Source organism: Comamonas humi (assembly GCF_054782535.1).
On the sequence record NZ_BAAGSH010000005.1, the window covers coordinates 110,216 to 166,176 of the forward strand.

General features: G+C 68.9%; 49 protein-coding genes (1 of these 49 cut by a window edge). 22 read left to right on the plus strand and 27 right to left on the minus strand.

The window, feature by feature from the left end; genetic code table 11:
* Positions 1-64 precede the first annotated feature (64 nt).
* The 3 genes from ACYVKR_RS04845 (at position 65) to ACYVKR_RS04855 (ending at position 3,310) form a co-directional block, all read left to right on the plus strand.
* Positions 65-1,207: an acyl-CoA dehydrogenase family protein gene (locus ACYVKR_RS04845; RefSeq protein ID WP_460479670.1), complete on the plus strand. Its 1,143-nt coding sequence runs from the start codon at positions 65-67 to the stop codon at positions 1,205-1,207.
* Between the two features lie 26 nt (positions 1,208-1,233).
* Positions 1,234-2,226, plus strand: a complete 993-nt coding sequence (locus ACYVKR_RS04850) for a Bug family tripartite tricarboxylate transporter substrate binding protein (protein ID WP_460479671.1) — start codon at positions 1,234-1,236, stop codon at positions 2,224-2,226.
* Positions 2,227-2,302: 76 nt separating this feature from the next.
* Complete coding sequence (locus tag ACYVKR_RS04855) at positions 2,303-3,310, plus strand: Bug family tripartite tricarboxylate transporter substrate binding protein (RefSeq protein WP_460479672.1); 1,008 nt, start codon at positions 2,303-2,305, stop codon at positions 3,308-3,310.
* Between the two features lie 10 nt (positions 3,311-3,320).
* Here the strand turns inward: ACYVKR_RS04855 and ACYVKR_RS04860 are convergent, their stop codons facing one another.
* On the minus strand, positions 3,321-4,205 hold the full coding sequence (locus tag ACYVKR_RS04860) for a LysR family transcriptional regulator (protein WP_460479673.1): 885 nt from the start codon (positions 4,203-4,205) through the stop codon (positions 3,321-3,323).
* 133 nt (positions 4,206-4,338) lie between these two features.
* On the opposite strand from ACYVKR_RS04860, the gene ACYVKR_RS04865 reads away from it, so the two are divergent.
* The 3 genes from ACYVKR_RS04865 to ACYVKR_RS04875 all read left to right on the plus strand — a co-directional run bounded on the left by ACYVKR_RS04865 (position 4,339) and on the right by ACYVKR_RS04875 (position 8,025).
* Complete coding sequence (locus ACYVKR_RS04865; RefSeq protein ID WP_460479674.1) at positions 4,339-5,676, plus strand: MFS transporter; 1,338 nt, start codon at positions 4,339-4,341, stop codon at positions 5,674-5,676.
* 10 nt (positions 5,677-5,686) lie between these two features.
* Positions 5,687-6,781, plus strand: coding sequence for a M14 family metallopeptidase (locus ACYVKR_RS04870; RefSeq protein WP_460479675.1), 1,095 nt, complete (start codon positions 5,687-5,689; stop codon positions 6,779-6,781).
* A 191-nt stretch (positions 6,782-6,972) separates the two neighbouring features.
* A complete protein-coding gene (locus ACYVKR_RS04875; protein ID WP_460479676.1) occupies positions 6,973-8,025 on the plus strand; it encodes a porin in 1,053 nt (350 codons plus the stop codon).
* 339 nt (positions 8,026-8,364) lie between these two features.
* On the opposite strand, the gene ACYVKR_RS04880 is transcribed toward ACYVKR_RS04875, so the two are convergent.
* The gene (locus tag ACYVKR_RS04880; protein WP_460479677.1) at positions 8,365-9,261 is read right to left on the minus strand and encodes a LysR family transcriptional regulator; all 897 of its coding nucleotides are present in this window, start codon (positions 9,259-9,261) and stop codon (positions 8,365-8,367) included.
* A 106-nt stretch (positions 9,262-9,367) separates the two neighbouring features.
* On the opposite strand from ACYVKR_RS04880, the gene ACYVKR_RS04885 reads away from it, so the two are divergent.
* Positions 9,368-10,654 (plus strand): SGNH/GDSL hydrolase family protein, encoded by a 1,287-nt coding sequence (locus tag ACYVKR_RS04885; RefSeq protein WP_460479678.1) that lies wholly within the window; start codon positions 9,368-9,370, stop codon positions 10,652-10,654.
* Positions 10,655-10,708: 54 nt separating this feature from the next.
* A complete protein-coding gene (locus tag ACYVKR_RS04890) occupies positions 10,709-11,347 on the plus strand; it encodes a transcriptional regulator (RefSeq protein WP_460479679.1) in 639 nt (212 codons plus the stop codon).
* 70 nt (positions 11,348-11,417) lie between these two features.
* Here ACYVKR_RS04890 and ACYVKR_RS04895 read toward each other — a convergent pair whose 3' ends face one another.
* A complete protein-coding gene (locus tag ACYVKR_RS04895; protein WP_460479680.1) occupies positions 11,418-14,066 on the minus strand; it encodes a PAS-domain containing protein in 2,649 nt (882 codons plus the stop codon).
* 181 nt (positions 14,067-14,247) lie between these two features.
* Here ACYVKR_RS04895 and ACYVKR_RS04900 point away from each other — a divergent pair, with 181 nt between their 5' ends.
* Positions 14,248-15,570, plus strand: coding sequence for a dicarboxylate/amino acid:cation symporter (locus tag ACYVKR_RS04900; protein WP_460479681.1), 1,323 nt, complete (start codon positions 14,248-14,250; stop codon positions 15,568-15,570).
* Positions 15,571-15,574: 4 nt separating this feature from the next.
* On the opposite strand, the gene ACYVKR_RS04905 is transcribed toward ACYVKR_RS04900, so the two are convergent.
* The 4 genes from ACYVKR_RS04905 to ACYVKR_RS04920 all read right to left on the minus strand — a co-directional run bounded on the left by ACYVKR_RS04905 (position 15,575) and on the right by ACYVKR_RS04920 (position 21,158).
* Positions 15,575-16,369, minus strand: coding sequence for a sulfite exporter TauE/SafE family protein (locus tag ACYVKR_RS04905; protein ID WP_460479682.1), 795 nt, complete (start codon positions 16,367-16,369; stop codon positions 15,575-15,577).
* A gap of 114 nt (positions 16,370-16,483) precedes the next feature.
* On the minus strand, positions 16,484-17,779 hold the full coding sequence (locus ACYVKR_RS04910; protein ID WP_460479683.1) for a hypothetical protein: 1,296 nt from the start codon (positions 17,777-17,779) through the stop codon (positions 16,484-16,486).
* Between the two features lie 44 nt (positions 17,780-17,823).
* Positions 17,824-20,175 (minus strand): cytochrome P450/oxidoreductase, encoded by a 2,352-nt coding sequence (locus tag ACYVKR_RS04915; RefSeq protein ID WP_460479684.1) that lies wholly within the window; start codon positions 20,173-20,175, stop codon positions 17,824-17,826.
* 2 nt (positions 20,176-20,177) lie between these two features.
* A complete protein-coding gene (locus tag ACYVKR_RS04920; RefSeq protein WP_460479685.1) occupies positions 20,178-21,158 on the minus strand; it encodes a Bug family tripartite tricarboxylate transporter substrate binding protein in 981 nt (326 codons plus the stop codon).
* Positions 21,159-21,302: 144 nt separating this feature from the next.
* Between ACYVKR_RS04920 and ACYVKR_RS04925 the strand changes: the two genes are divergently transcribed.
* Positions 21,303-22,127: an IclR family transcriptional regulator gene (locus ACYVKR_RS04925; protein WP_460479686.1), complete on the plus strand. Its 825-nt coding sequence runs from the start codon at positions 21,303-21,305 to the stop codon at positions 22,125-22,127.
* Here the strand turns inward: ACYVKR_RS04925 and ACYVKR_RS04930 are convergent.
* Together ACYVKR_RS04930 and ACYVKR_RS04935 are read right to left on the minus strand one after the other, a co-directional pair.
* Positions 22,124-22,930, minus strand: a complete 807-nt coding sequence (locus tag ACYVKR_RS04930; protein ID WP_460479687.1) for a hypothetical protein — start codon at positions 22,928-22,930, stop codon at positions 22,124-22,126. The genes ACYVKR_RS04925 and ACYVKR_RS04930 overlap by 4 nt on opposite strands.
* A gap of 25 nt (positions 22,931-22,955) precedes the next feature.
* Positions 22,956-24,698, minus strand: a complete 1,743-nt coding sequence (locus tag ACYVKR_RS04935; protein WP_460479688.1) for an FMN-binding glutamate synthase family protein — start codon at positions 24,696-24,698, stop codon at positions 22,956-22,958.
* Positions 24,699-24,790: 92 nt separating this feature from the next.
* On the opposite strand from ACYVKR_RS04935, the gene ACYVKR_RS04940 reads away from it, so the two are divergent.
* The 3 genes from ACYVKR_RS04940 to ACYVKR_RS04950 all read left to right on the plus strand — a co-directional run bounded on the left by ACYVKR_RS04940 (position 24,791) and on the right by ACYVKR_RS04950 (position 27,982).
* The gene (locus ACYVKR_RS04940) at positions 24,791-25,609 is read left to right on the plus strand and encodes a YecA/YgfB family protein (RefSeq protein ID WP_460479689.1); all 819 of its coding nucleotides are present in this window, start codon (positions 24,791-24,793) and stop codon (positions 25,607-25,609) included.
* A gap of 51 nt (positions 25,610-25,660) precedes the next feature.
* Positions 25,661-26,764, plus strand: a complete 1,104-nt coding sequence (locus tag ACYVKR_RS04945; RefSeq protein ID WP_460479690.1) for an SPFH domain-containing protein — start codon at positions 25,661-25,663, stop codon at positions 26,762-26,764.
* 126 nt (positions 26,765-26,890) lie between these two features.
* Complete coding sequence (locus ACYVKR_RS04950; protein WP_460480074.1) at positions 26,891-27,982, plus strand: TFIIB-type zinc ribbon-containing protein; 1,092 nt, start codon at positions 26,891-26,893, stop codon at positions 27,980-27,982.
* A 49-nt stretch (positions 27,983-28,031) separates the two neighbouring features.
* On the opposite strand, the gene ACYVKR_RS04955 is transcribed toward ACYVKR_RS04950, so the two are convergent.
* The 8 genes from ACYVKR_RS04955 to apaG all read right to left on the minus strand — a co-directional run bounded on the left by ACYVKR_RS04955 (position 28,032) and on the right by apaG (position 34,418).
* A complete protein-coding gene (locus ACYVKR_RS04955) occupies positions 28,032-28,250 on the minus strand; it encodes a glycine zipper 2TM domain-containing protein (RefSeq protein WP_460479691.1) in 219 nt (72 codons plus the stop codon).
* A gap of 240 nt (positions 28,251-28,490) precedes the next feature.
* Positions 28,491-28,709: a glycine zipper domain-containing protein gene (locus ACYVKR_RS04960; protein ID WP_460479692.1), complete on the minus strand. Its 219-nt coding sequence runs from the start codon at positions 28,707-28,709 to the stop codon at positions 28,491-28,493.
* A gap of 138 nt (positions 28,710-28,847) precedes the next feature.
* Positions 28,848-29,366 carry a CinA family protein gene (locus tag ACYVKR_RS04965; protein ID WP_460479693.1) on the minus strand — a complete coding sequence of 173 codons (519 nt, stop codon included), beginning with the start codon at positions 29,364-29,366 and terminating at the stop codon, positions 28,848-28,850.
* Positions 29,363-29,917 (minus strand): phosphatidylglycerophosphatase A family protein, encoded by a 555-nt coding sequence (locus tag ACYVKR_RS04970; RefSeq protein WP_460479694.1) that lies wholly within the window; start codon positions 29,915-29,917, stop codon positions 29,363-29,365. Before ACYVKR_RS04970 ends, ACYVKR_RS04965 begins: the two co-directional genes overlap by 4 nt.
* Before the next feature lie 64 nt (positions 29,918-29,981).
* Complete coding sequence (locus ACYVKR_RS04975) at positions 29,982-30,902, minus strand: bestrophin family protein (protein ID WP_460479695.1); 921 nt, start codon at positions 30,900-30,902, stop codon at positions 29,982-29,984.
* A 6-nt stretch (positions 30,903-30,908) separates the two neighbouring features.
* Entirely contained in the window at positions 30,909-31,883 is a 975-nt protein-coding gene (gene thiL / locus ACYVKR_RS04980) for a thiamine-phosphate kinase (RefSeq protein WP_460479696.1), read from the minus strand.
* The gene (locus ACYVKR_RS04985) at positions 31,876-34,008 is read right to left on the minus strand and encodes a site-specific recombinase (RefSeq protein ID WP_460479697.1); all 2,133 of its coding nucleotides are present in this window, start codon (positions 34,006-34,008) and stop codon (positions 31,876-31,878) included. Before ACYVKR_RS04985 ends, thiL begins: the two co-directional genes overlap by 8 nt.
* Positions 34,008-34,418 (minus strand): Co(2+)/Mg(2+) efflux protein ApaG, encoded by a 411-nt coding sequence (gene apaG / locus ACYVKR_RS04990; protein WP_460479698.1) that lies wholly within the window; start codon positions 34,416-34,418, stop codon positions 34,008-34,010. Before apaG ends, ACYVKR_RS04985 begins: the two co-directional genes overlap by 1 nt.
* A 30-nt stretch (positions 34,419-34,448) precedes the next feature.
* Between apaG and rpe the strand changes: the two genes are divergently transcribed.
* On the plus strand, positions 34,449-35,132 hold the full coding sequence (gene rpe / locus ACYVKR_RS04995; RefSeq protein WP_460479699.1) for a ribulose-phosphate 3-epimerase: 684 nt from the start codon (positions 34,449-34,451) through the stop codon (positions 35,130-35,132).
* Positions 35,133-35,272: 140 nt separating this feature from the next.
* On the opposite strand, the gene ACYVKR_RS05000 is transcribed toward rpe, so the two are convergent.
* Genes ACYVKR_RS05000 through ACYVKR_RS05025 form a run of 6 tightly spaced genes read right to left on the minus strand, consistent with a single transcriptional unit; the run spans position 35,273 to position 41,455 of the window.
* A complete protein-coding gene (locus tag ACYVKR_RS05000) occupies positions 35,273-38,308 on the minus strand; it encodes a pilus assembly protein (protein ID WP_460479700.1) in 3,036 nt (1,011 codons plus the stop codon).
* A gap of 24 nt (positions 38,309-38,332) precedes the next feature.
* Positions 38,333-38,908: a pilus assembly PilX family protein gene (locus tag ACYVKR_RS05005; RefSeq protein ID WP_460479701.1), complete on the minus strand. Its 576-nt coding sequence runs from the start codon at positions 38,906-38,908 to the stop codon at positions 38,333-38,335.
* Entirely contained in the window at positions 38,905-39,975 is a 1,071-nt protein-coding gene (locus tag ACYVKR_RS05010) for a PilW family protein (RefSeq protein WP_460479702.1), read from the minus strand. Before ACYVKR_RS05010 ends, ACYVKR_RS05005 begins: the two co-directional genes overlap by 4 nt.
* The gene (gene pilV / locus ACYVKR_RS05015; RefSeq protein WP_460479703.1) at positions 39,972-40,535 is read right to left on the minus strand and encodes a type IV pilus modification PilV family protein; all 564 of its coding nucleotides are present in this window, start codon (positions 40,533-40,535) and stop codon (positions 39,972-39,974) included. Before pilV ends, ACYVKR_RS05010 begins: the two co-directional genes overlap by 4 nt.
* 4 nt (positions 40,536-40,539) lie before the next feature.
* Positions 40,540-41,013, minus strand: a complete 474-nt coding sequence (locus ACYVKR_RS05020; RefSeq protein WP_460479704.1) for a GspH/FimT family pseudopilin — start codon at positions 41,011-41,013, stop codon at positions 40,540-40,542.
* 13 nt (positions 41,014-41,026) lie between these two features.
* Positions 41,027-41,455, minus strand: a complete 429-nt coding sequence (locus ACYVKR_RS05025) for a type IV pilin protein (protein WP_460479705.1) — start codon at positions 41,453-41,455, stop codon at positions 41,027-41,029.
* Positions 41,456-41,661: 206 nt separating this feature from the next.
* On the opposite strand from ACYVKR_RS05025, the gene ACYVKR_RS05030 reads away from it, so the two are divergent.
* The 5 genes from ACYVKR_RS05030 to ACYVKR_RS05050 all read left to right on the plus strand — a co-directional run bounded on the left by ACYVKR_RS05030 (position 41,662) and on the right by ACYVKR_RS05050 (position 46,199).
* A complete protein-coding gene (locus ACYVKR_RS05030; protein ID WP_460479706.1) occupies positions 41,662-42,525 on the plus strand; it encodes a DUF6502 family protein in 864 nt (287 codons plus the stop codon).
* Complete coding sequence (locus tag ACYVKR_RS05035) at positions 42,522-44,381, plus strand: DUF5666 domain-containing protein (protein ID WP_460479707.1); 1,860 nt, start codon at positions 42,522-42,524, stop codon at positions 44,379-44,381. Before ACYVKR_RS05030 ends, ACYVKR_RS05035 begins: the two co-directional genes overlap by 4 nt.
* 18 nt (positions 44,382-44,399) lie before the next feature.
* Positions 44,400-45,119: an HAD family hydrolase gene (gene gph / locus ACYVKR_RS05040; protein ID WP_460479708.1), complete on the plus strand. Its 720-nt coding sequence runs from the start codon at positions 44,400-44,402 to the stop codon at positions 45,117-45,119.
* The gene (gene speD, locus ACYVKR_RS05045; protein ID WP_460479709.1) at positions 45,119-45,508 is read left to right on the plus strand and encodes an S-adenosylmethionine decarboxylase family protein; all 390 of its coding nucleotides are present in this window, start codon (positions 45,119-45,121) and stop codon (positions 45,506-45,508) included. The genes gph and speD overlap by 1 nt, the downstream gene beginning before the upstream one ends.
* Before the next feature lie 163 nt (positions 45,509-45,671).
* Entirely contained in the window at positions 45,672-46,199 is a 528-nt protein-coding gene (locus ACYVKR_RS05050) for a VOC family protein (RefSeq protein WP_460479710.1), read from the plus strand.
* A 131-nt stretch (positions 46,200-46,330) separates the two neighbouring features.
* On the opposite strand, the gene ACYVKR_RS05055 is transcribed toward ACYVKR_RS05050, so the two are convergent.
* Genes ACYVKR_RS05055 through ACYVKR_RS05070 form a run of 4 tightly spaced genes read right to left on the minus strand, consistent with a single transcriptional unit; the run spans position 46,331 to position 53,234 of the window.
* A complete protein-coding gene (locus ACYVKR_RS05055) occupies positions 46,331-48,499 on the minus strand; it encodes an oxidoreductase (RefSeq protein WP_460479711.1) in 2,169 nt (722 codons plus the stop codon).
* Between the two features lie 10 nt (positions 48,500-48,509).
* Positions 48,510-50,003: an alcohol dehydrogenase catalytic domain-containing protein gene (locus tag ACYVKR_RS05060; protein ID WP_460479712.1), complete on the minus strand. Its 1,494-nt coding sequence runs from the start codon at positions 50,001-50,003 to the stop codon at positions 48,510-48,512.
* A 5-nt stretch (positions 50,004-50,008) separates the two neighbouring features.
* Positions 50,009-51,490, minus strand: a complete 1,482-nt coding sequence (locus ACYVKR_RS05065) for an FAD-dependent oxidoreductase (RefSeq protein WP_460479713.1) — start codon at positions 51,488-51,490, stop codon at positions 50,009-50,011.
* Between the two features lie 13 nt (positions 51,491-51,503).
* Positions 51,504-53,234, minus strand: coding sequence for an FAD-dependent oxidoreductase (locus ACYVKR_RS05070; RefSeq protein ID WP_460479714.1), 1,731 nt, complete (start codon positions 53,232-53,234; stop codon positions 51,504-51,506).
* A gap of 137 nt (positions 53,235-53,371) precedes the next feature.
* Here ACYVKR_RS05070 and ACYVKR_RS05075 point away from each other — a divergent pair, with 137 nt between their 5' ends.
* The 3 genes from ACYVKR_RS05075 to ACYVKR_RS05085 form a co-directional block, all read left to right on the plus strand.
* A complete protein-coding gene (locus ACYVKR_RS05075; protein WP_460479715.1) occupies positions 53,372-53,968 on the plus strand; it encodes a TetR/AcrR family transcriptional regulator in 597 nt (198 codons plus the stop codon).
* 279 nt (positions 53,969-54,247) lie between these two features.
* A complete protein-coding gene (gene trpE / locus ACYVKR_RS05080) occupies positions 54,248-55,747 on the plus strand; it encodes an anthranilate synthase component I family protein (protein ID WP_460479716.1) in 1,500 nt (499 codons plus the stop codon).
* Positions 55,744-55,961, plus strand: partial view of a chorismate mutase gene (locus ACYVKR_RS05085; protein WP_460479717.1) — the 5' portion only. 103 nt of this gene lie beyond the right edge of the window; 218 of the gene's 321 nt are visible here — the first part of the coding sequence; the start codon lies at positions 55,744-55,746; the stop codon falls past the right edge of the window. Before trpE ends, ACYVKR_RS05085 begins: the two co-directional genes overlap by 4 nt.

Consider the following 55,961-nt stretch of genomic DNA (forward strand, 5'->3'; position numbering starts at 1 on the left):
ACCCCGGCCTCTAAAAGCAAATTCGTCACGAGTACCTTGAATAGCTAACGAAACGGAATCAACCATGCAAGACCTGATCCAACGCACCGTCTACCGCGAAGACCACGAACAATTCCGCGAGCAGGTACGCCGCTTCTTCGAGAAGGAGGTCGTGCCCTTCCACGCCGAGTGGGAGCGCCAGGGCATCGTGCCCAAGGAGGTGTGGCGCAAGGCCGGCCGCGAAGGCCTGCTCAACACCATGCTGCCCGAGCCCTATGGCGGCGGCGGCGACTTCGGCCATGCCGCGGTGCTGATCGAGGAAGTGGCGCGCACCGGCGCCAGCGGCCTGGGCTTTCCGCTGCACTCGGACATCGTCGCGCCCTACATCAATGCCTACGGCAGCAAGGCGCAGAAGGACCGCTGGCTGCCGAAGATGGCGGCGGGCGAGCTGATCGGCGCCATCGCCATGACCGAGCCCGGCGCGGGCAGCGACCTGAAATCGGTGCGCACCTCCGCCAAGCGTGATGGCGACCACTACGTCATCAACGGCGCCAAGACCTTCATCACCAACGGCATCAACTCCGAGATCGTCATCGTGGTCTGCAAGACCGCGCCGGAGCTGGGCGCCAAGGGCGTGTCGCTGATCGTCGTCGAGGACGGCACGCCCGGCTTCAGCAAGGGCCGCAAGCTCGAGAAGATCGGCCTGATGGCGCAGGACACCTCAGAGCTGTTCTTCGACAACGTGCGCGTGCCGGTGGACAACCTGCTGGGCGAGGAGAACCAGGGCTTCAAGTACCTGATGCACGAGCTGGCGCAGGAGCGCCTGGTGGTGGCGGTGCGCGCGGCCATGTCCATCGAGGCCTTCCTGCAGAAGACCATCGACTACACCCGCGAGCGCAAGGCCTTCGGCCAGGCGGTGTTCGAGTTCCAGAACACGCGCTTCAAGCTGGCCGAGGCCAAGGCCCAGGCGACGATGCTGCGCGTCTTCGTCGACGACTGCATCGCGCTGCACCTGGAGCGCAAGCTCTCGCCCGAGCGCGCGGCGATGGTCAAGCTCAATGCCACGGCGCTGCAGAACCGACTGCTGGATGAGTTCCTGCAGCTGCACGGCGGCTACGGCTACATGACCGAATACCAGGTGGGCCGCGCCTGGACCGATGCGCGCATCGGCCGCATCTATGGCGGCAGCGACGAGATCATGAAGGAAATCATCGCCCGCACCCTGTGAGCGGGCGCACCGAAGGAGACCACACCATGCAACTGACCCGACGCAAGGCCGTATTCGGCCGCATGCTGCCCCTCATCGCGCTGGCGGCGGCCGTCTGCGGCATCGGCGGCGCGCAGGCCGCGGACAACTACCCGAGCAAGCCCATCCGCATCATCGTTCCGTATCCGGCGGGCGGCGGCACCGACACCATCGCGCGCCTGATCGGCACGCAGCTCACCAACCGCTGGGGCCAGCCGGTGGTGGTGGAGAACAAGCCCGGCGCCAGCGGCATCCTGGGCAACGACACGGTGGCCAAGGCCCCCGGCGACGGCTACACGGTGCTGATGGGCATCACCACGGTGGTGCAGATCCCGTCGCTATACAAGAAGGTGCCGTACAAGCTGAGCGACCTGACGCCGGTGTCGCAGGTTGCCAAGTCGGCCGACCTGTTCATGGTGCCGAGCAGCTCGGGCATCAAGACACTGCAGGACTTCGTCGCGCAGGCCAAGGCCGATCCGAAGAAGTTCAACTACGGCAGCTACGGCAACGCCACCTCGTCGCACCTGAACGGCGAGCAGTTCAAGATGAAGGCCGGCATCGAGATGGTGCATGTGCCCTACCAGGGCTCGGGGCCGGAGATGGCCGCGCTGCTGGGCGGGCAGGTGGCCTCGGCGCTGGTGGATGCGACGGCGGCCTACCCGCACATCAAGTCCGACAAGCTGACCATCCTGGCCATCACCGGCACGCAGCGCCACCCCAGCCTGCCGAACGTGCCCACCATGGGCGAGGTCGGCTACAAGGGCTTCGAAGCCAACGGCTGGTTCGGCCTGTTCCTGCCCGCGAGCACGCCCCAGGCCATCGTGGACAAGTTCGGCGCCGAGGCCGCGGCCATCGTCAAGACGCCCGAGATGAACAAGCGCCTGCTCGACATGGGCCTGATCCCGGTGGGCTCGCAGCCAGCCGAGTTCAAGGCCGTGCTGGACAAGGATGCCGCGCACTGGAAGGGTATCGTCGAGGCGGCCAAGATCTCGATGGACTGATCCGCAAGGCCGGGGGCCTGCTCACGCTGACCATGGGGGCGAACCAGACCCCCTCACCATGACAAGGAGACAAGCGATGACCCTGAGCGAGAAGACCTGGAGCCGGCGCGAGCTGCTGGCCCTGACGATGGGTGCCGCAGCAGTGCCCCTGGGCGCATGGGCCCAGGCCCCCGCCAGCTTCGCCACCCGCCCGGTGCGGGTGGTGGTGCCGTTCGCGGCCGGCGGCGCCACCGATGTGATTGCCCGCGCGCTGGGCGAGCGCATGGGCGCCAGCCTGGGCCAGCCGGTGGTGGTGGACAACAAGCCGGGCGCGGCCGGCCTGATCGCCGGCGAGACGGTGGTCAAGTCCGCGCCCGACGGCCTGACCGTGCTGCTGGGCACGACCTCGTCGATGCTCACCAACAAGTACCTGTACAAGAAGACCTCCTACGACCCGCAGACCGAGCTGCTGCCGCTGGTGCGCGTGTGCACGGCGCCCATCGCGCTGGTGGTGACGGCCGACGTGCCGGCGGCCAACCTGCAGGAGTTCATGGCCTGGATCAAGGCCAACCCCGGCAAGCTTTCGTACGGCTCGTATGGCATCGGCTCGCACGGCCAACTGGCCTGCGCCACGCTCAGCGAGGTGGCCGGCGCCGACATGTCGCACGCGGCCTACCGCGGCGAGGCGCCGATGGTGCAGGACATGCTGGGCGGCCAGGTCAAGATCGGCATGGGCAGCATGATCACGCTCAAGCCCCACATCGACAGCGGCAAGCTGCGCGCGCTGGCCGTGACCGGCCCGCGCCGCGTGCCGCTGCTGCCCGAGGTGCCGACCTTTGCCGAGGCCGGCCTGCGCAAGGAGGCGCTCGAACTGGTGGGCTGGCTGGCCATGGCCGCGCCCAAGGGCCTGCCGGCCGGCGTGGCCAAGCAGTGGGGCGAGGTTGCCAACCGCGCGGTGGCCAGCCGCGAGGGCACGGCGCGCATCATCGCCGCGGGCTTCGTGCCCATGGACGACGACACGCCCGCGCGCTTTGCCCAGGCCTGGGCGCACGAAGGCCCGGTCTGGGGCCGGCTGCTGCAGGCGGCGGGCGTGCAGCCGAGCTGAGGCGCGCGGTTCAGGCCAGGTCCTGGACGCAGCGTATGAAGTCCAGCGCCGCCGGTGTCAGCGCGCTGCCGCGGCGGTGGATCACGCAGACCTGCAGCGTCGGCAGCGTGTCGTCCAGCTCCAGCGCGCGGATGCCGTAGGTCTTGGCGACCTGGTTCGCCAGCGTCTCGGCAAAGAAGCCCAGCAGGTCCATCTGCGAGATCAGGGCCAGCGCGGCCGTGACCGAGTCCCCGTGGACCACCCGGGCTGGCATGGGCAGGCCCAGCGAGGAAAACAGCTTGACCGAGGCGGCCCACTGCGCGCTGCCGTCGCCCGGCAGCGCCCATTCGGCCTGCAGCAGGTCGCGGACATGGCGGCACTTGCGCAGCGGGTGGCGGCTGCGCGCCACCACCACCAGCCGCACGGGAAACAGCGGCAGGCATTCGAATTCGCCATCGAGCACCTCGGGATCGATGTGCGTGATCGCGAAGTCGAGCTGCGCCTCGCGCAGCCGCGCGAGCATGCCCGACAGGCCGGATTCGCTGAGGTGCACCGCCACCCCCGGCCGCCGTGTGCGCAGCGCGCGGAAGGCCGGCACCAGCAGCGTCTGCGCGAAGGCCGCGCTGATGGCGATGCGCAGCTGCCCGGTCGTGCCATCGCGGATCTGCGCAATCTCCTCGCGCGTGCGCCGCATGTCGTCGAGCAGCAGCCGGGCGCGCGGCACCAGCGCGGTGCCGCACTCGGTCAGCTCCACGCCCTTGACGCTGCGCTCGATCAGCGGCGCGCCCAGCTCCAGCTCCAGCTCGCGCATGATCTTCGTCACCGCCGGCGGAGAGACCCCTAGCGCCTGCGCGGCGCCGCGGATGCTCAGGTGCGTGGATACCGCCACGAAGGCTTTCAGCTGGTTCGGCTTCATCGATGGGCTCGCGTAGGTGGTGGTTTGTGTTAACCAGATGGCAACGTGAAAAACAAATTTTTGTCTTTTCAGTTTACATCTGCCTTCCTACCATTGGCGAAAAACCACGTACCCATTGGAGACACGAACCACCATGTCCACCCTATCCCAAGGCGCCGCGCGCCGGCGCCAGACCATCGTTGCCACCACGCTTGGCAATGCGCTCGAGTATTTCGACTTCACCGTCTACGGCTTTCTGGCCCTGACCATCGGCAAGCTGTTCTTCCCCGCCTTCGACGCCTATGGCCAGCTGCTGCTGGCGGTGGGCACCTTTGGCGTCGGCTTCGTCATGCGCCCGCTGGGCGGCATCGTGATCGGGGCCTATGCCGACCGCGCCGGCCGCAAGAAGGCCATGGTGCTGACCATCTTCCTGATGGCCCTGGGCTGCGCCATGATCGCGGCCGCGCCCACCTATGCCCAGATCGGCGTGGCGGCGCCCATCCTGATCGTGGTCGCGCGCTCGCTGCAGGGCTTCTCGACCGGCGGCGAGTTCGGCGCCTCGACCACCTTGCTGGTTGAGCACGCGACGCCGTCCGGCCGCGGCTACATGGCGAGCTGGCAGTTCGCCAGCCAGGGCCTGGGCGTGATGCTGGCGGCCCTGGTGGTGGCCGCGCTGTCCTACTGGCTGACGCCGCAGGCCATGGAGAGCTGGGGCTGGCGCGTGCCGTTCGTGCTGGGCCTGGTGATCGCCCCGGTGGGTGCCTACCTGCGCCGGCACCTGGAGGAAACGCTGTCCGAGGAAGCGATGGCGCCGGCGCCCCGGGCCCGTCGGCGCAGCGCCTTCTCCATCGTGTGCCGCGAGCATGGCCGGGCGGTGCTGACCGCCATCGTCATCACCATGGGCGGCACGGGCGGGTCCTATGTCGTGACCTTCTACATGCCGACCTACGCCATCCGCGAGCTGGGCATGTCGCCGGCGGTGGCCTTGGCCGGCGCCACGCTGACGGGCCTGCTGATCTTCGTGCTGGCGCCGCTCGTGGGCCACTGGACGGACCGGGTCGGGCGCAAGCCGCTGATCGTCTGGGCGCGCGTCGCGCTGATCCTGCTGGTCTACCCGGCCTTCGTCTGGCTCAAGGCCTCGCCCACGCCGGCGGTGCTGTTCACCATCGTCGGCGGGCTGACCATGATCCTGGCCGTCCAGGCCGTGCCCGCCATCACCATCCTGCCAGAGATGTTTCCCGAGCGCGTGCGCGCCAGCGGCATGTCGCTGGTCTACGGCATAGGCGTCGCGGTGTTCGGCGGCTTTGCCCCGCTCATCAGCGCCTGGCTGGTCAATGCCAGCGGCCACAAGGAGGCGCCCTCTTGGTACCTGATAGCGGTGGCGCTGGTCTCGCTGCTGGGGCTGCGCCACCTGCGGGACCGCACCGGCGAAGACATCAACCAGCCCAGCAGCCGTCCGGCCCCGGTATCCGCAGCCGCCAACCCGATCTGAAAGCACCGCCATGGAACATACCAGCCACCACTTCGCCGGCACCTACGCCGAGGCGCGCCGCAAATTCCTCGATGCCGCCCGAGGCCGCGGCGCGGCCATCGAGACCTTCGAGCTGCCAGGCTACCGCGGCGCCGAGGGCGAAACGCTGGCGATGGACGTCGCCTGCCTGGGGGCGCGCGAGGCCGGGCGCGTGCTGATCCTCAGCTCGGGCACCCATGGACCGGAGGGCTTCTGCGGCTCGGGCTGCCAGGTGGCCGCCCTGCGCGATGCGGACCTGATGGGGCGGCTGGAGCGCTCTGGCCTGGCCTTGCTGATGGTCCATGCCGTCAACCCCTATGGCTTCTCGTACCTGCAGCGCACCAACCAGGACAACGTCGACCTGAACCGCAACCACATCGACTTCGGTGCCGGCCTGCCGTCCAACGCCGGCTACTTCGACCTCGATCTGCTCGCCATTCCCGCCACCTGGCCGCCCACGCCCGCCGATGAGCAGGCGCTGGCGGACTATGTGGAGCAGCACGGCCTGCCGGCCTACCACTCGACGCTGGGCCGCGGCCAGTACAGCGTGCCCGACGGCATGTTCTTCGGTGGCCGCGAGCCCACCTGGAACAACCGGACGGTGCGCCACCTCCTGCGTCGGTATGCCGCCCAGGCCACGCACATCGGCTGGATCGACGTGCACACCGGCCTTGGCCCCAATGGCCATGGCGAGAAGATCTACGCCGGCCGCAACGAGGCGGCCGACCTGGCCCGGGCCCGCGCTTGGTGGGGGGCGGATGTCTTCGCGCCATTCGAGGGCAATTCCGAATCGCCGGTCGTTTCCGGGCCGGTGGCTTCCACGCTGTACGACGAGTGCCCGCAGGCGGAGAAGGCGCTGCTGGCCATGGAGTTCGGCACCTGGCCTTTCGCGGAAATGATCGGCAGCCTGCGCGGCTCCCACTGGCTCATCCGCCACCCCGAGGCCCCGGCGCCGCTGCAGCAGCAGATCCGCCAAAAGGTGCGCGATGCCTTCTACAGCGACAACGACACCTGGAAGGGCGCCGTGTGGGCGCAGACCCGCGTGGCGCTGCTGCAGGCGCTGACGGGGTTGGCCGGCGCCCGGTAGCCGACCGCCGTCGGCCTCGCCGACATTCCATCGCCAATGCCCTGGGGCCATCCGACGCCCCGGCTTGGCCGTGGCCGCCCGCCGTGCAGCGCCAGGCGGGAGCGGCAGCAAGTACTGGTTCTTGAAACCGGCCCCGAGAACGGATTCAAAGGGCCACCCAGTCCGCAGGGACAGCAGAAAAGGAGACTTCCATGATGATGGGCAAATTTGCCGTGGCCGCCGCCATGGCCGGGTGCGGCGTGGCCGGGGCGCAGAGCGCCGTCACGGTGTATGGCAATGTCGATGCCGGCATCACCTACACCAACAATTCGACCGTGGGCGGTGGACATGGGGCCGCGGTGCAGTTCATGGGCGGCGGCTCCCAGGGCGACCGCATAGGCTTCCGGGGGAGCGAGGACCTCGGCGGCGGAACCAAGGCCCTGTTCACGCTGGAGTCCGGTTTCATGCTGGCCAACGGCGGCCCAACACCAGGCAGCGGCGGATTCAATCGGGGTTCCTTCGTGGGCCTGTCGGGCCGCTGGGGCGAGCTGACGCTGGGGCACCAGTACGACTTCCTGGGCTGGTATTTTCCGGCCTATGCCATCGCCGCCAACACGCCGGCGGGCCTGCTCGCGTGGAGCCTGCCGGCCTATGCCGCGGGCGGCTATGCGCTGGACAACCGCGTCTGGGGCGCCCGGGTGTCGAACTCGGTGAAGTACCTCACGCCCACCGTCGCGGGATTCAACGCCGCCGTGCAGTACGGCTTTGGCGAAATCGCGGGTTCGCCCGCCAGGAAGAGCACGGCGGACCTGGTCGTCAACTACGCGAGCGGCCCGTTCAGCGCATCCGTGGCGTACTACAGCCAGCGCAATGCGGTGAACGATGCCCGCAAGAGCATTGCCGCCGCCGGCGCGGCCTATGAGCTGGGGCCGACCCGCCTCTTCGGCATGGTGTCGGACGCCCGCATCCACGATGCCGTGGGCCCGCGCGCCACCACGCTCGACCTGGGCGCGAGCCATCTCCTGCTGCCGCTCCTGCGGCTGGGCGGCGGCTACCAGTTCCAGTGGCGCAACAACGGCCTGGGCCATGCGAGCCAGCTCACCGCCTCGCTGGACTATCTGCTGTCCAAGCGCACCGATGTGTATACGGTGGCCGCCTTCGGCCGCGACAGCGCCTTTGCCGCGCAGGTGGCGCCCGTGCTGGGCGGGCCGTCCACCAGCGGCCGCCAGGTGGCGCTGCGCGTGGGCATTCGCCACCGGTTCTGAAAGGCGGATGACCGTTGATGACATTCCGGCGTGCAGGCGATCGTATTGTGGTTTATACTTATATAGGGTTAACACTTAGAGGTTAACCCGGTGATGATGGTGCATCGAGATGCGTGCCATCCACCGCTTGCAGTGCATCTCCTAGCCAAGGAAAGCCACCATGCGTCACGCATTCGAATCGCTGATCAATTTCATCCACGAAGCACGCGAGGCCCATCTCGCCGTGGCACAGCAGTAATACCGCCCGCCTGCGCGGTGCCGCGGCCGCCCTGGGTGGCGGTGCGGAATGGAAGAGGCCCTGAGGATATTCCCAGGGCTTTTTTCATTTCTGTGTCGCATTCATCCTTCGGCACCAGGGAGCCGCGCGATCCGTTCGCTCAAAAAGTCCACCAGCACCCGCACGCGCAGCGGCTGGTGGCGGCGCGGCGCGTACAGCAGATGCGCTTGTTGCGCCGGGCCGGTGTGGTGGGGGAGCACCCGCACCAGCTGCCCCTGAGCCAGTGACTCGGCCACCATCCAGGTGGGCTGCAGCGAAATGCCCGCGCCATCGAGCACGCTGTCGAACAGCGCGACCGCGTTGTTCACCCGGTAGCGGCTTTGCGTCGGCACGGCCGCCAGGCCGTCCGGCCCCTGGAGCAGCAGGCCGTCGCCACCGGCCGCGTAGCTCAGGTAATCGTGTTCGAGCAATTGCCCGGGCGTGGCCGGCAGGCCGCGCGCGGCGGCATAGGCCGGCGATGCGACGAGCACGCGCGGCCAGGTGGCCAGATGGCGGCCCACCAGGTTCTGCGGCAGCGTTCCGCCCAGGCGCAGCGAGACGTCGATGCGTTCTTCCAGCGGATCGACGAAGCGGTCGTCCAGCAGCAGTTCCAGCCGGATGTCCGGGTACCGGCCCAGGAACTCGATGGCCATGGCATTCAGGTGCCGCTGGCCCATGGTGACCGGCGCGCTCACACGCAACAGGCCTTGCGGCTGCTGGATGCCTGCGCGCACATCGGCCACCGCCTCGTCGTAGTCCTCCCGCAGGCGCCTGGCGCGCTCGTAGAAGCGCTGGCCCTCATCGGTCGGGCTCAGGCCCGTGGCACTGCGGCGCAGCAGGCGCACGCCCAACTCCCGCTCCAGTTGCATCACCAGCTTGCTGATGGTGGGCTGCGTGGTGCCCAGGGCGCGCGCGGCCGCCGACAGGCTTCCCAGCTCGACGCTGTGGGCAAAGGCTTCAAGGGCGCGCAAGGTGTCCATGGGGTATTCAGATTTGGAATGCTGTGAATGCAATTCTGCCGTCTACCCAATCAAATTGGAAATACAGAAACTGAAGCCCTTCCTCACTTGCTTTCAGGAGCCCGACATGAATACGACCCCACTCACTTCCATCGTTCGCCGGGGCGCCATCGCCCTGGCGGTGGCCGGCGCCGCGGCGTGGGCCAGCGCAGAGCCGGCGCAGCCTTCCTTCTGGAGCCCCAGCTGGATGGCAAGCACGCAGCCCATCTGGAACGGTGATTTCGTGCTGCCGGCGGGGCTTCCCTTCCAGTTCAACCGCCAGACCGTGCGCCAGGTGGCACGGCTGAGCATCGGCGGCCGGCAGGTGCGGGTGGTGATCAGCAACGAGGGCGGCACAGCGCCGCTGCACGTGGGGGCGGCCAGCATCGCGCGGCATGCCCAGGGCTCGGCCATCGTCGCGGAGAGTGCCCAGGCGCTGCGCTTCGGCGGCAAGGCGGAAGTGACCCTGCCGCCCGGCGCCCGGCTCGTCAGCGACCCGGTGGAGCTGGCGCTGCCCGCGCTCAGCGAAGTCGCCGTTTCCCTGTACCTGCCGCGCCCCAGCCAGCCGGCAGGTTTCCATTTCGATGCGCGCCAGACGGCCTACGTGGCCGACGGCGACCTGACCGCAGCCCCGCACCTGCCGGCGCAGGCCTCGCAATGGAGCACCCGGGTCTACGTCAGCGGACTGATCGTGGAAACCCCAAGCGCACCCCGCACCGTCGTGGCCCTGGGCGACTCGTTGACCGATGGCAACGGATCGACGCCAGGCGCCCATACCCGCTGGCCGGACGCCCTGGCCGAGCGGCTGGCGGACCGCCAGGTGGCCGTGCTCAACGCCGGCATTTCCGGCGGCCGGCTGCTGAGGGACGGCATGGGCCGCGCGGGGCTGGAGCGGGTGGGGCGCGACGTGTTCAGCCAGCCCGGGGTGCGGGCCATGGTCGTCCTGCTGGGGACGAACGACATCGGCTGGCCGGGCGGCCCGTTTGCACCCGGCGAACCCGCGGTGCGGGCCGAGGAGCTGATCCAGGGCTTTCGCCAGCTCATCGCGCTGGCCCACGCCCACAACCTGCGCATCATGGCCGGCACCATTGCGCCGCCCGAGCGGGCGCTGCAAGGCACGCCGCTGGAAGGCCACTACTCGCCGGAGAAGGACCAGGTGCGCCAGCAGGTGAACCGCTGGATCCGCGAAAGCGGCGCCTTCGATGCCGTGGTGGACTTCGACGCCGTGCTGCGCGACCCCGCCCATCCTTCGCGCATGCTGCCGGCCATGGACTCCGGCGACCACCTGCACCCCGGGGATGCGGGCTACCGGGCGATGGCCGCGGCCATCGACATCGATGCGCTGCTGGGCACGGCCGCCGACCCGTCGCGCTAAAGACCCCCGCCGCCGCTTCGCCGCCGGGCGCCCGATCGTGGCAGACTGCGGGGCATGTCCGCCCCCACGCTTCTGGTCGCCGACGACCACCCGCTGTTCCGCTCGGCCCTGGTCCAGCTGCTGCATGGGCGCTTCGCCAGCTTCCGCACGCTGGAGGCGGCCAGTGCCCCGACCTTGGGCAAGGCGCTGGAGGAGCATCCCGAGGTCGAGCTGGTGCTGCTGGACCTGGCCATGCCCGGCGCGCGCGGCTTCTCGTCGCTGCTGCATGTGCGCGGCGAGTATCCCGGGATTCCGGTGGTGGTGATCTCGTCCAACGAGCACCCGCGGGTGATTCGCCGGGCCCAGCAGTTTGGCGCGGCGGGCTTCATCCCCAAGTCGGCGCCGGCCGAGGACATGGTGGCGGCGATCGAGGCGGTGCTGGCAGGCGACACCTGGTTCCCGCCGATGGCGGCCGAGCGCTCCGAGGCCGACGCGGCGCTGGCCGCGAGGCTGGCCCAGCTCACGCCGCAGCAGTTCCGCGTGCTGCTGTACCTGGCCGATGGCCTGCTCAACAAGCAGATCGCCCACGAGCTGGGGCTGGCCGAGAACACCGTCAAGGTGCATGTGACGGCGGTGCTGAAAAAGCTCGAATGCTACAGCCGCACCCAGGCGGCGGTGCTGGTCAAGAGCCTGGAGCCGGAGCACACGGCCTAGCCATCGGTTTTGGGTGTTTTTGGCCTCCAGCGCTTATGCAGAAAGCGCTGGCAGCTATCAAATTGATATATCAACCACCGTCGCCGCGGCGCAGCAGCATCTGGCTGGCCAGGGCGCGCAGCGCGGCGGGGCGCACGGGCTTGAGCAGCAGGCCCCAGCCTTTTTCAGCGGCCTGGCGGCGCAGCGCGATGTGGTGTTCGGCGGTGACCAGGATGACCTGGGGCGACTGCTGCCAGCGCTCGCACAGCTGCGGGTACAGCGCCAGGCCGTTGAACGGGCCCATGTGCACGTCGAGCAGCACCAGCTGCGGCGCCGATTGTGGCGTGGCTGCGTCCAGCGCCGCCTGCGGGCCGCCGGCCAGCGGCACGTCGCAGCCCCAGCGCCGCAGCAGGGCGGCGGTGGCCGTGCAGCTGGGCGCATCGTCGTCGATGTACCAGGCGCTCGCGCCTTGCAGCGGTGCGTCCGGTTCGGGCTCCGGCGCGGCGGCCGGGGCGCTGGGCGCCAGCGGCGGCGTGGCCGGGGCCAGCGGCACGCAGACCCAGAAGACGCTGCCGCGGCCCAGTTCCGAGCGCAGGCCGATCTCGTGGCCCAGCAGCCGGCCCAGCCGCTCCACGATGGCCAGGCCCAGGCCGGCGCCGCGGTCCTCGCCGTGGCCTTCGTCGAGGCGGCGGAACTCCTCGAAGATCTCGCGCTGCAGGCTCTCGGGAATGCCCGGGCCCTGGTCGTGCACTTCGATGCGCAGCTGCTCGCCCTGGCGCCGGCAGCCGACCAGCACGCGGCCCCGGGGCGTGTAGCGCAGCGCGTTGGACAGCAGGTTCTGCAGGATGCGCCGCAGCAGCGCCTCGTCGCTGCGCACCGTGCAGCGCGAGTCCATTACCGTCAGCTGCAGGCCCCGGCTCTCGGCGATGATGCCGAAGTTGTGGCGCATGACCTGCAGCACCGGCCCCAGCGCGAAGTCGCGCACATGCACTTCGAGTTGGCCGGACTCCATGCGCGAGATGTCGAGCAGGCTGTGGAGGATGCCGTCCTGCGCGGCCAGCGCGCCTTCGATGCTGTTGGCCGCGCCCAGTGCGGCTGCGTCGTGCAGCTGGCTGCGCAGCAGCGAGCCGAACATGCGCGCCGCGTTCAGCGGCTGCAGCAGGTCGTGCACCGCGGCGGCCACGAAGCGGGTCTTGTAGCGGTTGGCCTCCTCGGCCTCGCGCTTGGCTTCGGCGAGGTCGCGGGTGCGCTCGGCGATGCGCCGCTCCAGCGCGTCGGCCAGCGAGCGCAGGTCGCGCGCGGCGTTCTTGTAGCTGGTGATGTCGGCATAGCTGGTCACGAAGCCGCCGTCGGGCAGCGGGTTGCCGCGGATCTCCAGCACCGTGCCGTCGCTCTTGGAGCTTTCGTGCAGGTGCGGGGTGCCCTGGCGCAGGTGCTCCAGCCGCCGCGCTATGGCGGCATCGCTGCTGTCCGGGCCGAGCAGGCCGCGCCGGGCGTTGTGGCGCAGCAGGTCTTCGATGGGCTGGCCCACGCGCATCAGGCCGGGCGGAAAGCGGAACAGCTCCACGTAGCGCGAATTCCACGCCACCAGGCGCAGCCCGGCATCGACCACCACCACGCCCTGGGGCAGGTGCTGCAGGTTGCGCGACAGGCCGGTGTCCGCCTGCCGGGCGGCCTGCACGATGGCGTCCTGCGCGGTGCGCAGCTCCTGCGCGTGCTGGCGCAGCACGGCCTCCAGCTCGGCGCGGCTGCGCTGGCGCAGCTGGGCCAGGCGCCGGCGCTGGCGCAGGAACAGCACCAGCAGCGCCAGCGCCAGCCACAGCCCGGTCGCGGCCAGCGCGGCCCAGCGGCTGGCGGCGATGCTGGCCTGGGTGTCGTGCAGCAGGTGCAGCTGCCAGCCGGTGTCGGGCAGCGTCAGGCTCTGCCACAGCACGCGGCCGGGCAGGGCGGGCTCGTCGATGCGAGCCAGCGGCGCGCGGTCGGCGGCCTGCCGGTCCAGGCGGTAGCGCAGCGGCATGAGCGGCTGGTCGGCGTACTGGCGGGTGTCTTCCAGCTCCCTGGCGTCGTGGGTCGACAACGGCGCGAGCAGGCGGTAGCGCCAGGCGCCGCGGCTGGCCAGGAAGACGACGCCGTGCGAGTCCGAGGCGAGCACGATGTCGGGCGACTGCTGCCACTCGCTCTCCAGCTCCTGCAGCGCGATCTTGATGACGATCAGCCCCAGGGCATGGCCGGCGTCGTCGAGGATGGCGCGCGACAGGAAGTAGCCCGGCTCGCCGGTGGTCATGCCGATGCCGTAGAAGCGCCCGTGGCCGGTGGCCAGGGCCTGCTGTACATAGGGGCGGAAGCTGTAGTCCTCGCCCACGTTGCTGTGCGCGTCGCGCCAGTTGCTGGCGGCCAGCGCCTTGCCCTGCCGGTCGATCAGCGTGAGCGTGGACGACTGGCTGGCGCCGTTGGCCTGCTCAAGCTTGCGATTGAGCGCGGCGACCTGGGCCGCCGACGGCGTGCGGGTCAGCGCGGCGTGCAGCTCCGTGTCCAGTGCCAGCACCTCGGGCAGCGTGCGGTAGCGGTCGATGCGCTGGCCCAGGGCCTGGGCGTAGAGCGTGAGCTGGCGCTGCACGCTCTGGCTTTCCTCGCGCAGGCTGCGCTCCAGCACCACCTCGCGGGCCAGCAGCAGGCAGGCGAGCATGCCGGCTCCTATGAGCAGGGCGGTCCAGAGCAGGCTGCGGCGCGGGGAGGCCATGGCGGGGATGGGACGGGGTGGGCGACCCTAGGAGTTTCCCTTGGTTTGGGCGCTTTCCGCAACGGAAACCGCCCCTTCTAATACCAATAGGTTATCGGCTTCGGAAAGCCTGCGCAGTACAACCGGAACCAGCCGCGCACCGCCCAGGTGCGACGCTTTTCCCGCCTTCCGGAGACCCACCATGCAAGCCATTCCCCAAGCAGCCAGCGGCCACGCGCCGCTGCCTTTCTACCGCCAGCTGTATTTCCAGGTCGTCGTCGCCATCGTGGTCGGCGCGCTGCTCGGCCACTTCGAGCCCGAGCTGGCCGCCAAGTTCAAGCCGCTGGGCGATGCCTTCATCAAGCTGGTGAAGATGATCATCGCGCCGGTGATCTTCCTGACCATCGTCACCGGCATCGCCGGCATGACGCACCTGCGCACCGTGGGCCGGGTGTTCATCAAGGCCATGGCCTACTTCCTGTTCTTCTCCACGCTGGCGCTGGTCGTCGGCATGGTGGTGGCCCATGTGGTGCAGCCCGGCGCGGGCATGCACATCAACCCGGCCGACCTGGACCAGGAGGCCGTGAAGTCGTACGTGGCCAAGTCGCACGAGCTGACGCTGACCGGCTTTGCGATGGACATCATCCCCAAGACGCTGCTCAGCCCCTTCGTGGGCGACAACATCCTGCAGGTGCTGTTCGTGGCCGTGCTGTTCGGCATCTCGCTGGCCCTGTCGGGCGACGTGGGCAAGCCGGTGCTGCGCTTCCTCGAGTCGCTGACGGTGCCCGTGTTCCGCCTGGTCGGCATCCTGATGAAGGCCGCGCCGCTGGGCGCCTTCGGTGCCATCGCCTTCACCATCGGCAAGTTCGGCCTGGGGTCGCTGGTCAACCTGGCCTGGCTGGTGGGCTCGTTCTACATCACCTCCATCCTGTTCGTGGTCGTCATCCTGGGCCTGGTGGCGCGGCTGTGCGGCTTCTCGGTCATCAAGCTGATCCGCTACCTGAAGGCCGAGCTGCTGCTGGTGCTGGGCACGTCCTCGTCCGAGTCGGCCCTGCCTTCGCTGATGGAGAAGATGGAGAAGGCCGGCTGCGGCAAGTCGGTGGTGGGCCTGGTCGTGCCCACCGGCTATTCGTTCAACCTGGACGGCACGAACATCTACATGACGCTGGCGGCGCTGTTCATCGCCCAGGCCACCGACACGCACCTGACCCTGGGCCACCAGATCGCGCTGCTGCTGGTGGCGATGCTGTCATCGAAGGGTGCGGCCGGCGTGACGGGCGCGGGCTTCATCACGCTGGCGGCCACGCTGGCCGTGGTGCCCGAGGTGCCGGTCGCCGGCATGGCGCTGATCCTGGGCGTGGACCGCTTCATGTCCGAATGCCGCTCGCTGACCAACTTCATCGGCAACGCGGTGGCCACCGTGGTGGTCTCGCGCTGGGAGAATGCGCTGGACTACGACAAGCTGAACGCAGCGCTGGATGGCGCGGAACTGCCCGATACCGCCGAAGCCGCCGTGGCGGCCTGAGGGATCAGACCAGCACCAGCTTCGCGCCCGCCCAGGCCAGCAGCACCGACAGCGCCGAGCGGATCAGCCGCTCGGGCGCGCGGGTCACGAGGCGCGAACCGATCCAGATGCCAGGCAGCGAGCCGGCCAGCAGTTGCGCCAGCAGCGACCAGTCGACCGAGCCGAGCGATGCATGGCCGAGGCCGGCCACCAGGGTCAGCGGCACGGCATAGGCGATGTCCGCCGCGATGATGCGCGGCAGCGGCAGCAGCGGAAACACCAGCAGCAGCACCGAGACGCCGATCGCGCCGGCGCCCACCGAGGTGAAGGTGACCAGGGTGCCGATTACCGCGCCCAGCAGCACGGGCAGGCTCCAGTGGCGGGCCTTGAAGGCCGCGGCGGCGTCCGCGCCCTGCGGCTCGGGGCGGCGCGGCTGCGAGAAGACCAGCACCTTGTAGGCCGTGGCCGCCGCGGTGAGCAGCAGGGCCACGCCCAGCGTGGTGGTCATCAGGTGCTGCACGCGGGCGCTCTCCGGCCCCAGGTGCCGCAGGGCCCAGAGCGCGATCAGCGCGGCGGGGATGCTGCCGGCGCACAGCTGCGCCACCACCGGCCAGGGCACCAGGCGCTGGCGGGCCAGGCTGACGGTGCCGCCCAGCTTGGTGAAGGCGGCGAACAGCAGGTCGGTGCCCACCGCCATATAGGGCTTCACGCCGAAGAAGAAGATCAGCACCGGCGTCATCAGCGAGCCGCCGCCCACGCCGGTCAGGCCCACGATCAGGCCCACGCCAAAGCCCGCGAAAACAAACGCAAATTCCTGCATGGCCGCGACTGTAGGCGAGCCTGCATATGAATAGAACGATTATTTCGTGCTTTCCATATGTGGATAACCGCATATGCAAAGTGCTTTTCTGTCAGTACGGATGGTGGGAAGGCATCAGGGGCCGGCCTGGGGGCCCATGCAGCGGCCCAGCTCGGACCGGGTCCAGCGCAGCCGCTCGCGCACGGGCGCGCAGGTCTCGGCATTGCCGCGGTCAGGGTCGTTGTCCATGCAATGGGCGTCCAGCGCGGCGACGAGCGCGCGGGTGCTCCGGTGGCTTTCGAGTTCGCAGCGGTGCGTGCCGGCCTCGGCGCGCGACTGGGAGGGCACGGCGGTCCAGCCGCGCTGGTACCAGGGCGAGAACGAGGCCGAAGGCGTGACCGCTATGCCGCGTATGCGCCCGGCCAGCGCCGGAAAGGTCGACAGCATGGCGGCGGCCGCCAGGGCCGGATCGGCCAGCCGCCCCAGGGCCGTGTCGCAGTCCATGACGGCCAGATCCAGGCCCGGCGGCAGCAGCCGCAGCACGCCATGGATGCGGGTGCGGTCCGAGGCCAGCTCCTTGGCCATGCGGCCCCGCTCGCCGCGCACCAGGCTCAGCCCGGCCAGCCGGTAGCGCGTGTCGCGCAGCGCGGTGCCGGGGCCGGGCTGGATCTCGACCTCGCCGCTGGCATGGCCGCCCAGGAGCAGCAGCGGGAAGGCATCGGAGGAAAACAGCGCCTGCACTTCCAGGTGGCAGCGGCCCGGGGCCGAGCGGCTCAGCCTGCCCAGCCCGTCCGCGGGGCTGCCTGGGTCGATGAGCTGCGCCGTGCGGGGCAGCATGTCCACCGCGATCCGCTCCTTGCCGAGGTGCACGGTGGCCGGCACGCTGGCGGCAATCGCATCGACGGTGGGAAACTGCGCCAGCGCCGCGAATCCGGGCTGCAGCACGGCCAGCCGGTCGCCGGCTACGATGCCGCCGGCCGCGATCTCCAGGCGGCCGTCGGCAAAGCGGTAGTGGCTGGGGACCTCGTCGGTCTCGGTGTAGCTGCCATGCCGGGTGGAGACGCGGTAGCGGATCTCGCGGCCGCCGATTTCCATGAAGGGGCGCAGCGTCTCCACCAGGGCCTCGCGCGTGGCGGGATCGTCCTGCCGCAGCGTGAGCACGATGCGGGTCGAGCCATAGCCCAGCAGCTTGTCAAGCGCATGGCGCAGGACCGCCTGGTCGGGAAAGGTGATGACCGCGCCCACCAAGGCCGCCATGCCCGCCGCGCCGCCCATAGCCAGCGGCCAGGTCGAGTGCGCATCGGCCTGGGTGCGGCACAAGGCGTTCCAGGCGGCTTGCGCGCCATGGCCCAGCCAGGAGACGGCCACAAAGGCGATGAGCGCCGCCGAGGGCGCCCAGACGAAGATCAGCAGTATTTGCAACAAGCCCATATGGGCCGCGATTCTAGGCAGCCGCGGTGCCTGTGCCGCGCAGGCTACAGCCCCAGCACGATCTTTCCATCCCTCGCCCGGGCGCGCGAGCAGCAGCTCATCATCTTGGTGCAGGCCGCGCGCTCGGGGCGGGTGAGCACCATGTCGCGGTGGTCCACGTCGCCTTCGAGCACCGGCACCTCGCACGACCCGCACAGGCCTTCGCGGCAGTCGCTCTCGATGTCGATGTTGGCGCCGCGCAGTGCGTCGAGCAGGGTCTGGTCGTTGCGCACCTGCAGGGTGATGCCCGATTCGCGTAGCTCGACCTCGAAGCCGTGCTCCTTGGCCGGGTCCAGCGCACCCAGCGTGGTGGAGAAATGCTCCACGCGCAGGCTGTCTTCCGGCCAGTGGCGGCTGGCCTGCTCCAGGCCGTCGAGCATGCGCTGCGGGCCGCAGGCATAGATCTGCGCGCCGGGGCGCACGGCGGCCAGCAGCGCGCCGTAGTCGGCGCGCTGGCCATCCTCGCCCGCATACACATGCAGATGATCGCCATGCTGGGTTTGCAATGAATTCAATAGCGCCATGCGCTTGCGCTGCCTGGCGCTGTAGTGGATTTCATACGAAATTCCCAGCGCCTTGGCGCGCGCGGCCATGGCGGCGATGGGCGTGATGCCTATGCCGCCCGCCACCAGGATCAGGTGCTGCGCGCCTTCGTCGAGCTGGAAGTGGTTGCGCGGGCCGCGCATCTGCACCGGCATGCCGGGCTGCAGCTGGCTGTGCACCCAGGCCGAGCCGCCGCGGCTGTGCTCCTCGCGCAGCACGGCGATCTCGTAGACACCGGCCTGCTGCGGATCGCCGCACAGCGAGTACTGGCGCGAGATGCCTGTGTCGCCGCACTGCAGGTCGATGTGCGAGCCTGGCGTCCAGCGCGGCAGCTGGCGGCCGTCGGTGGCCGTGAGGCGCACGCGCAGCACGTCCTCGGCAATCGCTTCCACGCCGTCCACCCGCATGCTGCGGCTGGTCTGGCCGTGCGAGGATTCGCCGATGCGCACGGGCTGGCGCTGCTGCAGCACGGCGGGGTTGCTGCGCTCGGGGTTGTGCGCCGGGTCCCACTCCACCCACAGGTGCTCGGGGCCGCGGAACGAGGTGTTGGGCACGTAGCTGAACGCTTGCTCGGCCAGCCGCATGTGGGGCAGGCGGCGCGTGAATTCCTCCAGGAAAATCTGCATCTCCATGCGCGCCAGGTTCTTGCCCATGCACTGGTGCGAGCCGTAGCCGAAGGTCAGGTGGTCGCTGGCGTTGTCGCGCTCGATGTCGAAGAAGTCGGCATCGACGAAATGCCCTTCGTCGTGGTTGGCCGACGAGGTGACGATGAGCAGCTTGGAGCCCGCGGGAATGGGCTGGCCGCCGACCGTCACGTCCCGGGTGGCCAGGCGCCGCCAGGCGGCGACCGAGCCGTTGTGGCGCAGGCATTCCTCCACCGCGCCGGGGATCAGCGACGGGTCCTTGCAGATGGCCTGCCAGGCCTCGGGGTGCTGCAGCAGCAGCTTGACGGCGTTGGCCGTGGCATTGGCCGTGGTCTCGTGGGCGGCGACGATGCCGGCCATCATCATGGAGTGCAGGTAGGAGTCGGTGACGACTTCGGGCAGGTCCTTCTGCTTGCGGATGCCGTACTGCATCCAGCCGTCGGCCTCGGGGTTGGCCCGCATCTTCTCGAGCACCTGGCCCGCGTACTGCCAGAAGTTGCCCACGGCATGGGCCACGGCCACCTGCTCCTCGGGCCTGGGGCGGCCCCAGGTGTTGACGGTGTGGGCGATGCTGTACTGGCGCAGCGTGTCCATGTCGTCCTCGGGCACGCCCAGGAAATGCATGGCCACGGTGAGCGGCACCTCCCACAGCATCTGGTCCACCAGGTCGGCGCGGCCGTCGTCGATGAAGCGGTCCACGTACTCGCGCGCCAGCTGGCGCACCATGGGCTCGTGGTGCGCCAGCTGCTCGGGCGTGAACGGCTCCATCAGCGCGCGGCGGCGCGGCATGTGGGCCGGCTCGTCCTCGTTGACCAGGGTGCGGTTGAGCGCAAAGCCGTAGCTGGCGAGCACGGCATTGGCCTCGTCGCCGGTGGGCGTGATCTTCTCCAGCGCGATCGAGGGGCTGAAGGTGAGGTTGTCGCGGAAGATGGCCTTGATGTCGTCAAAGCGCGTGACCACCCAGTAGCCCAGCTGCGGGCTGTAGAACACGGGCTCCTGCTCGCGTGCCCAGCGCACGTACTCGGGCGGGTCCTGCTGGTAGCCGTCGCTGAAGGGATCGAACGCGGCGGCGCCGTGGCTCACCGGGCAGCCGGTGGGGCCGGTCTGGCCCGAAGGCCGCGTGAGCTGGCTGTGGTCTATGGGGCAGCGGAGGGCCGTGGGTATGGTCATGGTCAGTCCAGCGTGATGTTCAGGTCCTTGATGAGCTTCTGCCAGCGGGTGCTTTCGCTGGTGATCAGGGCCTGGAACTGCTCGGGCGTGTTGCCCACGGGCTCGACGCCGAAGTCGATGAGCTTCTGCTTGACGGCGGGCTCGTTGATGGCGGCCACCACCTGCTTGTTCAGCGCGGCGATCACCGGCGCCGGCGTCTTGGCGGGTGCCACCATGCCGACCAGGGCCGCGGCCTCGACCTTGGCCAGGCCCAGCTCGGCGAAGGTGGGCACGTCGGGCAGCTGCGGCAGGCGCTTGGCGTTGGCCACGGCCAGCGGCTTGACCTTGCCGCCCTTGATGAAGCCCGCACCCGCGGCGAGGTCGACCATCATCGCCGGCACCTGGCCGCCGGCCACGTCGGCCAGCGCGGGGGCGGCGCCGCGGTAGGGCGCGTGCACCAGCGTGAGGCCGGCCTCCACCTTCAGCAGCTCCATCGCCAGGTGGTGCGGGCTGCCGGCGCCGGCCGAGGCGTAGTTCAGCCCCTGCTTGTTGGCCTTGGCCTTGGCGATGAAGTCCTTGGCGTCGGCGAAGCCGGCATTCGGGTTGGCCACCAGGATCATCGGAAAGCGCCCCATCAGCGTGACGGGCGCCAGGTCCTTGGACGGGTTGTAGCTCAGCGTCTTGTACAGCACCGGGTTGTAGATCAGCGTGCCGTTGTCGGCCGAGAGCACGGTGTAGCCGTCGGCCGCGGCGCGCGCGGTCTCGGCGGCGGCGATCGCGGTGTTGCCGCCGGGCTTGTTGTCCACCACCACCGGCTGCTTCACATGCACCGACAGCGCCTGGCCGATGGTGCGGGCCAGGAAGTCCGAGCCGCCGCCGGCCGCGTAGGGCACCAGCCAGCGGATCGGCTTGCTGGGATAGGCGTCGTCGGCCCAGGCGGTGGTGGTCGTGCCGGCCAGGGCGGACAGGGCCAGCAGGCTGGCGGCGAAAGCGCGTTTGTGCATGAAGGTCTCCGGGTGTGGTGCTGGTAAACGAGAAGCGTAATTCTGATACGCAAAGCGTAATATTGAATCCGGGTTTCACCTAGATTTGATGCAAAAATGGCATCTGGCCCTTATGTATCAAGCGCAAGCTGCTATTGAATTGATATGAAAAAGCATTCCGACCCCGCCGCCCCAGCCATTGCTGCCGAGCCGGCCCCCGGGCGCCGCCAGCGCGTGCAGGCGGCGCAGACCTGCGTGGTGGTGCTCAAGGCGCTGGCGCAGCTGGGCGGCCGCGCCAGCCTCACGGCGGTGGCGCAATCGATAGGCGAGAACCCCGCCAAGGTGCACCGCTACCTCGCCAGCCTGATGGACGAGGGCCTGGTGGCGCAGGACCCGAACAACCAGCTCTACGCGCTGGGCCTGGAGTCCATCCGCGTCGGCCTGGCCGCCATGCGCCAGTGCGACCCGGTGCGCGTGGCCGAGCCGGCGCTGCTGCACCTGCGCGATGCGCTGTCGGTCACCTGCCTGGTGGCGGTGATGGGCAACCTGGGGCCGACCATCGTGCGCATCGAGGAGCCGGCGCTGCCGGTGACGGTGAATGCCCGCGTGGGCTCGGTGCTGCCGATGCTGTGGTCGGCCACCGGCCGGGCCTTCTTCGCCTTTGCGCCCGATGCCGGCTACGACCACCTGCTGCAGCAGGAATGGCGCGAGGCGCCCGCCGCACGCCGGGCGCAGCTGGATGCGGACGATCCGCTGGGGCGGCTGCGCGAGCAGGTCCGCGCCGCCGGCTGCGCCAGCGTGTGCGACACCAACCTGCCGGGCATCAGCGCCGTGGCCGCGCCGCTGCTGGACTACACCGGCCGCGTGGCGGCCGTGCTGTGCGCGCTGGGCGCCAGCGGCGGCTTCGACCCCGATCCGCGCGGCGCAATCGCGCAGGCCGTGATCGCCGCGGCGGCGGATGCCAGCCGGCAGCTGGGGGCGGGAGCCTAGGCGGCCAGCAGGTCGTACACCGCGCGCAGGCGCTGCGTGTCGCGGCCCAGGCGGCGGCTGTCGGGCAGGCGGCCCACCCAGCGCATCTGGCGCAGCGTGGTGTCCAGCGCCTCGCGCGTCGCGGCGTCGAGCTGGCCGTGCCATTGCCGCCAGTGCTGGCGCGCCGCATCGAGCATGCCGGCCTGGCGCAGGAACAGCGCGGTGGAGTGGGCATAGCACAGCGCGTCCTTGACGATGCACAGCTCGCGCGGCAGCGTGGCGAGCGGATCGTCCTCGAAGTCGATGTAGCCGATCACGTCGTCGGGGCAGCGCACCATGTTGCGCGCAAAGCCCTGGCTCAGGCAGGTGCCGCTGCCGTGCACCCGCTGCATGGCGGCAAAGCCGCGCCGCCACAGCCACAGCGCCTGCTGCGGCGCATGGCGGGCGGCGCTCTCGATCTCGTCGGCCAGCGAGGGCGTGGCCTGGTCCGGTGCGCCCAGGTGGCGCATCAGGAAGCCATCTTCCTGGGCGGCCAGCACCGTGGGCACGCGCAGCCCGCGCGCGGCCAGGTCGCGCAGCCGCTGCACCTCGGTGGCGATGGCCTCGCGGCCGCCGGGGTTGACCACGGGCCGCAGCACGTCCACCTTCAGCAGCCGCGCGAGCAGGCCCAGCAGGCGGTAGCGCCAGGCGGCGATGGGCGGGCCGGCGCGCTTGAGCCAGACCGATTCGCCGGGCAGCTCGTAGCGCACCACGTTGAAGTCCTGGGTGGGCAGGTGCGTCCGCAGGAAGGCGGCGTAGTCGGTGGCGGTGAGGGCGTTGTTCAAGGCTTGGGGGCGGGAAGGCGGGGTTTCAGATCAGGGCTGCATTGTCGCCGCTGGTGCCGGTGCTCTGGCGCTCCTCGGCCTTGCGGGCGCGCGGCGCCGACGGCTTGATCGCTGGCGTCGCGGCCTGGAAGCTCTCGGCGCTGGCCAGCGGCCAGTAGGTGCGGAAGACCTGGTGCTGGCGTTCCATGTCGTTCAGCAGCGCGCCGGGCTGCACCTGCATCAGCAGGTTGGACAGCAGGCGCACCTCGGTGTCGCTGATGCGGCGCACGATGTGGTGGGCGCTGAAGTCGCCCGGGTGCTGCAGCCCGGCGGCCTGCACCATCTCCTGCAGCGCATGCAGCGTGCTCTTGTGGAACTGCGCCACGCGCAGCGCCTTGTCGGGCACCACCAGGGCCTGCTGGCGCAGCGGGTCCTGCGTGGTCACGCCGGTGGGGCAGTGGCCGGTGTGGCAGCTCTGGGCCTGGATGCAGCCCAGCGCCATCATGAAGCCGCGCCCGGCGTTGCACCAGTCCGCGCCCAGCGCCATCATGCGCGCGATGTCGAAGGCGCTGATGACCTTGCCGGCCGCGCCGATCCGGATGCGCCCGCGCAGGTTCACGCCCACCAGGGTGTTGTGCACCAGCAGCAGGCCTTCCTGCAGCGGCACGCCGATGTGGTCGCTGAACTCCACCGGCGCCGCGCCGGTGCCGCCCTCGGCGCCGTCGACGACGATGAAGTCCGGCGTGATGCCGGTCTTGAGCATGGCCTTGACCATGCCGAACCATTCCCAGGGGTGGCCCACGCAGAACTTGAAGCCCGTGGGCTTGCCGCCCGACAGGCGCCGCAGCCGGGCGATGAAGTGCATCATCTCCTCGGGCGTGGAGAAGGCGCTGTGGCTGGCCGGCGAGATGCAGTCCACGCCCACCGGCACGCCGCGCGCGGCCGCGATCTCGGGCGTGACCTTGGCGCCCGGCAGCACGCCGCCGTGGCCGGGCTTGGCGCCCTGGCTGAGCTTGATCTCGACCATCTTCACCTGCGGCTGCGTGGCGTTGGTGATGAACTTCTCCTCGCTGAACGTGCCGTCGGGGTTGCGGCAGCCGAAGTAGCCCGAGCCGATCTCCCAGATCAGGTCGCCGCCGTTCACGCGGTGGTGCTCGGAGATCGAGCCCTCGCCGGTGTCGTGCGCGAAGCCGCCGATCTTCGCGCCCCGGTTCAGCGCCAGGATGGCGTTGGCCGACAGCGCGCCGAAGCTCATCGCCGAGATGTTGAACACGCTGGCCTCGTAGGGCTGGGTGCAGGCCGAGTCCGAGCCGGCCGGCGCGTCGGGGCTGGCGCCGATGGTGACGCGGAAGTCGTGGCCATCGAGCCTGGTGGGCGCGAGCGAGTGGTTCACCCACTCATAGCCCTGCGCGCTCACATTCATCAGCGTGCCGAAGGGGCGGTTGTCCGGCTCGCCCTTGGCGCGCTGGTAGACCAGCGAGCGCTGCGCGCGCGAGAACGGCAGCGCCTCGGTGTCGCTCTCGATGAAATACTGGCGCATCTCGGGGCGGATGAACTCCAGGAAGAAGCGCATGTGGCCGATCACCGGGTAGTTGCGCAGGATGGCGTGGCGCGTCTGCCGCAGGTCGTAGAACCCCAGCGCCACCAGCGCCGCGCCGGCCAGCACGCCCAGCCACCACCAGGCCGGGCCGTCGGTGAGCAGCGCCGCCAGGCTGAACGCCAGCAGCAGCATGCAGAGGATGAACACGGTGTAGCGCACCGGGTAGAGTTTGTTGAGCTGATGGATCATGCAATGGTCCCACGGCTACACTGCCGTACCTTGACGCGGGAGACCATCATAGGGTCTGCCGCCCCATCCATTTTTCTGCACCGCCATACCCCATGACTGCTCCTGACCTGTCCCTGGACGACGATCCGTCGTCGCTGCGCCTGTCCGAACTGGACGATCTGCTCAACGACCTGCACTCGCGCGACGACGGCGTGCCGCAGTGGGAGTTCTGCGACGGCTTCCTGGCCGCGCTGGTCTGCACGCGCCGCCCCGTGCCCGCCGGGGAGTTCCTGCCCGTGCTGCTGGGCGACGGCGAGGCCCTGGTGCCGGCGGCCGACGGCAGCCTGCCCGTGCTGCCGGTGTTTGCCGATGCGGCGCAGCAAGCGCGCTTCCTGGAGCTGTGGCAGCAGCGCTGGGACGAGGCGGCCGAGCAGCTCGACGGCCAGGCCCAGGCGCTGGACGATGACGATGCCTACCAGCCCGAATTCATCGACATGCGCGGCGCGCTCGCCGGCATGGACGAGGCCGAGCGCGCCGAGGCCGTGAGCGAGGGCGAGGTGCCTTCGCTGGCGCAGATGTGGGCGCTGGGCTATATGTTCGTGGTGGAGCACTGGGCCGACGACTGGCAGCCGCCGCGCGACAAGGAGAATGCCGGCTGGCTGGCCGACGCGCTCGAAGCGGTGGAGCTGCTGAGCGAGGACGACAACGCCGCGCCCACGCTGAACCTGTACGACGAGGACGGCGAGCCCAGCGTCAGCCAGGAGCGCATCGAGGCGCTGGGCGAGGCCATCTGGGCGGTCTACGACCTGCGCCGGCTGTGGAAGAGCATGGGCCCGCGCCAGGTCACCATCGTCAAGGGCGACACGCCCGGCCGCAACGACCCCTGCCCCTGCGGCAGCGGCAAGAAATACAAGAAATGCTGCGGCGCATAGAATAGTCCGCTGTTTTCGGAACCCGCTTTTTTTCTGTCCAAAGGATCTGTCATGAACCTCATGAACATCATCACCAAGCAACTGATCGAAGTCATCGAGTGGACGGACGACTCGCGGGATACGCTGTCCTACCGCTGGCCCGACCAGGACAAGGAAATCAAGAACGGCGCACAGCTCATCGTGCGCGAGTCGCAGCAGGTGCAGTTCGTCTCCGAGGGCCAGTTCGCCGACCTGTTCAATCCCGGCCGCCACCAGCTGACGACGCAGAACATCCCGATCCTGTCGACGCTGCGCGGCTGGAAGTACGGCTTCGAGTCGCCGTTCAAGTGCGACGTGTACTACGTCAACACGCGCCTGTTCACCGGCAACAAGTGGGGCACCTCCAACCCGGTGATGCTGCGCGACCAGGACTTCGGCGTGGTCCGCATCCGCGCCTTCGGCACCTACGACTTCCGCATCGTCGAGGCCGCCAAGTTCCTCAAGGAAGTGGCGGGCACCGACCAGAATTTCCGCCTCGACGAGTTCGCCGACACCATGCGCTCGCGCATCGTTAGCATCTTCAGCGAGGCGCTGGCCAAGGCCCATGTGCCGGTGCTGGACGTGGCGCAGCGCTACTCCGAGATGGGCGACGCGCTGCTGCAGCTCATCAACCCCGCGGTGCGCGACAAGTACGGCCTGGAGATCACCAGCTTCATGCTCGAGAACGTGTCGGTGCCGCCCGAGGTGGAAGAGGCCATCGACAAGCGCTCCAGCATGAGCGCCATCGGCAACCTGAACGACTACGTCAAGTACCAGATGGGCCAGGCCATGGCCAATGGCGGAGAGGGTGCGGCGGCCGCGACCATCCCCGCCACCATGGCCATGGGCTTCGGCATGGCGCAGGAGATGATGAAGGGCATGCAGCAGCCGGGCCAGCCGGCGGCCGATCCCTTCTCGCCCGCCGCGGCCCAGGCCGCGCAGGCGGCGCAAGCGCCCCAGGCGGCCGCGCCCGCGGGCGGCGTGCAGGTGCTCACGCCCGAGCAGGCCGCGCAGGCGCTGGGCGTCTCGGTGCCGGACGTGATGGCCGAGATCGAGGCCGGCAACCTCAAGGCCCGCAAGATCGGCAGCGCCTGGCGCATCTCGCAGGACGCGCTGAACGAATTCCTGCGCGGCTGATCTGCCACCAAGCGCTGATTGCTATTTGATATATAGCTATCAGCGCTTTCTGTATAAGCGTTTGATCGGGTTTTTCTTGTGAACGACACGAGTGCTTTCGCCGCGGCCGAATCCAGCCAGGCCAGGATGGTGGGGCGGCACACCTGCCCCGAGTGCGGCGGCAACCTGGAATGGAACCCCAAGGCCCAGTCGCTGAAATGCCCCTACTGCGGCACCACCGTGCCGTGGACGGACGAGCAGCAGGCCGCGCTGGGCGAAACCGTGCTGGAGCAGGACCTGGCCGCCGCGCTGGCCAACCCGGCCTCGGGCCGGGGCTGGGGCCCCGAGCGGCGCGAATACCAGTGCCAGAACTGCCGGGCCATTTCGGTCTTCGTCGACGGGCGGGTGGCGCAGCGCTGCGACTTCTGCGGCTCGCCCGCGATCCAGGCGCACGAGGAGAACAACGACGCCATCACGCCGCAGAGCCTGCTGCCGTTCAAGGTCAGCGACGGGCAGATCCGCGACCGCATCCGCCAGTGGTACGGCTCGCGCTGGTTCGCGCCAAACAAGCTCAGGAGCGCCGCGCTCACCGACACGCTCAAGGGAATCTACCTGCCGTACTGGACCTTCGACGCCCATGTGCAGGCCGAGTGGCGGGCCGACGCCGGCTATTACTACTACACCACCGAGCAGTACCGCGACGCCAACGGCAACGTGCAGACTCGCCAGGTGCAGCATGTGCGCTGGGAGCCCGCATCCGGCAGCCTGCAGCACTTCTTCGACGACGAGCTGGTGCCCGGCACCGTAGGCATCCACCAGAACCTGCTGCGCAAGGTCGAGCCTTTCCCGACCACCACCGAGCTCAAGCCGTACTCGCCCGAGTTCGTGCGCGGCTGGACGGTGGAGCGCTACCAGGTCGACCTGGGCCGCGCCGCCCAGCTCAATGAATCGGACATGGACCAGCAGGTGCAGGCGCTGTGCGCCCGGCAGATCCCCGGCGACACCTACCGCAGCCTGCAGGTGCAGCGCCTGTACCAGGGCCGCACCTTCAAGCATGTGCTGGTGCCTGTGTGGCTGGTGAGCTACACCTACGGGGCCAAGAGCTACCAGATCGTGGCCAATGGTTACACCGGCCAGATCGCCGGCGAGCAGCCGTACAGCTGGGTCAAGATCGCGCTGGCGGTGATCGCGGCGCTGATCATTGCCTTCATCCTGGCCGGCCTGATGCAGGGCCGATAAAACAAAACCGCGCCGGATCGGCGCGGTTGGGTGGGGCGAAGAGCGGCGGTCAGCGGGTGCGGCGGCCCACTTCGTTGCCCAGCAGGGCGCCGGCGGCGGCACCGCCCACGGTACCGATCAACGAGCCGAACAGCACATGGCCCACGGCACCGCCGGCCACGGCGCCTACGCCGGTACCGATCTGCGCGTTGGTGGGACGGGTGCTGCAGGCACCCAGGCTCAGCGTCGCGGCCAGAGCCATGGAAATAACAAAAACGGATTTCTTCATAGTTTTTCTCCTGACAGAGTCTGCTGCGGTCTCGAACCCCCAAGACCCGGCGCTTGCCTTCAAGGCGGACGCACCTGGCGCAACAGATGTATGGTCGTTATCGTAAGCGGCCTGGCGGCCCGGCGCAGCACCTCAGGTGTAACTCTCGTGAGAGAGGGTGCGCCTCAAGGTAACGAGGTGTTTTGTGTGTGGTGGTGTGTAAGCAAAAGCGGGGCGGAGGTCAGGCCGCCCTCGGCTCGCTCAATCCATCTTGTCACCGACCCGGTTGCCGATCAGCGCACCGGCGGCGGCGCCACCCACGGTGCCCAGCGTGGAGCCGAACACCGCATCGCCCATGATGCCGCCGGCCACGGCGCCTACGCCGGTACCGATCTGGGCCTTGGTGGGTGGGTTGCTGCAGCCGCTCAGGCCGAGTACGCCGGCAAGCAGCGGGGCAAGAATCCAGGTGCTGTGCTTCATGGGGTTTCTCCTTTCCAGAGCATCGTGCGCTCGCATGGGTAAGACCCGAGGCGAGGAGGATGGTTCCAGTATGGCCCGCTGGCGCGGTGCCGGGCATCGGCCAATCGAGCCGATGCATGTCGGCCAAGACTGACAGTGTCAGCCGCCGCTGCCCAGGTGCTCCAGCAGGCGCTTGAGCGCATGCACCACCGTGGCCTGGCGGATGGCGGCACGGTCGCCCTCGAAATGCATGCATTCGCTGAAGGTCTGCCCCGCCACCTGCCAGCCGAACCAGACCGTGCCGACCGGCTTGGCCGGCGTGCCGCCGTCGGGGCCGGCCACGCCGGTGACGGCCACGCTCACCTGGGCCCGCGACTGCGCGCAGGCGCCCTGCGCCATGGCGCGGGCCACCGGCTCGCTGACGGCGCCGTATTCCATGACCATGTCGGTGGGCACGCCCAGCAGCGCCGTCTTGGCCTGGTTGGAATAGGTGACGAAGCCGCAGTCTAGCCAGGTGCTGGAGCCGGGGCGCTCGGTGCAGGCGCCAGAGATCAGGCCGCCGGTGCAGCTCTCGGCGGTGGCCAGCATCCAGCCCTTGCGCGGCAGGATTTCGGCCAGCTGCGCTACATAGAAGGGCGCAGGGTGCTCGCCTTTCAGCAGCAATGAAGCGGTGCTCATACGAAGTGCCTCCACAGCGCGATGACCAGCAGGGTGCAGAACGCGGCCACCAGGTCGTCCCAGATGATGCCCCAGCCGCCGCGCCAGCCAAAGCCCTTGAACAACTGGTCGGCCCAGCGCACCGGCCCGGGCTTGGCGGCGTCGAAGAAGCGGAACAGCGCGAACGCCGCGGCCTGGCCAAGCAGGCCCATGGGCATGGCCAGCCACAGCACCAGCCAGAAGGCGACGACCTCGTCCCACACGATGCTGCCCGGATCGGCCACGCGCAGGTGGCGCGCGGTGGCGGTGCAGGCCCACCAGCCCAGCACGATGGAGACGGCGATCACCACGCCGATGGCGCGTGCGGACAGCCAGTGCTGCATCACCAGGTAGGCCACCCAGGCCCACAGCGTGCCCACCGTGCCCGGCGCTTTGGGGCTCAGGCCCGAGCCGAAGCCCAGCGCCACCCAGTGCAGCGGGTGCTCCAGCATGAAGCGCGCCGTGGCACGGCGCGGGCCTTGCGGCGGCGGCTCGGCGCTGGGTTCCTGCAGTTCGAAAACTTGCTCACTCATGGGGGCGATGATAGGCCCATTGCCACGCGCCGCGTGGCATAACGTCTGCGCCAGACGGGGCAAGCTAGGTCAGCAGGTCGTCCACCGGCACGGGCAGCGGCGGCAGGTCCGTCTCGCCCAGCGCCTCGCGCAGGTTGATCTCGATCACGTCGGCCAGCGCACCGATGGGCAGGGCGTTCGGCCGGTGGCCGAAGGGCTCCTCCAATTCTTCGCCCAGCGCATCGAGGCCGAAGAAGGTGTAGGCCACGAGCGTGGCGGCAAACGGCGTGGCCCAGCCCAGCGTGTCGACAAAGCCGAAGGGCAGCAGAAAGCAGAACAGGTAGGCGGTGCGGTGCAGCAGCAGCGTGTAGCCGAAGGGCACCGGCGTGTTGCGGATGCGCTCGCAGGCCGCGAGCACGGCCGACATGCGGCCAATGCTGGCGTCGAGCAGGCTGTACTCGATGTCGCTGATGCACAGCCCCCGCCGCAGCTGGGCGAGTTGCGCGCCGATGTGGCGCAGCACCAGGTCGGGCACGTTGCGGCTGGCCGCGAGTTGCTGCTGCAGCTCGGGTGGCAGCCAGGGCGTGGCCTTGCCGCGCGGGGCATGGGGCCGCAGGTGGTCGACCAGCAGGTGCGCGAAGGCCATGCAGGGCTGCAGCAGGGCGCGGCGCTGCGCCTGGCCCTCGGGCGTGTCCGGCAGCAATTGCGTCTGCCGCGCGAAGTCGCGCAGCGTGGTGATGAGCTGGCCCCAGTCCTTGCGCGCCTCCCACCAGCGGTCGTAGCTGGCGTTGTTGCGAAAGCCCAGGAAGATCGACAGCGCCATGCCCAGCAGCGAGAACGGTGCGCTGGACATGGCCGGCACCGAGCCGGGGTAGCCGCGGTGCAGCGCCACCACCAGGCAGGCCAGCGCGAACACCAGCAGCAGCTGCGGGTAGATGCGCACGACCACCGAGCCGCGCACGATGAAGAACAGGCGCAGCAGCGAGGGGCGGTCGCGGACGATCATGGGAGGCTAGCCAAAGTGGTCGAACGAGGCATAGCCCGCCGCCAGCGGCTGGCCAGCGCCATCCAGCACGCGCAGCCCGGGCGCGCTGTCCACCGTGCCGATGCGCGTGACCGGCACGCCGGCCTGCAGTGCCGCGGCCTGCACGGCCTCGCGCCGCGCGGCGGGGGCGGTGAAGGCCAACTCGTAGTCGTCGCCGCCGGCCAGCGTGCACTGGTGCAGGAGGTTTGACGAAAATTGGCCTACAGAACCCGTGAATAAAGCGCGAGCAGCTATCAATTGTGAAGTGATGGAGGCGTCCAGCGTGGCGCCCACGCCGCTGGCCTTGAGGATATGGCCCAGGTCGCCGGTGAGGCCGTCGCTCACATCCAACGCGCTGCTGGCGATGCCGCGCAGCGCCATGCCCAGCGCCACGCGCGGCGTGGGGCGTTCGAGCCGCTGGCGCGCGGCCTGCAGCGCGTCGGCCGGCAGCTCGATGTGGTCGAGCAGCGCTTCGAGCGCGAGGCGGGCGTCGCCCAGCGTGCCGCTCACGTAGAGGTCGTCGCCGGGGCGGGCGCCGCTGCGCAGCAGGGCCTGGCCGGCGGGCACTTCGCCGAAGACGGTGATGCAGATGTTGAGCGGGCCCTGCGTGGTGTCGCCGCCGACCAGTTCGCAGCCATGCGCGTCGGCCAGCGCCAGCAGCCCGGCGGAAAAGCCTGCGAGCCAGGGCTCGTCCACCTGTGGCAGCGCCAGCGCCAGCGTGAAGGCCAGCGGCCGCGCGCCGCAGGCGGCGAGGTCGCTGAGGTTCACCGCCAGCGCCTTGTGGCCCAGCGCGGCGGGATCGACATCGGCGAAGAAGTGGCGGCCCTGCACCAGCATGTCGCTGGAGATGGCCAGTTGCATGCCGGGCCGCGGCGCCAGCAGCGCGCAGTCGTCGCCCACGCCCAGCACCGCCTCGCGGGCCGGGCGCGTGAAGTAGCGCGCGATCAGGTCGAACTCACCCATGTTCACCCACCGCGGCAGTGGCGGCGCCCCCGGGGGCCGCCTTGCGGGGCCGGATGGGCAGCAGGAAGCTGAACGGGCGCCTGACGATCCGCGCCAGCAGCGCCTGGTAGATATGGCGGCGCTCCACGGTGCCCACGTTCTGCGCGCGCAGCGCGAGGCGGAAGGCGCAGTAGAAGCTGACGGACACGTTCATCGCGGCGAGCAGCGGCAGCGCCGCCACCGCCAGCCAGAAGCCCGGTAGGTGCAGCACGGGCAGCCCCAGGCTGGCCGCGGCCGCGCCGATCTGCCCCGAGGCCAGCGTGACGTGGCGGATGTCGATGGGCAGACCGAAGAACTGCGCGAACACCGGTATCAGCCCCAGCATGAAGCCCAGCGAGATGTTGGAGGCGAAGCCCGAGATGTTGTCGCGCATGAAGTGCGCCCAGCGCGCCGCGCGCGCCTTGCCCAGCCAGCGGGTGAAGCGCGGGTTGTACTGGATGGCCGAGTCGAGCCGGCGCAGCACGAACCAGTTCTCCGTCCAGCCCGCGATGATGCTCGAGGCGAACAGCAGCACGCCGGTGAACGCCGCATACAGCGCCGACGGGCCCAGGATATTAAGCGACTGCAGCGTGTATTCGGCCGTGCCCGCGCTGATGGCGGGCTGGCCCATGAGGCGGGCGTAGAGCAGCGTGAGCGCCAGCACGGCCGGGAACACCACGAACACGTTGCCCAGCACCGCCGCCACCTGCGAGCGCACCAGGAAGCTCACCTCGTCGACGAAGGACTGCACGCCTTCCTCGGTGTCGCCCGAGTCGCGCAGCTTGGCGGCCATGGCGGGCGCCGTCATCGCCGGCTGCTTGGTGGCCACGGTGAAGTGCAGCAGTTGGATCAGCACGAAGCTGACCGCGTAGTTGATGCCGGCCAGGAAGCCGCCCCAGAAGGCCGACAGGGCCAGGGCGTGCAGCGCGAACTTGACCAGCGTGGTGAAGGCCATCACCAGGCCGCCGCCGCCGGCCTTGCGCACCATGCGGCCGTATTCGCCCTTGTCGCGGGTGATGTAGTGCTCGCCGGTCTCGGCGCTGCGCTCGACCACCTTGGCAGCCAGCAGCGACGAGTTGGTCGCGATCAGCGCCTTGACGCTCAGGCGCTCCTGCCCCACGACGACGAGGTGGGCCAGGAACTTGGCGGTGATCACGCCGGGGTTGGGCGTGAGCAGGCAGTCCAGCAGCTCGCGCACGCGCAGGATTCGCATGCGCAGCTGGCGCAGGCGGAACACCATGCCCACCGAGATGCCGTTCTCCTCGAAATGGTCGTAGATTGAGGCGACGGCCGCGCGGCAATCGTCCAGGCTGGCCCGCACCGCGGCCTCGGCGGCCTGCACCTCGGCGGCCTGCGGGCGGTGGTGCAGCATCTCCTTGCGCAGCGCCTCCACATCGCTGATCAGCGTGTAGAACGGCTGCGTGTTCTTGGCCGTCTCGCTCATGCGCAGGCGCAGCTCGGGCGTGAAGCCCGAGGCCAGGATCTGCCCTGCGCAGTAGGTGACGGCGTTGAGCACCAGCAGCTGCCACGGCGAGATATGGGCGCCATAGTGCTCGGGCGCGGTGCCGGCGGGCGCGGTGACCGTATCGGCCACGTCGCTCTGCGCGATCTGCGTGGGCACGACCACCGGCGCCTCGATGGCGACAAAGCCCGGCGACAGCAGGCGGGCCAGCCGGGCCAGCGTGGCTTCGTCGAGCGCATTGAGCCACTGCGCGTCGAAGCGCGTGTGCAGCGCCAGCGAGAACAGCTCGGACGCATCGATGGTCTCGGGCGTGGACGGCAGCAGCTTCCAGCGCAGGCGCTCGGCCAGCTCGTTGAAGAAGGCGGTGCGCGGCGCAAAGCCGAAGTCGGCCAGCAGCGCCGTCAGGTCGATGGTCTGCAGCGTCTTGGCCCACCAGGACTGCAGCTTCTCCAGCGCCTGTGGATGGGCCTCGAAGGCATCGAGCAGGTGCACCACGCGGCTGACGGCAGCTTCGGCGGAGTTCTGTTCGCCGCGGATCCAGCGAACCACGTCGATCAGCCACAGGTTGCGCTCGGCCAGCGGCGCCTCGGGGTCCAGCGTGGCGAGCAGATCGGCCAGCGGGTTGGTGGATGTGCCCTTGCCCATCAGTGCAGCACCCGCCCCTGCGGAACCTCGGGCGTGAGCCCGGGCGGCTGGCCGGCGTCCAGCACGAAGGGCGCGATGGGGCAGTCGAAGCGCTCGCCGTCCTCGGCCACGCAGAAATAGCTGCCCTCCATGGTGCCGCGCGGCGTGGCCAGGCGGCAGCTGCTCTGGTAGCGGAAGGATTCGCCCGGCGCCAGCAGCGGCTGGTGCCCCACCACGCCCAGGCCCTTGACCTGCTGCACCTCGCCGTTCGCATCGGTGATGATCCAGTGCCGCGCGATGAGCTGCGCGGGCACCTCGCCCGTGTTGCTGATGACGATGGTGTAGGCGAACTGGTAGATCCCGGCCGCGGGCGCGGAATGTCCGGGCAGGTACTCCGGGGTCACGGAGACGTCAAACTGGTACTTCGGCATGTTGTCAATGGTAACTGCGACAATAGGGCCATGAGCTCAACCTACCGCATTGCCCCCTCCATCCTGTCCGCCGATTTCGCCCGCCTGGGCGACGAGGTGCGCACGGTGCTGGCCGCTGGCGCCGACTGGATCCACTTCGATGTGATGGACAACCACTACGTGCCCAACCTCACCTTCGGCCCCATGATTTGCCAGGCCCTGAAGCCGCATGCCGTGCGGCCCAACGGCGAGGCCGCACCCATCGACGTGCACCTGATGGTGCAGCCGGTGGACGCGCTGGCCGCGGCCTTCGCCGAGGCGGGTGCGGACTACATCAGCTTCCACCCCGATGCCTCCACCCACGTGCACCGCAGCGTGCAGGCCATCAGGGCCCAGGGCTGCAAGCCGGGTCTGGTGTTCAATCCGGCGATGCCGCTGGATGTGCTGGACTGGGTGATCGACGACATCGACCTGATCCTGCTGATGAGCGTGAACCCTGGCTTCGGCGGCCAGAGCTTCATCGACAGCACGCTGCGCAAGATCGAGCAGACGCGCAAGCGCATCGAGGCCTCGGGCAAGGACATCCGCCTCGAAGTGGACGGCGGCATCAAGGAAACCAACATCCGCCGCGTGGCCGATGCCGGCGCAGACACCTTCGTGGCCGGCAGCGCGATCTTCGGCAAGCCGGATTACAAGTCGGTGATCGACCAGATGCGGGCGGCGCTGGCCGGCTGAGGCCGGGGCGGCTGCCCCAACAGCACCTGACGCAAAAAGCTCCCGGTCATCGCCGGGAGCTTTTTTTTGATAGCTATCAGCGCTTGATGGATAAGCGCTGGAGCCTGATTTGGCTCATATTCTTATGCAGTCCTGCCGGCTCAGCGCGTTTTCTCCTGGAACCAGTAGCGCTTCTTGCGCGGGACCTTCACGGTCGCCTTCGGGTCCTTGGGGCTGATGGGAGAGCGGGCCGAATTGATGCCGCCGGTCACGAAGGGCTTGGTTTCGTAGGTCGTGATCGTCTGGCCGTCCGGACCCGTGCGTTCGACAGGCACCTGGACGTAGCCGACGACGGGGCTGGGCGGCAAGCCGCCGCCGGCGAAGACCGCGCTGGCCGGGGCGCCGCAGAACATCGGCGCCTCGTAGGCCCTGGCCTCGCCCAGGTTGGCCGTGCAGGTGTTGCCGGGCGGAGTGGGCTTGTTGGTGCCGAAGTAGGTGGTGCCCATGAAGGCGGCGGGCGCGTTCACCGCCTTTTCGCCGGAGGCGAACGGGATGTAGCAGCCGTTGGCCTTGCTCTCGGTGGTGCCGACCTGGCCCAGCGTGGTGATGGCGGTGAAGCTGTCGGGCGTGCCCTTGGTCATGCGCTCGTCGAAGACGGTGAAGAAGGCGTCGGTGCCCGTGGTCTGCAGGGGCTTTTCCCGGTCGCCCGAGCCGACTTGCACCGCAGTGAAGGTGGGGGTGGTGGTGACGGCTGGCGCATAGAAGAACTTGCGCGTACCACCGTTGCGCAGCGCGGCCAGCGTGTAGATGCCCCAGTCCGCGACAGCCGTGGAGGTCGTGGCATCGGCGCCGGTGGCCGGGTTGGCGGGGAGGGATTTCTCGAGGTCGATGCGGTAGAGGTTGCCCGCCAGGTCTGCGGCATAGGCGCGGTCGGTATAGCCGTCCTTGTCCGAGTCGACCACCGCCACGTCGGCCGTGACGCTGCGGGTGGTGTCGAACCGCTTGATAAGGGTTCCGTTGATGGCATCCAGCACAAAGATGGCATTGCCCATGGTCGTGGTCCCGGGCGTGGCGGCGTCCTCGGCGGTGGCGTCGTAGCCGCCGCCCATGATGAGCACGGGGTTGTCGCGGCCGCGCAGCTTGGTTACGCGGGGGTCGGACCAGGTCTGGCCAAGTTTGTAGAAGTCATCGCTGGGGCTGTCCGAGCCGGCCTGCTTCCACAGGAACTTGGGCTCGGCCGGCGTGGTGATGTCTATGGCATAGATGAACCTGCCGCCGCGCCGCATGCCCATGTACAGGATGGCCTTTTCGGTGGTCTGGTCCGACCGCAGTTTCTGGTAGACGCTGATGGGGCCGTCGACGAAATAGTCGCGCAACAGCGGAGGCGTGGGGTCGGTCGTCAGCACCGGGGTGGTGGAGATGCGGATCTCGGGCGTGTTGTCGCGCAGGCGCTTGAGCTTGCCGAAGTGCTCCTGGGGAAGGAAGGACCACAATTCCTGGCCGGCGCCGGTACCCGATTGCTTGCCGTTGATGGCTCGCAGCGAGCCATCGTTGGCGCCATAGAACACCACGACGTTGCCATTGCCATAGTTCACCACGGCCGGGCGCGAGTGCAGCACATCGCCATGCACGGTGGGGCGTACGGTGGTGGTGCCGCCTGGGCCGGCTTCATCGCCGCGGTTGTCTCGGCCGCGAACCCACTCGATGAGCGCGTCGCGCTCCGTGGTGTTGGCCGACAGGGCGTTGAGGTTGGCTGCATTGCTGGCCGCGAACTGGGTGCTGGCGCTCGTGGCCAGATTGGTTTCGCTGGCGCAATTGACGCAGGTATAGACGTTGCGGGAGGCCTGCGATGTGAGGTTCGCGGTGCGGATCGATTGGGCGATGCCGCCTTTTTCCACCACGTAGCCGTCCGGCGAGTCCGATCCTGACGGTGGTGTGCCCATCTGCTGGTTGGCCCAGAAGGTGCTGGGCGCGGTCCAGTACGACACGGCCGTGGGCGAGATGAAGCCCGTGGTGCCGACGGCGGAATTGCCGTTGGCGTCCGCGAGCATCAGGGAATCGGTGGCGACGTCGTACTTGAACTGGTACTGCTTGAGGTTGCCGCGCCAGCGGGGCTTGGACTCGGAATCGGGCCGGAACATGCCCATGAAGACCTGGTTCAGGTAGGTGCCGCGTGCGTTGGTGCTGATGGGCAGGCTGGCTGAGGCGAAGACACTGTCGACGGCCTGGATCTTGAAGAAGGTGGAGAGCAGCTTGTCCGCCAGCTCGGAGCCTTGCGAGCTCACGGCGTAGTATTCGCCGCCGCTTTGCTGGGCCATGCTTTTGAGCAGCGCCGACCAGCCCGGTCCTTGGCCGGTGGTGACCCGGTCCACATCGAGCGTGAACGAGGTGATGACGCTGGGGGACATCTTCATGAATTTTGCCCACTCGTCCGCGACATTGGTCTGCGAGCCATTGGGGGTGAGCGAGATCATGGTTTCGGGGCGCGTCAGGCCGGTTGCCGTATAGGCCACATTCAGCCGGTTGTTGGCATCGGTGTTGTCGCTGTTGTTGTCCTGGACCGCGCCATTGCTGATGTAAATGATGTAGTTGCGTGCACAGCCGGCGACGACGGGGCTGGTGTAGGGCGATCCGGCGAAGGAGCCGATCGCGTTGCCCGAAAGCTGGTAGATGGCGTTGGATGCGGCAGTGCCGGAGGTGTTGCCGCTGTAGTCGGTCTTGGCTTTGCGGTTGCCGGAGTTGGGCGCAGCGCCGGTGAAGTAGTAATAGGCCTCGGCCATGGTCTTGCCGGCCTTGCCGCCGTTGGACTTGTCGTTGATGACGTGGAGGCTGTCGAGCAGGTTCACGAACTTGGTCTTGTAGTTCGCGTCGAGCGGGCGGATGGCGGCGCGCATGTAGCCGCCATCCACGTTGCTGTTGGGATTGCCGGTCTCGGTGAACAGCATGAGGCCGACGCGGAACTTGTCCGGCGGCAGTGCCTGGATGGTGCTCTTGAGCGCGGCGATCTCATTGGTGAAGGCGTTGTTCCAGTTGGCCGTGTTGTCCAGCAGGATCAGCACATTGGGCGGGTCCGAGGCCGATATGCCGCTGTAGATATCGATGTCGCTGGTGTACTGCGCCAGCGCAGGCGCAGCGGCGGCCAGGGCCAGGGAGCAGGCGGCCCAGGCGCGCAGGTGGTGGATGGCTTGGTGAGGCATGGGGGAGCTCCGGTAGGTCTGGGGCTATTTGCAGTAGTCGGCCACCTGGTAGCCAAAGATGGTGACGGCGACGCCTTGGTTCTCGGCCACCGTGGTGCGGGTGGCGGCATCGGCCACGACGGCCCGCACGCTCCACTCGGAATCCACGCAGCCTGCCGGGTCGGCGCCGGCGACGCTGCCATCGACATAGGTCGGGTCCGGGTTGTCGGAGCCCCGGCAGCTCTTGTAGGGGTCCTTGCTGGGATCGTCCTTGGGGGCCGCGGGCAGTATGGTGGGGATGGCGCGGAAGCAAAATGGCTGGGGCGAGATGGTGGCCGAGTAGTCGGGCGTTCCATCGCCGTCCATGTCCACGGGCACCGGCGACGCCGCGACGCCCGCTGGATTGGTGTGGAACGCAGATGAACTGATGGTTTCCTCGACGGCCATCTTGGCCGCGGCGGCGCTTTCCTGGCGTGCCTGCGTGTTGCCGATGACGCGCATGTTGCTGCTGGAGCTGTTGAAGGCGGTGACCGCGAACAGGCTCATGAGCACCAGAAAGATCAGGGCGACGACCAGCGTCGCGCCGCGCGAGCGGGAGGGGAGGGGGCGGCGGTAGGTCATGGCGAAGCCGGCGGGGTAGGCGTGGCGGCGGGGGGCGGAGCCTCCCTCAGGCCGGCCACATTGGTGAGCCGAACGGTGGTCGTGTAGACACGGCGCTTGTAATGGTCGGTGAAGGGGCCCAGTGCTGCAGCCCGGCCTATGTCGTAGGTCTTGCCGCCATCGTCGAAGCCGGGGGAGGGGCTGGACGTGCGCGACAGGAGGTACAGACGCACGGCGACGACGTTGCTCCAGGCGTTGTCGGCGGCGCCCGCGGTGCCGCTCAATGCCGCGAGGAACTTGTCGGCATTGCCCGTACCGGAGGTGTCGAAGCCGTACTGGAGCTCCAGGTTCTCGATGCCTTCGGCCAGCGGAACCACGGTGAGGTCGGCGTCGGTGTCGCGCAACTCCGCCATCTTGAGCGTGGGCGTGGTGTCCTGGCCGCATTCGTTGCAGTCCGCCAGGTAGTAGATCCGCGAGACATACTGGCGCACGGCGTTGACGGCATCGCACTTGTAGGTCTTGAGCGTGAAATCTGCCGCGGCGATGGAAATCTTGAAGCGCTCGGCCGAGGGGTCTGCCGCGCAACGCGAAGTCTGCAGGTAGGCCGCCAGGTTGCCGGCAGGAATGCCGGCCGGCGCGACGGCGTCGGTGCTGAGGCGGTGGATGACCACGGCCGGCGTATTGCTGCGGTGATTGGGCAGGCAGGACAAGGCATGGGCCTGCGTCGGCGTCAGTCCCATGATGGGCACGGGCACCTTGGGCTGGGCGGGGTCGGTCTTGTCCCAGCCCAGGCTGTTCAGCGCGATGGCGCAGGCCGCCGGAGTGCTGTAGACATAGCTGGCCGCCGGCAGCTCGCCATAGAAGCCCGCATGCGAGAGGTCGTCTTCAAGGAGTTCGATGGCGTAGCGTCCGTTCTCGATCTGCTGGATGCTCTTGTCCAGCTCCTCGCGGGATCGGCTGGCATTGGCGAAGACCAGCGCCAGGCCGGCGACCAGCACCAGGCCGATCGCCAGGCCGACCATCAGCTCGACGAGCGTGAAGCCGCGCAGGCGGGCGCGCTGCGGGTGTTGATGCTGGCTGGGAATCATGGCGAGGCCTGGAGGTTGGCTATCTGCACCACCATCGAAACGGCGCGGCGAAGATCTTCGGCAGTGAACGCGTTCTTGCCGCAGGCGACCGAGGGTGGGCCGCTGGCGTGCAGGCCCTGCCACGCAATGCTGATCTGGTAGTGGCTATTGGCAGGGTTGGTGATGTTGGCGACCTTGGTGATGCATCCGCGCGCATTCAGCATGGCTCCCACCTTGGTCCCGCCCTGCAGCTCGCCGGCGCCCTGGATGCTGCCTGCCCATTCGCAGAGGTCGTTCTGGGCCGTCGTCGGGGCAGATGCGCTGGCCGAGGCGCAGGACGTGGTGCCAATGTCGTTCGCCACGTAGGCGTCGGCATTGCTGCGGTTCAGGTTGATGCGCTGGGCCATGTCGTTGACCAGGGTCAGCGCCTGCGAACGCTGGTAGGCCTCCAGGTTCGCGACCGCGGTGCGGGCCTGCAGGCCGACGAAGCCGAGGATGCCGAAGGCGGTGATGAGCATGGCCATCAGCACCTCCAAAAGCGCGATGCCGCCCTCGCGGGATGGGGGAGAGTAGGTCTGCATGGCTTTAGGTCGGGCAGGCGGAGGTGGTGCTCTTGGGCCGCCCCGAAGGATCGAGCGAAATGCAGCGCTGGCGCGATGCATCGCTGGTCCTCAGCTCGAAGCGCACGACGCTGGCGCTGGACGAGACCCGTCCGCTGCCGTTGAAGCTGACGGAGCCGGGGGCCGTCGCGAACGAAACGCCGCCGCCCACCTGGTTCTTCTTGCTGATCTCTTCGGTGCCCACGGTCAGGCTCCAGCCGCTGGCCCAGCCGCCGGCCGCGGGGGTCAGCGTGGTCGTGGCGCCGCGCTTGAGCGCTTCGCTGCGCGCCAGGATCAGGTCGGACACCACGTCGAAAGCCGTTGCCCGGATGCGCTGCGCTTCCAGCAACTGGCGAAACGACGGGGCTGCCAGCGTGAGGATGATGGCGAGCACGGCAATGGTGACCATCAGCTCTATCAGCGTGAAGCCGTGTGGGACGGTGCGATGGCGGGCATGCATGCGGTGGTCCCCATTACCAGCAGGTGCTGGGCGACTTGGCGCCGGTGTGGGTGAGCGAAAGGGTGCCGCAGGTGTCCCGGGCCTGGTTGCCGGTGGGCGTGGCCGTGGCCGTGAACGTCGGGGGCGTCCCGCCGGCGGCAATGCTGAGGGTGTAGGAGGCGCTCACCGAAGGCGGGACCGAGGTGTTGAGCGCCGTCAGGGCCGTCTGGGTGTCGGCGTCGCTGGGCGGGGTCGCGCCTGCATAGGTGCGCGTATCGAGCAGCCGCTGCTGCTGGCGGGTGCCAATGTCCATGAGCACGGACTGGGCCTCCGCGCGGCGGGACTTGCGCACGTACTCCGCATACGACGGGTACGCAATCGCCGCCAGGATGCCCACGATGGCCACGGTGATCATCAGCTCGATCAGCGTGAACCCTCCCATTCGCCGTTCTTGTGTATGCATGGCGTCCGTATCAAGTGTGTTTATTTGTTTATTAATGGGAAATTATCACATTCACGGAAATGTGAATTTTTACCGAAAAAATCGGGGACGGGCGGTAGCAGAGGGCCGATGAGCGGTAGCCTTGGAGGCTGGTGGCGATATTGCGAGCCGAGTGCGGCGACAATGTCAGTCTGTAACTTCATCTACACACTTTTTTCACATCTGCCATGCAAGACCGCTTGACTTGGACCCAATCCGCCCTGGCGCGCATACTGCGCCCGGCGGTGCGGCTCGCGCTGGCGATGGGGCTCAAGCATCCGCAGCTGGAAGAAGTGCTGCGCGACCTGCTGCTGGATGAGGCCCGGCACCTGTGGCGGGGCCAGGGGGTGGCGCACCCCAATCTGAGCCAGCTCTCGATCACCACCGGGCTCAACCGCAAGGACGTGACGGCGCGGGTGCGCCAGACGCGCGACCCCTTGCCGGCCACCGAGGGCTCGGCCGCCGCCAAGGCCTACACGGCCTGGTTGCAGCTGGCGGCCGACGAGCCCGCCCGGCGGCGCCTGCCCATCGTGGATACGGGTGACGGCCCCTCGTTCGAGCTGGTGGCGCGGCTGGCCTCGCGCGGCAATGTGCACCACCGGGCCTTGCTGGAAGAGCTGCAGCGCCTGGGCCTGGTGGCCGTGCTGGCGGGCGATGCCGAGGGCGAGGTGGAGCTGGCGGGCGACGGCTTCGTGCCGGCCGGCAGCCTGCGGGACATGCTGGCCTTCACCGGCGACAACGTGCGCGACCATCTGCTCGCGGCCGTGGGCAACACCATGGGGCAGCAGCCGCGGATGCTGGAGCGCGCGGTCTATGCATCGGGCCTGACGGCGCAGGAGTGCGAGCGCATCCATCTGCTGATGCGCGAGCGCTGGGAGACCATGCACTACCAGCTGGTGCGCGACATGGGGCAGGCGCATGCCGAGGCCGAAGGCCACGGCACGGCGCGGATGCGCGTGGGCATCTATGTCTACCACGAGGATGAGTCTCCAGAAGGCCCGGCCGCAGAGCCTGGCCACCACAAGAACGTACATACCAAGGGGCCAACATGAAAACAGGAATACGCGCGTTGAAGGCGGTACTGCTGGTGGCGTTGGCGCTGATGCTGGCCGCCTGCGGAGGCGGCGATGGCATCGGCTCGGGCGGCACGGGTATCTTCCGCTCGGTCGTGGCGGTGGGCAGCGTCGATGGCGTGGACGGCAACGGGCAGGTCGCCGTCAACGGCGTGCGTTTCGACACGCGCCAGGCACAGGTCGAGATCGACGGTGCCGCTGGCCAGCACAGCTGGCTGGACCTGAAGCGGGGCATGACGGTGGAGGTGAGCGGCACCGTGGATGCGGGGCTGAGCACCGGCACGGCCAGCTACGTGCTGTCGGTGCCCGAGCTGCGCGGCACGGTGGATGCGGTGGAAGCGGCAGCAGGCCGGTTCAAGGTGCTGGGTGTGCCGGTGTCGGTGGACGATGCCACGGTATTCGCCGGGCTGGACGGCATCGGGGCGCTGCAGCCGGGGCAGGCCGTGCAGGTATATGCGCTGCCCGCTGGTGGCTCGGGCGGCAGCGCGCTGCGGGCCTCGCGCGTCGAAGCCGTCGCGGTTGTATCGGCGCCCATGCTGTGGGGCGAGGTGCAGGAGCTGGACACGGTGGCGCGCCGCTTCCGCCTGGGCAACCTGCTGGTCGAGTATGGGCAGGCGGCCACGGTGGGCGGGCTGGATGTGGGCAAGCTGACCAATGGCGTCGTGCTGTATGTGAGCGCGGCGTCGGTGCCGGTGGGCGGCGTGGTCCAGGCGCAGCAGCTGCGCCCGGCCCATGCGCTGTCACCGCAGGCGGGTGTGTCGGTGGCGCTGACCGGGGTGGTGACGAAATTTATCTCGCTGCAATCGCTGGTGGTGCAGGGCACGCAGGTCAACCTGGCTGGCGCCACCATCACCGGCGGACAGGCCGGCGACGTGGGCTTGGGCGTCACGCTGGAGGTTGCCGGCCGCATGGTGGGCGGTGTGCTGGTGGCGGAGCGGGCGCTGATCCGCCAGCCCGCTCTGCCTGCCGCCAACGAGCCTGGCGGCGGCACTGGCAATGCCAATGGAGGAGCTGGCAGCACCGGCAACGGCAACTCCGGCGGCAATGAAAACAACAACAGCGGTGGCAATGCCAATGGCGGAACCGGCAATACCGGCAATGGCAACTCCGGAGCCAACGGCAACAGCGGCAATGGAGACAACAGCGGCGGCAATGCCAACGGAAACGGAAATGGCAACGCCAATGGCGGAACCGGCAATACCGGCAACGGCAACTCTGGCGCCAATGGCAACAGCGGCAATGGCAACAACAGCGGTGGCAATGCCAACGGCAATGGCAATGGCAACGCCAATGGAGGAACCGGAAACACCGGCAACGGCAACTCTGGAGCCAACGGCAACAGCGGCAATGGAAACAACAGCGGCGGCAATGCCAACGGAAACGGCAATGGCAATGGCAACGCCAATGGAGGAACCGGAAACACCGGCAACGGCAACTCTGGAGCCAACGGCAACGGCGGCAATGGAAACAACAGCGGCGGCAATGCCAACGGAAACGGCAATGGCAACGCCAATGGCGGAACCGGCAATACCGGCAACGGCAACTCCGGCGCCAATGGCAACAGCGGCAATGAAAACAACAACAGCGGTGGCAATGCCAACGGAAACGGAAATGGCAATGGCAACGCCAATGGAGGAGCCGGAAACACTGGCAACGGCAATTCCGGAACCAACGGCAACAGCGGCAGTGAAAACAACAACAGCGGCGGCAACGGAAACGGCAATGCCAACGGCGCTACCAACGGAAACGGCAACTCCACGACCAACGGCAATGGCAATCCCAATGCCGGCAGCAACAATGGAAATGGAAACAACAAAGGCAAGAGCGGGGCATGAAGGCCACGCGGCACATCCATGACACAGAACCCGCACCGCTTTCACGCCGCCATCGTTGACCTGGACGGCACCATGGTGGACACCATGGGCGACTTTGCCGAGGCGCTGAACCGCATGCTGGCCGACCTGCGGCTGCCGGCGATCGCGCCCGCGGCGATCGAGGACATGGTGGGCAAGGGTTCGGAGCACCTGCTGCGCTCGGTGCTGCGCCATGTGCTGGCGCAGGAAGGCTCGGAGCCGACGGCGGAGGCCATCGAGGCGCTGTATCCCCAGGCCTGGGAGCGCTACCAGCACCATTACCTCGCCATCAACGGCCAGTACTCCCGCGTCTATGCCGGGGTGGAGCAGGGGCTGTCGCAGCTGCGAGCCCAGGGGCTGAAGCTGGCCTGCCTTACCAACAAGCCGCTGGGGTTCGCCGAGCCGCTGCTGCAGGCCAAGGGCCTGCGCGGGTACTTCGAATGCGTGTTCGGCGGCGACTCGTTCGAGCGCAAGAAGCCCGATCCGCTGCCGCTGGTCCGGACCTGCGCGGCGCTGGGCAGCGAGCCTGCCGGCACCCTGATGATCGGCGACTCTAGCAACGACGCGCAGGCCGCGCAGGCGGCGGGCTGCCCGGTGGTGCTGGTCACCTATGGCTACAACCACGGCCGCGATATCCGCGAGGTGCCGGCGCGCGCCTACGTGGATTCGCTGGCACAGCTGGATGGGGTGGTGGCAGAGCCGGTGCCCGGCAACGTGTGATGGACGGCCTGCACCTGACGGCGGACCTGTATGGCTGCCGGTGCGATCCCGCCTGGCTGCTCGACGAGGCGCAACTCGCGCGCCTGTGCCAGCAGCAGGTCGCCGCGGCGGGGCTGACCGCGGTGGGCGAGCGCTGGGTGCGCTTTCCTGGCGCGGGCGGCGTGACCGGCGTGGTGCTGCTGGCCGAGTCGCACCTCGCGCTGCACACCTGGCCCGAGGCGGGCAACGCCACGCTGGACATCTATGTCTGCAACTTCTCGGGCGACAACACCGGCAAGGCGCACGGCCTGCTGGAAGCCTTGCTGGCACTGCTGCAGCCGCAGCGGGTGCTGCGCCAGCAACTGCAGCGGGGCGCCATGGCCCTGGAGGCCGGCGTGACGGCGCTTTGACCGGGCTGGACCGGATCGGATTTCACCCAGATTGGCTTGGCACAAAAACCAGAAACTGTGACAATGTATATGTCGCAAATTTTGATATTTGTGCCGTAATGGTGCCGCCCGCTTCGGAGCGGCGCCTCCCTTTGGCTGAAATTCGATGGCAAGGAACAATCCCATGAGCAGGGCGTGGCTGGGTCCGCTGGACCAGATCGGTTATCTCGTTGACAACCTCGAAGCCGGCGTGCAGCGCTGGCAGCGGCACTTTGGCCTGGGGCCGTGGACGGTGTTCCGCAACGTCAGCATGCAGGGGCGCTACCGCGGCGAGCCGGTGACGGTGACCATGGACGTGGGCCTGGCCTACCAGGGTTCGGTGCAGATCGAGCTCATCCAGGTGACGAACGCTTCGCCCTCGCCCTACCGCGATGCCCAGGGCCGCGCCCTGAGCGGCATGCACCACATGGCCTGGGTGGTCGAGGACCTGGAGCAGACCGTGGCGCGCCTGCAGGCCGGCGGGCTGCAGGTGGTGTTCGAGGCCTCGAATGCCGCGTCGAAGGTGGCTTACCTGGAAGACCCGGCCGAGCCCGGCGTGCTGTACGAAGTCATCCACGGCGCGGCCATGCGCGAGATGATCCGCCAGGGCATTGCTGCATCCCGGGACTGGGACGGCTCGAACCCCGTGCAGGAGATCGACCTGGCGCAGTGAGTCTTTGGGAAAAAGCTTTTAAAAAAGATAGCTGCCAGCGCTTGGTACACCAAGGTTTTCATATGAAAACCATTTGAAAATAAGGTGTAGAGAGCGCTGGCAGCTCTGTTTTTTGATGCCCTTGGAGGTGTTCAGGCGCTGACCGCCATGGTCTCCGCCACCGTGGCGGCTCCCTGCGAGATGCGCGTGGCTGCCTGGGCCGCATCGCGCATGGCGCCCTCGATGTAGCCCACGCCCTGGCAGTCGCCCACGGCGTGCACCGCAAAGCCGGCCTGCGCCAGCTGGTCGGCCAGCGTGAGGTCGCCGCTGGCGCCCTGGGCGACGATCACCTGGTCGGCCTCGATGGCCCGGGCGTGGCCTCCAGCGTCGCGGAAGTCCACCGCCGCGGCGCCGATGCGGATGTCGGCGGCGCCCGCGAAGAGCTGCACGCCATGCGCCTGCAGCTCGGCCAGCAGCCGCATGCGGCGCACCACGGTCAGCCCCGCGCCCAGGCGCGGCGCGGCATCGACGACCGCCACCGTGCGGCCGCGCTCCAGCAGGAATTCGGCCAGCTCCAGCCCGACGAGTTCGCCGCCGATGATGGCGATGCGCTGGCCCAGCGGCATCCATTGGCGCGTGGCCTGGCGCAGGAAATCCAGGTTGGCCGTCAGGCCAGTGGCGGCGCCGACCTTCGCGGCCAGGCGGGTGCTCCAGCTCAGCTTGCGCGCCAGCTCCGGCGAGCTGCCGCCCAGCACCAGCTGGCGCATGTCGTCGCCGCTGAGCACGTGGGGCAGGTCGTTGCCGGGAATGTCGGGCAGGCCGCGCCGGGCGCCGGTGGCCACGACCACGGCATCGGGCGCCAGGCGCTGCAGCAGCGCCAGCGTGGCCGGCGTGCGCAGCCGCACCTCGGCGCCGGATTGCGCCACGGCGCGCTGCAGCCAGTCGAGCAGGCGCTCGTTGGCGGGGTAGCCCAGCGATGCGAAGCGCAGCGTGCCGCCGAGCCGGTCGGCCTGCTCCAGCAGCGTCACGCGGTGGCCATCGGCCGCCAGGCGCCGCGTGGCTTCCATGCCGCCGGGGCCGCCGCCGATCACGACGACGTGCCGGCCGCTCACTGCCGACGGACGCTGCAGGTGCTCCCGGCCCAGCTCCGGGTTGACCGCGCAACGCGCCGGCTCGCCCAGGTAGATGGCGCTGATGCAGGTGTAGCAGTACACGCAGGGCCGCACGGCCTCGGGCTGGCCCAGCGCCAGCTTGCGCGGCAGCTCCGGGTCGGCCAGCAGCTTGCGCCCCATGGCGACGAAGTCGAGTTCGCCGGCGGCGATCCGGGCGTCGGCCACCTCGGGCTCCACCCGCCCCGAGGCAATCACCGGAATGGTGACGGCGGCCTTGATGCGCGCGGCAAAGGGCAGGTTCAGGCCAGGCGCGTGCGGTGTGTGCGAGGCCGAGTGCAGCAGGGGCTGGCCCGCGTCGTGGTAGGCGGTGACGGTGATGGCGTCGGCGCCGGCGGCTTCGAGCAGCGCGGCGCTGCGCACGGCGTCCTCGATGGTGATGCCGCCGGCCTGCCCTTCCTCGCGCGAGTCGAGCTTGCACCACACGGGAAAGTCCGCGCCCACGGCCTGGCGCACGGCGCGCAGCACTTCGAGCAGCAGGCGCAGGCGGTTTTCCAGCGGGCCGCCATAGGCGTCGGTGCGCTGGTTGCTGTGGGGCGAGACAAAGGAGCCGAGCAGGTAGCCGTGGCCGCCGTGGATTTCCACGCCGTCGAAGCCGGCGCGCCGGGCGCGCAGCGCGGCGGCCGCGAACTGTGCCACCACGGTGGCGATGTCCGCTGGCTCCATGACCTTCACGCTGACCTCGCGGATGCGGCTGAACGGGGCGCGCGCCAGCTCCTCGGGCAGGAAGGTGGCGGTGAAGTCGCCCGAAGGCATGCCGGGGTAGGACGGCCCCCAGATGGGCCGCCCCGCGAGCATGTCTTCCATGCCGACCAGGCCGCCGTGGTGCAGTTGCGCGGCAATCTTCGCGCCATGCGCATGCACGGCCTGCGTCAGCTTTTCCAGTCCGGGCAGGAAGCGGTCCTCGGAGATGGCGATCTGGCAGGTCTGGTTGCCGCCGACCGGCCAGGCCACGCCGGCGACGCCGGTGATGATGAGGCCCGCGCCACCGCGGGCCTGGGCTTCGTGGTAGCGGACCAGACGCTCGCCGCAGTGCCCATCGGGCTCGGCCAGGCTGGCGCCCATGGCGGTCACGACGATGCGGTTGCGCAGCTCCAGCGTGCCGATGCGGCCGGAGGACAGAAGGTGGGGGTAGCGTGGGGGGACGGGCATGGCACTGGCCTCAGGGAATGAGCACGATCTTTCCGCCCACGCCGCCTTGCTCCATCAGCCGGTGCGCGTCGGCCACCTCGGCCAGCGCAAAGCGGCGGGCGATGGGCATGGGGTGCTGGCGCATGCGCTCGCGCGCAAAGCGCTGCAGGCGCGGGCCGTCGAAGTGCACGATCAGCGAGGTGCTGCGCTGGGTGGAGCCGGCCGGCGCCGCCGGCGGCGGAAAGGCCGTGGAGGCCACCACGCCATCGGGCCGTACGTAGGCGAAAAGCTGCTCGGCCACGGCACCGCCCACGGTATCGGCGATGAAGTCGAAGGGCCCGGCGGCCGCCAGCGCGGCGGGATCGCTCAGGTCGATGACGCCGGCTACCGGCAGGTCGGCCACCAGGGCCTCGCTGCCCTTGCGCACGCCCGCATAGACCTGGGCGCCCGCATCCAGCGCGGCCAGCACGGCGGCGCGGCCCGTCGATCCGCCCGCGCCCGTCACCAGGCCCTTCATGCCCTGGCGGGGTGCCACGCCGATTTCCACCAGCTGCGTGCCCGTGAGGCCGCCCGTGGGCAGGGCGGCGGCTTCGGCCAAGTCCATGCCGTCCGGCACCTGGGCGAATTGCGCCGCGTGGAACACCACGTATTCGGCATAGGCGCCGTCGCTCAAGGGGTTGAGCATGCCCATGACGCGGTCGCCGGGCTGGAAGTCGCTGACGCCTTCGCCCACGGCATCGACGATGCCGGCCACATCGCCACCCAGCTGGGCGGGAAAGCTCATGGGCATCCAGTCCTTGAGCCAGCCCTTGCGCGCCTTCACGTCCACGGGGTTGATGGCGGCCGCGGCCACGCGCACGCGGATCTGGCCGGGGCCGGGCTGGGGCACGGGAACCTGGGCCAGCTCGAACTGGTCGACGTCGCCATAGGCGCGCAATTGCGCGGCGTGCATGGAGGAGGGGGTAGGGGTGTCTGGCATGGAAGAGGCTTTCATGGATGGGGTGGAAAGAGGTTGCGGCGCGCCATAGCGGCGGGCCCGCGCCTGCAGCGCGTCGACAAAGCCGGCGAAGGCGGGGGTGAGCTCCAGCAGCTCGAGCAGCACGCCGGGCGCGGCGGCGCTGCGGAAGTAGCTGTAGCGCTGGCCGGTGGCGTCGCGGCCCTGGGCGAAATGCTCCATGCCATGGGCTTCGGCCCGCTGTACGTCGGCATCGAAGTCCTGGCTGAAGGCGGCCAGCCGCTGCAGACCGATGACGGGGCGACCCAGCGCATCGTGGAAGGGCGAAGGCCCGTCACCGCGCACCTGGATCAGCTCGAACAGCATGTCGCCATGCATGCACAGCGCCACGTCGAAGGGCGGGGAGATGGCCCGGCCTTCGTGGCTGAGGTTCAGGCGCAGGCCGCGGAACACCGTCCACGGGCCTATGCCGACCTGGGTTTCCCAGAAGCCCATCAACTGGTCGAGGCTGGCCGTGGTGAAGCTGATCTGGCGTATGGGGCCCAGCCAGGGGGCGAGGTTGTCTGTCATGGTCATCATCCAAGTGCCTGCTGGGCCGCGTGCCGGCCGGCGCGGCGGCCGAAGAAGGAGGCTTCGCCCAGACAGGTGCCCGAGGCATAGCCGTTGCTGTCCTGCGCGATGTTGGAGGCACAGGCCCCGGCCGCATACAGGCCGGCAACGGCTTGTGCGTTGTCGTCCAGCACCTGGCCCACGGCGTTCACGCGCAGGCCGCCCAGCGTGAAACCGGTGTACACGGCCTGGCCAAACGACAGGTCGAAGGCCGCGTAGGGGCCCTGGCTCAAGGGCTTGAGCCACTTCGGGTATTTATGGAACTGCGGGTCCTGCCCCTGCGCCGCATGCTGGTTGTAGTCGCGCAGGGTGGCTTGCAGTGCGCCTTCCGGCAGGCCCAGGCCGGCTTCCATCTCGGCCACGGTCTCGAAGCCGTCGACCAGGCGCTGGCGCGTGAGCTCGGCAAAGCGCGGGTAGGCAAAGATCTCGGCATCGACGATGAGGTAGACCTTGCCTTCGGGCTGCCGCACGCTGGCGATGCTGGAGCGTGCATGGTAGGAGTCCTCGGCCACGAAGCGCCGGCCGTCGCGGTTGACCAGGATGCCCTTGAGCAGGTCTTCGGGTGGGTAGAAGGGCGAGGTCAGAAACGCTTGGTCCATGTGCTGCACCGCACCGCCGGCCGCCTGGCCCAGGCGTATGCCCAGGCCGTCATCGTGGGGCCCGCCCTGGATGTAGGAACTGCCCAGCACCGGCACATGCTGCGCCACCATTTCGGGGTTCTGGCCGAAGCCACCCGCCGCCAGCACCACGCCGCGCGTAGCGCGCAGGTGCAACGTCTCGTCAAAGCGCCGCACGCGCACGCCGACGATGCGGCTGTGCGCCCCCTGGCCTTCGCGCAGCAGCGCATCGACCTTGCTGTACAGGCTGGTGCGCACGCCCTGGGCCTCGGCGCGTTGCGCCAGCAGGTTCAGCGCCAGCGCCGCGCCGCCGTCCTCGCCGTCGAAGGCCACCTTGTGGCCGCGGGGCGCGGGCCGGGCCTGGTCGCGGTAGGGCCAGACCTGCTCGTTGCCCGTCCAGATCAGGCAGTCCTTGCCCGGCTGGATCACGTTCTTGTGCGGGTAGTAGCTGCGCTCGAAGGGAATGCCCTGGGCTTCGAGCCAGTCGAAGTGGGCCACGCTGCCGCAGCAGTAGGCTTCTATCTTTTCGGCATCGGGTGCGAGGGACGTGGCGGTGAGGTGGCGAGCCATGTCCTCGGCGCTATCCTCGAAGCCGCAGGCGCGCTGCACGGCCGTGCCGCCGCCCAGGTAGAAGTGCCCCGAGGCCGCCGCCGTGGTGCTGGCGCCGCCGCCGCTGCGCTCGGCCACCAGCACCGAGGCGCCGGCGGCCCGCGCTTCCAGCGCCGCGCACACGCCGGCCATGCCGCTGCCCACGACCAGCACCTCGGCTTCGTCGTCCCAGGCCGCGACTGCGCTGGCGTCCAGGCACAGGTCTTCCGTGAGGTCTGCCATGGATGTTCTTCCTTCAGGCAGCCGCCGTGCCAGCGATGTGGTTGGCCGCGATGTAGGCAAAGGTCATAGCCGGGCCTATGGTGGAGCCGGGCCCGGGGTAGGTCTTGCCCATCAGCGCGGCCGAGGTGTTGCCCACGGCATAGCAGCCGGCGATGGCCGAGCCGTCGGGACGCAGCACCCGCGCGAAGGCATCGGTGCGCAGCCCGCCCTTGGTGCCCAGTTCGCCCGGATCTATGCGCAGCGCGTAGAACGGTCCCTTTTCGATCGGCCCCAGGCAGGGATTGGGCTGGCAGTTGGAGTCGCCGTAGTAGCGGTCGAACAGGCTGTTGCCCTTGCCGAACTCGGGGTCCGTGCCTTCGGCGGCAAAGCGGTTCATTTGCGCCACGGTGCGGCCCAGGCCCGCGGCGTCCACGCCTATCTTGCGGGCCAGGGCGTCCAGCGTGTCGGCGCGGTAGATGACCTTGTCCAGCCAGCCGTCGGGGATCTTGCTGTCAGGCTGCACGCTGCCGGGCAGCAGCACGCCGCAGGGGTAGTTCTTGCGGTACTCGGCGTCGAACACCAGCCAGGCCGGCGTGTTGGCGCCGCTGGCCTGCTGGTCGGCATACATGGCGTAGATGATGTCGGTGTAGGGAGCGGCCTCGTTGACGAAGCGCCGGCCCAGGCGGTTGACCATCACGCAGCGTGGAAAGGCCCGCTCCACGAACAGGCCGCGCTGGCTGGCCTCGCCCGGCACATGCACCGTGGGCACGCCCCAGGTGTCACCCATCAGGTGCGTGTCGGCCCCCAGCTCCAGGCCGGCGCGTATGCCATCGCCGGTGTTGATGGGCGGCGCGGCCGTCCATTCGGCGCGCGTGGGCGCGGGCAGGTACTGCTGGCGCATGGCCTGGTCGGCCTCGAAGCCACCGCAGGCCAGGATCACGGCACGGCGCGCGCCCACTTGCAGGCGCTGGCCCTGGCGCTCGACGGCGAGGCCGGTGACCCGGCCGCCGGCATATTGCAGCGACAGCATGGTCGTCCTCAGCCACAGCGCAATGCCGCGCTGCTCCAGCGCCGCGCGCAGGCTGGCGACCAGGGCGTTGCCCAGCGTCAGGCGGCGGTCGCGGCGGGTGCGCAGGCGCCAGCGCACATCCAGTGCATAGCGCAGGGCCAGCCTGGCAGTCAGCCCCAGCCAGCCGCGCTCCTTGGCGACGATGGTGTGGGCCTCGACCTGGGACATGGAGATGCGCCCGGCGATCTGCGTGGCCGGCGAGGACGGGCGCATGTCGTCGAAATGCGGCCCCAGTTTGCGGGCATCGAAGGGCTTGGGCTCCATCGTGCGGTAGCCGGGCTTGCCGCCCTGGCGCTCGGGGTAGTAGTCGGGGTAGCGCGCCACGGCGAGAAAGTGGACATCGGCGTCCGCGGCCAGGTACTGGACCATCTTCGGGCCGTTCTCCAGATAGGCGTCCATGCGCTGCGGGTCGTATTCCGTGCCCACTACCTCGCGCAGGTAGGTGACGGCTTCTTCGTAGGAATCGCTGCCCCCGAGGCCTTCGATCTGGCCGTTGCAGGGAATCCAGATGCCGCCGCCGGACACCGCCGTGGTGCCGCCGTAGACCTCGCTCTTCTCGATGACCAGCACCGACAGGCCCTGGTCGTGCGCGCGCAGCGCGGCGGTCAGGGCCCCGGCGCCGGAGCCGACGACGACCACGTCGTATTCGGCATCCCACAGCGGATGGCTTTCTGGATGGCTTTGGTTTTGTCTCATGGCAACCTTTTGATCTTGCTATGTCACATATTAAATTAAATGTGCCAAATGATGGCACAAATCTGGATGTTGTGCCACGCATGCGAAAATGGCGCGCTGGCCGGGCAGGGGTCCGGCACCGGATGCAAGAGGTGCACATGAGCCGACAGTTGCGCTGGGATGGCGCCAGCAGAATGGAGAACGCCAGCGATGGCCGCACGCTGATCCTGCGTGCGGCGCTGGAGGCGATGATTGCCCAGGGGGTCGAGGGCTTTGCCATCGACGACGTGGCCCAGCGGGCCAGCATCTCGCGGCGCACCCTGTACCGCTATTTCGGCAGCAAGAAGGAACTGATCCAGGCGGTGATCAGCGCCGAGAACGCCGCCTTCTTCGAGGAAATGCGGCGCAACCTGAGCGCAATCGAGGACGACTTCGAGCGCTACCTGCCGGAGTGCATCTGCTTTGCCGTGCGCTACCTCGACCGGCACAACGGCGGGTTCCACCACACCTACCTGGCCCGGAGCGGAACGGCCGAGGTCTTCGGCCTGATCTTCGAGAACATCGCCCCCATGTGGCGCGAGCTGCTGGCGGCGCCGTACCAGCGCTATGCCGATCTCCACGGCCCGGCGGTGCAGCCGCTGGACGAACTCATCGCGCTGATCAGCCGCATCGGGCTGGCCTACTGCTTGGTGCCGGCCGACGAGGAGGCGATCCGCCGGCAACTGGCCGTCGTCCAGCTGGTCCGCACCCGCTGATCGTCGACCGCGCGGAAATGCCCGGCTTTTGCCAGCGCGCCGGTTTCGTTTGCTACACTAGCCGCCATGTTCATCCATCAAGCAGTCATTGCAGGTCGTTCGCACCGGGGAGCTTGGCCCTGGCGTAAGCCTGCGCACGTGACCGTTTGATTGCCGCTGGGTGACACGCCCCAGCGTGCGCCCTCCGGTCATGCCCTGTGGCATGGCCTTCTCTTTGATGAACTGCAGCGCACGAGACACACACTTCCAGCGTGCGCTGCCCTAGCTGGGGACGACTTCGTGATCACCGAACTCGAATTCAAAAGTCTGGCCGACCAAGGCTACAACCGCATTCCACTCGTCGCCGAAGCCTTCGCCGATCTGGAAACACCGCTCTCCCTCTATCTGAAGCTGGCGCATACGCACGACGACGGCAAGTACAGCTTCCTGCTCGAATCCGTCGTGGGCGGCGAGCGCTTCGGGCGCTACAGCTTCATCGGCCTGCCCGCCCGCACCCTGCTGCGCGCCACCGGCTTCGGCGCCGCAGCGCAGACCGAGGTCGTGACCGACGGCACGGTGGTGGAGACGGCGCCGGGCAATCCGCTCGATTTCATCGCCAGCTACCAGCAGCGCTTCAAGGTGGCGGTCAGCCCCGGGCTGCCGCGCTTTTGCGGCGGTTTGGCGGGCTATTTCGGCTACGACGCCGTGCGCCACATCGAGAAGAAGCTGGAGCATTCCTGCCCGCCTGACAGCCTGGGCACGCCCGACATCCTGCTGCTGCAGTGCGAGGAGGTGGCGGTCATCGACAACCTCTCGGGCAAGCTCTACCTCATCGTCTACGCCAACCCGGCCGAGCCCGAGGCCTATTCGCGCGCCAAGAAGCGCGTGCGCCAGCTCAAGGAGCGGCTGCGCTACTCGGTGAGCGTGCCGCAGATCAAGGCGGGCGACAGCCACCCGGCGCAGCGCAGCTTTGCCAAGGCCGACTACCTGAAGGCGGTGGACGAGGCCAAGGAGCTGATCGCCGCCGGCGACTTCATGCAGGTGCAGGTGGGCCAGCGCATCCACAAGCGCTACACCGAAAGCCCGCTGAGCCTGTACCGCGCGCTGCGCTCGCTCAACCCCAGCCCCTACATGTACTACTACCACATGGGCGACTTCCATGTGGTGGGCGCCAGCCCCGAGATCCTGGTGCGGCACGAGCGCGTGGAAGGCGGCGAGAAGATCACCATCCGCCCGCTGGCCGGTACCCGCCCGCGCGGCGCCACGCCCGAGAAGGACAAGGCCGCCGAGGTCGAGCTGGTCAACGACCCCAAGGAGCGCGCCGAGCACGTGATGCTGATTGACTTGGCGCGCAATGACATCGGCCGCATCGCCAGGACCGGCAGCGTCAAGGTGACCGAGGCCTTCGTGGTCGAGCGCTACAGCCATGTGATGCACATCGTGAGCAACGTCGAAGGCACGCTGCTGGAAGGCATGAACAGCATGGACGTGTTCAAGGCCACCTTCCCGGCCGGCACGCTGACCGGCGCGCCCAAGGTGCATGCGATGGAGATCATCGACCGGCTCGAACCCACCAAGCGCGGCATCTACGGCGGCGCCGTGGGTTATCTGAGCTATGCCGGCGACATGGACCTGGCCATCGCCATCCGCACCGGCGTGATCAAGGACGGCATGCTCTACGTGCAGGCCGCGGCCGGCGTGGTGGCCGATTCGGTGCCCGAGCTGGAATGGAAGGAAACGGAACACAAGGCACGCGCGCTGCTGCGCGCGGCCGAGCTGGTGGAGGAGGGGCTGGAATGATGCGCGCCATCGACAAGGTTGAAGACTGCGCCACGATGGCCGAGGTGCGTCGCCAGGTGGATGCGCTGGACGACATCCTCGTGCCGCTGCTGGTCACGCGCGGTGGCTACATGACGCAGGCCGCCAAGGTCAAGAACGACCCCGACCTGGTGCGCGACGAGGACCGCATCGAAACCATCGTCGCCCGCGTGCGCGAGCGCGCTGCGGCCGAGGG

Excerpts from the sequence above, each read along its gene's own strand:
- ACYVKR_RS04955 (WP_460479691.1), bottom strand. The coding sequence starts at position 28,250 with ATGAAGAAATCCGTTTTTGTTATTTCCATGGCTCTGGCCGCGACGCTG.
- ACYVKR_RS04925 (WP_460479686.1), top strand. The coding sequence starts at position 21,303 with ATGAAAAAGCATTCCGACCCCGCCGCCCCAGCCATTGCTGCCGAGCCG.
- thiL (WP_460479696.1), bottom strand. The coding sequence starts at position 31,883 with ATGGGTGAGTTCGACCTGATCGCGCGCTACTTCACGCGCCCGGCCCGC.
- ACYVKR_RS05070 (WP_460479714.1), bottom strand. The coding sequence starts at position 53,234 with ATGAGACAAAACCAAAGCCATCCAGAAAGCCATCCGCTGTGGGATGCC.
- ACYVKR_RS04855 (WP_460479672.1), top strand. The coding sequence starts at position 2,303 with ATGACCCTGAGCGAGAAGACCTGGAGCCGGCGCGAGCTGCTGGCCCTG.
- ACYVKR_RS04950 (WP_460480074.1), top strand. The coding sequence starts at position 26,891 with ATGGTGGGGCGGCACACCTGCCCCGAGTGCGGCGGCAACCTGGAATGG.
- ACYVKR_RS05035 (WP_460479707.1), top strand. The coding sequence starts at position 42,522 with ATGAAAACAGGAATACGCGCGTTGAAGGCGGTACTGCTGGTGGCGTTG.
- ACYVKR_RS04935 (WP_460479688.1), bottom strand. The coding sequence starts at position 24,698 with ATGATCCATCAGCTCAACAAACTCTACCCGGTGCGCTACACCGTGTTC.
- ACYVKR_RS04905 (WP_460479682.1), bottom strand. The coding sequence starts at position 16,369 with ATGCAGGAATTTGCGTTTGTTTTCGCGGGCTTTGGCGTGGGCCTGATC.
- ACYVKR_RS05075 (WP_460479715.1), top strand. The coding sequence starts at position 53,372 with ATGAGCCGACAGTTGCGCTGGGATGGCGCCAGCAGAATGGAGAACGCC.
- ACYVKR_RS04970 (WP_460479694.1), bottom strand. The coding sequence starts at position 29,917 with ATGAGTGAGCAAGTTTTCGAACTGCAGGAACCCAGCGCCGAGCCGCCG.
- ACYVKR_RS05005 (WP_460479701.1), bottom strand. The coding sequence starts at position 38,908 with ATGACCTACCGCCGCCCCCTCCCCTCCCGCTCGCGCGGCGCGACGCTG.
- ACYVKR_RS04845 (WP_460479670.1), top strand. The coding sequence starts at position 65 with ATGCAAGACCTGATCCAACGCACCGTCTACCGCGAAGACCACGAACAA.
- ACYVKR_RS04850 (WP_460479671.1), top strand. The coding sequence starts at position 1,234 with ATGCAACTGACCCGACGCAAGGCCGTATTCGGCCGCATGCTGCCCCTC.
- ACYVKR_RS04895 (WP_460479680.1), bottom strand. The coding sequence starts at position 14,066 with ATGGCCTCCCCGCGCCGCAGCCTGCTCTGGACCGCCCTGCTCATAGGA.
- ACYVKR_RS05050 (WP_460479710.1), top strand. The coding sequence starts at position 45,672 with ATGAGCAGGGCGTGGCTGGGTCCGCTGGACCAGATCGGTTATCTCGTT.
- ACYVKR_RS04940 (WP_460479689.1), top strand. The coding sequence starts at position 24,791 with ATGACTGCTCCTGACCTGTCCCTGGACGACGATCCGTCGTCGCTGCGC.
- ACYVKR_RS04960 (WP_460479692.1), bottom strand. The coding sequence starts at position 28,709 with ATGAAGCACAGCACCTGGATTCTTGCCCCGCTGCTTGCCGGCGTACTC.
- ACYVKR_RS04890 (WP_460479679.1), top strand. The coding sequence starts at position 10,709 with ATGTCCGCCCCCACGCTTCTGGTCGCCGACGACCACCCGCTGTTCCGC.
- ACYVKR_RS04875 (WP_460479676.1), top strand. The coding sequence starts at position 6,973 with ATGATGATGGGCAAATTTGCCGTGGCCGCCGCCATGGCCGGGTGCGGC.
- ACYVKR_RS04945 (WP_460479690.1), top strand. The coding sequence starts at position 25,661 with ATGAACCTCATGAACATCATCACCAAGCAACTGATCGAAGTCATCGAG.
- ACYVKR_RS04915 (WP_460479684.1), bottom strand. The coding sequence starts at position 20,175 with ATGACCATACCCACGGCCCTCCGCTGCCCCATAGACCACAGCCAGCTC.
- ACYVKR_RS04865 (WP_460479674.1), top strand. The coding sequence starts at position 4,339 with ATGTCCACCCTATCCCAAGGCGCCGCGCGCCGGCGCCAGACCATCGTT.
- ACYVKR_RS04920 (WP_460479685.1), bottom strand. The coding sequence starts at position 21,158 with ATGCACAAACGCGCTTTCGCCGCCAGCCTGCTGGCCCTGTCCGCCCTG.
- ACYVKR_RS04965 (WP_460479693.1), bottom strand. The coding sequence starts at position 29,366 with ATGAGCACCGCTTCATTGCTGCTGAAAGGCGAGCACCCTGCGCCCTTC.
- rpe (WP_460479699.1), top strand. The coding sequence starts at position 34,449 with ATGAGCTCAACCTACCGCATTGCCCCCTCCATCCTGTCCGCCGATTTC.
- ACYVKR_RS04900 (WP_460479681.1), top strand. The coding sequence starts at position 14,248 with ATGCAAGCCATTCCCCAAGCAGCCAGCGGCCACGCGCCGCTGCCTTTC.
- ACYVKR_RS04880 (WP_460479677.1), bottom strand. The coding sequence starts at position 9,261 with ATGGACACCTTGCGCGCCCTTGAAGCCTTTGCCCACAGCGTCGAGCTG.
- ACYVKR_RS05065 (WP_460479713.1), bottom strand. The coding sequence starts at position 51,490 with ATGGCAGACCTCACGGAAGACCTGTGCCTGGACGCCAGCGCAGTCGCG.
- ACYVKR_RS04985 (WP_460479697.1), bottom strand. The coding sequence starts at position 34,008 with ATGGGCAAGGGCACATCCACCAACCCGCTGGCCGATCTGCTCGCCACG.
- ACYVKR_RS04975 (WP_460479695.1), bottom strand. The coding sequence starts at position 30,902 with ATGATCGTCCGCGACCGCCCCTCGCTGCTGCGCCTGTTCTTCATCGTG.
- apaG (WP_460479698.1), bottom strand. The coding sequence starts at position 34,418 with ATGCCGAAGTACCAGTTTGACGTCTCCGTGACCCCGGAGTACCTGCCC.
- ACYVKR_RS05030 (WP_460479706.1), top strand. The coding sequence starts at position 41,662 with ATGCAAGACCGCTTGACTTGGACCCAATCCGCCCTGGCGCGCATACTG.
- ACYVKR_RS04860 (WP_460479673.1), bottom strand. The coding sequence starts at position 4,205 with ATGAAGCCGAACCAGCTGAAAGCCTTCGTGGCGGTATCCACGCACCTG.
- ACYVKR_RS04870 (WP_460479675.1), top strand. The coding sequence starts at position 5,687 with ATGGAACATACCAGCCACCACTTCGCCGGCACCTACGCCGAGGCGCGC.
- ACYVKR_RS05055 (WP_460479711.1), bottom strand. The coding sequence starts at position 48,499 with ATGCCCGTCCCCCCACGCTACCCCCACCTTCTGTCCTCCGGCCGCATC.
- ACYVKR_RS05060 (WP_460479712.1), bottom strand. The coding sequence starts at position 50,003 with ATGACAGACAACCTCGCCCCCTGGCTGGGCCCCATACGCCAGATCAGC.
- ACYVKR_RS05010 (WP_460479702.1), bottom strand. The coding sequence starts at position 39,975 with ATGATTCCCAGCCAGCATCAACACCCGCAGCGCGCCCGCCTGCGCGGC.
- ACYVKR_RS05000 (WP_460479700.1), bottom strand. The coding sequence starts at position 38,308 with ATGCCTCACCAAGCCATCCACCACCTGCGCGCCTGGGCCGCCTGCTCC.
- ACYVKR_RS05020 (WP_460479704.1), bottom strand. The coding sequence starts at position 41,013 with ATGCATGCCCGCCATCGCACCGTCCCACACGGCTTCACGCTGATAGAG.
- pilV (WP_460479703.1), bottom strand. The coding sequence starts at position 40,535 with ATGCAGACCTACTCTCCCCCATCCCGCGAGGGCGGCATCGCGCTTTTG.
- ACYVKR_RS05025 (WP_460479705.1), bottom strand. The coding sequence starts at position 41,455 with ATGCATACACAAGAACGGCGAATGGGAGGGTTCACGCTGATCGAGCTG.
- ACYVKR_RS04910 (WP_460479683.1), bottom strand. The coding sequence starts at position 17,779 with ATGGGCTTGTTGCAAATACTGCTGATCTTCGTCTGGGCGCCCTCGGCG.
- ACYVKR_RS04885 (WP_460479678.1), top strand. The coding sequence starts at position 9,368 with ATGAATACGACCCCACTCACTTCCATCGTTCGCCGGGGCGCCATCGCC.
- speD (WP_460479709.1), top strand. The coding sequence starts at position 45,119 with ATGGACGGCCTGCACCTGACGGCGGACCTGTATGGCTGCCGGTGCGAT.
- gph (WP_460479708.1), top strand. The coding sequence starts at position 44,400 with ATGACACAGAACCCGCACCGCTTTCACGCCGCCATCGTTGACCTGGAC.